The sequence below is a fragment of the Pseudomonas sp. MBLB4123 genome, from assembly GCF_051904775.1.
Lineage (GTDB): Bacteria > Pseudomonadota > Gammaproteobacteria > Pseudomonadales > Pseudomonadaceae > Aquipseudomonas > Aquipseudomonas benzenivorans_B.
Map to the genome: position 1 here is coordinate 55,613 of NZ_CP196711.1, position 55,338 is coordinate 110,950.

General features: G+C 62.9%; 56 protein-coding genes (2 of these 56 only partly in view). 36 read left to right on the forward strand and 20 right to left on the reverse strand.

The genetic code is table 11. From position 1 onward, the window contains the following. On the forward strand, window positions 1-3,596 hold the 3' portion of the coding sequence (purL, locus tag ACSX1C_RS00255) for a phosphoribosylformylglycinamidine synthase (RefSeq protein ID WP_439887728.1). 301 nt of this gene lie to the left of the window's left edge; the window shows 3,596 of its 3,897 coding nt (coding positions 302-3,897); its start codon lies off the left edge, out of view; the stop codon is at window positions 3,594-3,596. A gap of 18 nt (window positions 3,597-3,614) precedes the next feature. Further along, on the forward strand, window positions 3,615-3,884 hold the full coding sequence (locus tag ACSX1C_RS00260) for a CDGSH iron-sulfur domain-containing protein (protein ID WP_439887729.1): 270 nt from the start codon (window positions 3,615-3,617) through the stop codon (window positions 3,882-3,884). 240 nt (window positions 3,885-4,124) lie between these two features. Here the strand turns inward: ACSX1C_RS00260 and ACSX1C_RS00265 are convergent, their stop codons facing one another. Next, entirely contained in the window at window positions 4,125-4,346 is a 222-nt protein-coding gene (locus ACSX1C_RS00265; protein WP_439887730.1) for a hypothetical protein, read from the reverse strand. 371 nt (window positions 4,347-4,717) lie between these two features. Between ACSX1C_RS00265 and ACSX1C_RS00270 the strand changes: the two genes are divergently transcribed. Then, window positions 4,718-5,032: a hypothetical protein gene (locus ACSX1C_RS00270; protein ID WP_439887731.1), complete on the forward strand. Its 315-nt coding sequence runs from the start codon at window positions 4,718-4,720 to the stop codon at window positions 5,030-5,032. Window positions 5,033-5,048: 16 nt separating this feature from the next. Here the strand turns inward: ACSX1C_RS00270 and ACSX1C_RS00275 are convergent, their stop codons facing one another. The 10 genes from ACSX1C_RS00275 to ACSX1C_RS00320 all read right to left on the reverse strand — a co-directional run bounded on the left by ACSX1C_RS00275 (window position 5,049) and on the right by ACSX1C_RS00320 (window position 11,252). After that, window positions 5,049-5,603 (reverse strand): tyrosine-type recombinase/integrase, encoded by a 555-nt coding sequence (locus ACSX1C_RS00275; protein ID WP_439887732.1) that lies wholly within the window; start codon window positions 5,601-5,603, stop codon window positions 5,049-5,051. A gap of 127 nt (window positions 5,604-5,730) precedes the next feature. Then, window positions 5,731-6,033 carry a hypothetical protein gene (locus ACSX1C_RS00280; RefSeq protein WP_439887733.1) on the reverse strand — a complete coding sequence of 101 codons (303 nt, stop codon included), beginning with the start codon at window positions 6,031-6,033 and terminating at the stop codon, window positions 5,731-5,733. 17 nt (window positions 6,034-6,050) lie between these two features. Further along, the gene (locus tag ACSX1C_RS00285; RefSeq protein WP_439887734.1) at window positions 6,051-6,341 is read right to left on the reverse strand and encodes a hypothetical protein; all 291 of its coding nucleotides are present in this window, start codon (window positions 6,339-6,341) and stop codon (window positions 6,051-6,053) included. A 213-nt stretch (window positions 6,342-6,554) separates the two neighbouring features. After that, complete coding sequence (locus ACSX1C_RS00290) at window positions 6,555-7,418, reverse strand: hypothetical protein (protein ID WP_439887735.1); 864 nt, start codon at window positions 7,416-7,418, stop codon at window positions 6,555-6,557. Window positions 7,419-7,684: 266 nt separating this feature from the next. Continuing rightward, on the reverse strand, window positions 7,685-8,611 hold the full coding sequence (locus ACSX1C_RS00295; RefSeq protein WP_439887736.1) for a hypothetical protein: 927 nt from the start codon (window positions 8,609-8,611) through the stop codon (window positions 7,685-7,687). Window positions 8,612-8,672: 61 nt separating this feature from the next. Beyond that, window positions 8,673-8,906, reverse strand: a complete 234-nt coding sequence (locus tag ACSX1C_RS00300) for a hypothetical protein (protein WP_439887737.1) — start codon at window positions 8,904-8,906, stop codon at window positions 8,673-8,675. After that, on the reverse strand, window positions 8,906-9,421 hold the full coding sequence (locus tag ACSX1C_RS00305) for a hypothetical protein (protein ID WP_439887738.1): 516 nt from the start codon (window positions 9,419-9,421) through the stop codon (window positions 8,906-8,908). The genes ACSX1C_RS00300 and ACSX1C_RS00305 overlap by 1 nt, the downstream gene beginning before the upstream one ends. A gap of 215 nt (window positions 9,422-9,636) precedes the next feature. Continuing rightward, a complete protein-coding gene (locus tag ACSX1C_RS00310) occupies window positions 9,637-10,689 on the reverse strand; it encodes a hypothetical protein (protein ID WP_439887739.1) in 1,053 nt (350 codons plus the stop codon). Between the two features lie 187 nt (window positions 10,690-10,876). Next, on the reverse strand, window positions 10,877-11,071 hold the full coding sequence (locus ACSX1C_RS00315) for a hypothetical protein (RefSeq protein WP_439887740.1): 195 nt from the start codon (window positions 11,069-11,071) through the stop codon (window positions 10,877-10,879). 1 nt (window position 11,072) lies between these two features. Next, window positions 11,073-11,252 (reverse strand): hypothetical protein, encoded by a 180-nt coding sequence (locus tag ACSX1C_RS00320; protein ID WP_439887741.1) that lies wholly within the window; start codon window positions 11,250-11,252, stop codon window positions 11,073-11,075. Between the two features lie 863 nt (window positions 11,253-12,115). On the opposite strand from ACSX1C_RS00320, the gene ACSX1C_RS00325 reads away from it, so the two are divergent. Continuing rightward, window positions 12,116-12,430, forward strand: a complete 315-nt coding sequence (locus ACSX1C_RS00325; RefSeq protein ID WP_439887742.1) for a hypothetical protein — start codon at window positions 12,116-12,118, stop codon at window positions 12,428-12,430. 367 nt (window positions 12,431-12,797) lie between these two features. Here ACSX1C_RS00325 and ACSX1C_RS00330 read toward each other — a convergent pair whose 3' ends face one another. Continuing rightward, window positions 12,798-14,324 (reverse strand): tyrosine-type recombinase/integrase, encoded by a 1,527-nt coding sequence (locus ACSX1C_RS00330; protein WP_439887743.1) that lies wholly within the window; start codon window positions 14,322-14,324, stop codon window positions 12,798-12,800. Between the two features lie 112 nt (window positions 14,325-14,436). On the opposite strand from ACSX1C_RS00330, the gene ACSX1C_RS00335 reads away from it, so the two are divergent. After that, window positions 14,437-14,754: an NGG1p interacting factor NIF3 gene (locus ACSX1C_RS00335; RefSeq protein ID WP_439887744.1), complete on the forward strand. Its 318-nt coding sequence runs from the start codon at window positions 14,437-14,439 to the stop codon at window positions 14,752-14,754. 43 nt (window positions 14,755-14,797) lie between these two features. On the opposite strand, the gene ACSX1C_RS00340 is transcribed toward ACSX1C_RS00335, so the two are convergent. Next, entirely contained in the window at window positions 14,798-15,301 is a 504-nt protein-coding gene (locus ACSX1C_RS00340; RefSeq protein WP_439889456.1) for a L,D-transpeptidase family protein, read from the reverse strand. Window positions 15,302-15,318: 17 nt separating this feature from the next. Then, a complete protein-coding gene (locus ACSX1C_RS00345; RefSeq protein WP_439887745.1) occupies window positions 15,319-15,876 on the reverse strand; it encodes an NUDIX hydrolase in 558 nt (185 codons plus the stop codon). 152 nt (window positions 15,877-16,028) lie between these two features. Here ACSX1C_RS00345 and ACSX1C_RS00350 point away from each other — a divergent pair, with 152 nt between their 5' ends. From ACSX1C_RS00350 to ACSX1C_RS00370, 5 genes are read left to right on the forward strand one after another with little or no spacing between them, the layout of a single operon-like run. Beyond that, entirely contained in the window at window positions 16,029-16,631 is a 603-nt protein-coding gene (locus ACSX1C_RS00350; protein WP_369958868.1) for a CoA pyrophosphatase, read from the forward strand. A 22-nt stretch (window positions 16,632-16,653) separates the two neighbouring features. Continuing rightward, the gene (locus tag ACSX1C_RS00355) at window positions 16,654-17,178 is read left to right on the forward strand and encodes a gamma carbonic anhydrase family protein (protein WP_318642985.1); all 525 of its coding nucleotides are present in this window, start codon (window positions 16,654-16,656) and stop codon (window positions 17,176-17,178) included. Continuing rightward, entirely contained in the window at window positions 17,175-17,366 is a 192-nt protein-coding gene (locus tag ACSX1C_RS00360) for a DUF1289 domain-containing protein (protein WP_318642984.1), read from the forward strand. The genes ACSX1C_RS00355 and ACSX1C_RS00360 overlap by 4 nt, the downstream gene beginning before the upstream one ends. A gap of 58 nt (window positions 17,367-17,424) precedes the next feature. Next, window positions 17,425-18,606, forward strand: a complete 1,182-nt coding sequence (gene purT, locus ACSX1C_RS00365) for a formate-dependent phosphoribosylglycinamide formyltransferase (protein WP_439887746.1) — start codon at window positions 17,425-17,427, stop codon at window positions 18,604-18,606. Then, the gene (locus ACSX1C_RS00370; RefSeq protein WP_439887747.1) at window positions 18,603-19,352 is read left to right on the forward strand and encodes an SGNH/GDSL hydrolase family protein; all 750 of its coding nucleotides are present in this window, start codon (window positions 18,603-18,605) and stop codon (window positions 19,350-19,352) included. The genes purT and ACSX1C_RS00370 overlap by 4 nt, the downstream gene beginning before the upstream one ends. Here the strand turns inward: ACSX1C_RS00370 and ACSX1C_RS00375 are convergent. Together ACSX1C_RS00375 and ACSX1C_RS00380 are read right to left on the reverse strand one after the other, a co-directional pair. Next, window positions 19,315-20,601 carry an HlyC/CorC family transporter gene (locus tag ACSX1C_RS00375; protein WP_439887748.1) on the reverse strand — a complete coding sequence of 429 codons (1,287 nt, stop codon included), beginning with the start codon at window positions 20,599-20,601 and terminating at the stop codon, window positions 19,315-19,317. The two genes, ACSX1C_RS00370 and ACSX1C_RS00375, sit on opposite strands and share 38 nt — an antisense overlap. Window positions 20,602-20,611: 10 nt before the next feature. Continuing rightward, on the reverse strand, window positions 20,612-21,412 hold the full coding sequence (locus ACSX1C_RS00380) for a cytochrome C assembly family protein (RefSeq protein WP_439887749.1): 801 nt from the start codon (window positions 21,410-21,412) through the stop codon (window positions 20,612-20,614). A gap of 157 nt (window positions 21,413-21,569) precedes the next feature. Here ACSX1C_RS00380 and ffh point away from each other — a divergent pair, with 157 nt between their 5' ends. From ffh to rplS, 5 genes are all read left to right on the forward strand, one after another. Continuing rightward, the gene (gene ffh, locus ACSX1C_RS00385; protein WP_439887750.1) at window positions 21,570-22,946 is read left to right on the forward strand and encodes a signal recognition particle protein; all 1,377 of its coding nucleotides are present in this window, start codon (window positions 21,570-21,572) and stop codon (window positions 22,944-22,946) included. Window positions 22,947-23,153: 207 nt separating this feature from the next. Next, window positions 23,154-23,405, forward strand: a complete 252-nt coding sequence (gene rpsP / locus ACSX1C_RS00390) for a 30S ribosomal protein S16 (RefSeq protein ID WP_318642978.1) — start codon at window positions 23,154-23,156, stop codon at window positions 23,403-23,405. Window positions 23,406-23,414: 9 nt separating this feature from the next. Then, window positions 23,415-23,951: a ribosome maturation factor RimM gene (rimM, locus tag ACSX1C_RS00395; protein ID WP_439887751.1), complete on the forward strand. Its 537-nt coding sequence runs from the start codon at window positions 23,415-23,417 to the stop codon at window positions 23,949-23,951. A 5-nt stretch (window positions 23,952-23,956) separates the two neighbouring features. Beyond that, entirely contained in the window at window positions 23,957-24,709 is a 753-nt protein-coding gene (trmD, locus tag ACSX1C_RS00400; protein ID WP_439887752.1) for a tRNA (guanosine(37)-N1)-methyltransferase TrmD, read from the forward strand. 39 nt (window positions 24,710-24,748) lie between these two features. After that, window positions 24,749-25,099, forward strand: coding sequence for a 50S ribosomal protein L19 (gene rplS / locus ACSX1C_RS00405; protein ID WP_318642975.1), 351 nt, complete (start codon window positions 24,749-24,751; stop codon window positions 25,097-25,099). Window positions 25,100-25,459: 360 nt separating this feature from the next. Here rplS and ACSX1C_RS00410 read toward each other — a convergent pair whose 3' ends face one another. Continuing rightward, complete coding sequence (locus ACSX1C_RS00410) at window positions 25,460-27,301, reverse strand: cation:proton antiporter (protein ID WP_439887753.1); 1,842 nt, start codon at window positions 27,299-27,301, stop codon at window positions 25,460-25,462. Between the two features lie 88 nt (window positions 27,302-27,389). On the opposite strand from ACSX1C_RS00410, the gene xerD reads away from it, so the two are divergent. The 5 genes from xerD (at window position 27,390) to ACSX1C_RS00435 (ending at window position 32,339) form a co-directional block, all read left to right on the forward strand. Then, window positions 27,390-28,286 carry a site-specific tyrosine recombinase XerD gene (gene xerD / locus ACSX1C_RS00415; protein ID WP_439887754.1) on the forward strand — a complete coding sequence of 299 codons (897 nt, stop codon included), beginning with the start codon at window positions 27,390-27,392 and terminating at the stop codon, window positions 28,284-28,286. Window positions 28,287-28,377: 91 nt separating this feature from the next. Then, window positions 28,378-29,103, forward strand: coding sequence for a DsbC family protein (locus tag ACSX1C_RS00420; protein ID WP_439887755.1), 726 nt, complete (start codon window positions 28,378-28,380; stop codon window positions 29,101-29,103). 111 nt (window positions 29,104-29,214) lie between these two features. After that, on the forward strand, window positions 29,215-30,519 hold the full coding sequence (locus ACSX1C_RS00425) for a homoserine dehydrogenase (protein ID WP_439887756.1): 1,305 nt from the start codon (window positions 29,215-29,217) through the stop codon (window positions 30,517-30,519). A gap of 12 nt (window positions 30,520-30,531) precedes the next feature. Continuing rightward, complete coding sequence (gene thrC / locus ACSX1C_RS00430) at window positions 30,532-31,941, forward strand: threonine synthase (protein WP_439887757.1); 1,410 nt, start codon at window positions 30,532-30,534, stop codon at window positions 31,939-31,941. A gap of 134 nt (window positions 31,942-32,075) precedes the next feature. Next, complete coding sequence (locus ACSX1C_RS00435) at window positions 32,076-32,339, forward strand: hypothetical protein (protein WP_439887758.1); 264 nt, start codon at window positions 32,076-32,078, stop codon at window positions 32,337-32,339. 21 nt (window positions 32,340-32,360) lie between these two features. Here ACSX1C_RS00435 and ACSX1C_RS00440 read toward each other — a convergent pair whose 3' ends face one another. Together ACSX1C_RS00440 and ACSX1C_RS00445 are read right to left on the reverse strand one after the other, a co-directional pair. Further along, the gene (locus tag ACSX1C_RS00440; RefSeq protein WP_439887759.1) at window positions 32,361-32,621 is read right to left on the reverse strand and encodes a hypothetical protein; all 261 of its coding nucleotides are present in this window, start codon (window positions 32,619-32,621) and stop codon (window positions 32,361-32,363) included. Between the two features lie 19 nt (window positions 32,622-32,640). Further along, window positions 32,641-33,837: a CaiB/BaiF CoA transferase family protein gene (locus tag ACSX1C_RS00445; protein ID WP_439887760.1), complete on the reverse strand. Its 1,197-nt coding sequence runs from the start codon at window positions 33,835-33,837 to the stop codon at window positions 32,641-32,643. Window positions 33,838-34,098: 261 nt separating this feature from the next. Between ACSX1C_RS00445 and bacA the strand changes: the two genes are divergently transcribed. The 11 genes from bacA (at window position 34,099) to recJ (ending at window position 49,167) form a co-directional block, all read left to right on the forward strand. After that, window positions 34,099-34,719 (forward strand): biofilm formation regulator BacA, encoded by a 621-nt coding sequence (gene bacA / locus ACSX1C_RS00450; protein ID WP_439887761.1) that lies wholly within the window; start codon window positions 34,099-34,101, stop codon window positions 34,717-34,719. A gap of 12 nt (window positions 34,720-34,731) precedes the next feature. Beyond that, the gene (locus tag ACSX1C_RS00455) at window positions 34,732-35,427 is read left to right on the forward strand and encodes a PspA/IM30 family protein (RefSeq protein WP_439887762.1); all 696 of its coding nucleotides are present in this window, start codon (window positions 34,732-34,734) and stop codon (window positions 35,425-35,427) included. Window positions 35,428-35,482: 55 nt separating this feature from the next. Beyond that, a complete protein-coding gene (locus tag ACSX1C_RS00460; RefSeq protein WP_439887763.1) occupies window positions 35,483-36,121 on the forward strand; it encodes a hypothetical protein in 639 nt (212 codons plus the stop codon). Window positions 36,122-36,158: 37 nt separating this feature from the next. Then, on the forward strand, window positions 36,159-38,222 hold the full coding sequence (locus tag ACSX1C_RS00465) for a hypothetical protein (protein ID WP_439887764.1): 2,064 nt from the start codon (window positions 36,159-36,161) through the stop codon (window positions 38,220-38,222). 77 nt (window positions 38,223-38,299) lie between these two features. Further along, the gene (locus tag ACSX1C_RS00470; protein ID WP_439887765.1) at window positions 38,300-38,539 is read left to right on the forward strand and encodes a hypothetical protein; all 240 of its coding nucleotides are present in this window, start codon (window positions 38,300-38,302) and stop codon (window positions 38,537-38,539) included. Window positions 38,540-38,691: 152 nt separating this feature from the next. Further along, a complete protein-coding gene (locus tag ACSX1C_RS00475; RefSeq protein ID WP_439887766.1) occupies window positions 38,692-43,938 on the forward strand; it encodes a DNA repair ATPase in 5,247 nt (1,748 codons plus the stop codon). Window positions 43,939-43,988: 50 nt separating this feature from the next. Next, window positions 43,989-44,486: a rhomboid family intramembrane serine protease gene (locus ACSX1C_RS00480; protein WP_439889457.1), complete on the forward strand. Its 498-nt coding sequence runs from the start codon at window positions 43,989-43,991 to the stop codon at window positions 44,484-44,486. Then, window positions 44,487-45,179, forward strand: coding sequence for a phospholipase D-like domain-containing protein (locus tag ACSX1C_RS00485; protein WP_439887767.1), 693 nt, complete (start codon window positions 44,487-44,489; stop codon window positions 45,177-45,179). Window positions 45,180-45,285: 106 nt separating this feature from the next. Then, the gene (gene gtfA, locus ACSX1C_RS00490; protein ID WP_439887768.1) at window positions 45,286-46,728 is read left to right on the forward strand and encodes a sucrose phosphorylase; all 1,443 of its coding nucleotides are present in this window, start codon (window positions 45,286-45,288) and stop codon (window positions 46,726-46,728) included. 68 nt (window positions 46,729-46,796) lie between these two features. Then, window positions 46,797-47,336, forward strand: a complete 540-nt coding sequence (locus ACSX1C_RS00495; RefSeq protein ID WP_439887769.1) for a YaeQ family protein — start codon at window positions 46,797-46,799, stop codon at window positions 47,334-47,336. A 121-nt stretch (window positions 47,337-47,457) separates the two neighbouring features. After that, entirely contained in the window at window positions 47,458-49,167 is a 1,710-nt protein-coding gene (recJ, locus tag ACSX1C_RS00500) for a single-stranded-DNA-specific exonuclease RecJ (protein WP_439887770.1), read from the forward strand. Here the strand turns inward: recJ and ACSX1C_RS00505 are convergent, their stop codons facing one another. Then, window positions 49,168-49,845, reverse strand: a complete 678-nt coding sequence (locus tag ACSX1C_RS00505) for a transglutaminase-like cysteine peptidase (protein ID WP_439887771.1) — start codon at window positions 49,843-49,845, stop codon at window positions 49,168-49,170. It abuts the gene before it with no gap. A gap of 307 nt (window positions 49,846-50,152) precedes the next feature. Here ACSX1C_RS00505 and prfB point away from each other — a divergent pair. The 5 genes from prfB to ACSX1C_RS00530 all read left to right on the forward strand — a co-directional run. After that, window positions 50,153-51,248, forward strand: a protein-coding gene (gene prfB / locus ACSX1C_RS00510; RefSeq protein ID WP_439887772.1) for a peptide chain release factor 2 whose coding sequence is annotated in 2 segments (ribosomal slippage) — window positions 50,153-50,224 and window positions 50,226-51,248 — 1,095 coding nt in all. Because the reading frame shifts where the segments join, the coding sequence is not laid out codon by codon here. A 71-nt stretch (window positions 51,249-51,319) separates the two neighbouring features. Continuing rightward, window positions 51,320-52,822, forward strand: a complete 1,503-nt coding sequence (lysS, locus tag ACSX1C_RS00515) for a lysine--tRNA ligase (protein WP_439887773.1) — start codon at window positions 51,320-51,322, stop codon at window positions 52,820-52,822. A 108-nt stretch (window positions 52,823-52,930) separates the two neighbouring features. Then, entirely contained in the window at window positions 52,931-53,644 is a 714-nt protein-coding gene (locus tag ACSX1C_RS00520) for a TetR/AcrR family transcriptional regulator (protein ID WP_439887774.1), read from the forward strand. Between the two features lie 173 nt (window positions 53,645-53,817). Beyond that, the gene (locus ACSX1C_RS00525) at window positions 53,818-54,369 is read left to right on the forward strand and encodes a hypothetical protein (protein ID WP_439887775.1); all 552 of its coding nucleotides are present in this window, start codon (window positions 53,818-53,820) and stop codon (window positions 54,367-54,369) included. 42 nt (window positions 54,370-54,411) lie between these two features. After that, on the forward strand, window positions 54,412-55,338 hold the 5' portion of the coding sequence (locus ACSX1C_RS00530) for a flavohemoglobin expression-modulating QEGLA motif protein (protein ID WP_439887776.1). It continues 369 nt past the right edge of the window; only the first 927 of its 1,296 coding nucleotides appear in the window; the start codon lies at window positions 54,412-54,414; its stop codon lies beyond the right edge, outside the window.

Sequence of the window (55,338 nt, forward strand, 5' to 3'; positions counted from 1 at the left end):
AGATCCAGCGCCTGGAGCGGGGCATCGCCTACTACGTGACCGGCGAGCTGAGCGCCGCCGAGTCCGAGCAGGTCGCCGCCCTGTTGCACGACCGCATGACCCAGCTGGTGCTGGACACCCTGGAAGGCGCCGCGGCGTTGTTCAGCCATGCCGCACCCAAGCCGCTGACCGCGGTGGACGTGCTCGGCGGTGGCCGCGCCGCCCTTGAGCAGGCCAACGTCGAACTGGGCCTGGCCCTGGCCGAGGACGAGATCGACTACCTGGTGCAGAGCTTCCAGGACCTGGGGCGCAACCCCCACGACATCGAGCTGATGATGTTCGCCCAGGCCAACTCCGAGCACTGCCGGCACAAGATCTTCAATGCCAGCTGGGACATCGACGGCCAAGCCCAGGAAAAATCCCTGTTCGGCATGATCAAGAACACCTACCAGATGCACAGCGAAGGGGTGCTGTCGGCCTACAAGGACAACGCCGCGGTCATCGTCGGGCACCAGGCCGGGCGCTTCTTCCCCGACGCCGAGACCCGCCAGTACGGCGCAGTCGAGGAGCCGGTACACATCCTCATGAAGGTGGAGACGCACAACCACCCGACCGCCATCGCGCCCTTCCCGGGGGCCTCCACCGGCTCCGGCGGCGAGATCCGCGACGAGGGCGCCACCGGCCGTGGCGCCAAGCCCAAGGCCGGCCTGACCGGCTTCACCGTGTCCAACCTGCAGATCCCCGGCTTCGAGCAGCCCTGGGAGGTGCCCTACGGCAAGCCCGAGCGCATCGTCACCGCGCTGGACATCATGATCGAGGGCCCGCTCGGCGGCGCCGCGTTCAACAACGAATTCGGCCGCCCGGCGCTGACCGGCTATTTCCGCACCTTCGAACAGGCGATCGCCACGCCGCGCGGCGAAGAGGTACGCGGCTACCACAAGCCGATCATGCTGGCCGGCGGCATGGGCAATATTCGCGGCGAACACGTGCAGAAGGGCGAGATCAGCGTCGGCGCCAAACTGATCGTGCTCGGCGGCCCGGCCATGCTGATCGGCCTGGGCGGCGGCGCCGCCTCGTCGATGGCCACCGGCACCAGCTCGGCCGACCTCGACTTCGCCTCGGTGCAGCGCGAGAACCCGGAGATGGAGCGCCGTTGCCAGGAGGTGATCGACCGCTGCTGGCAGCTCGGCGAGCAGAACCCCATCGCCTTCATCCACGACGTCGGCGCCGGCGGCCTGTCCAACGCCTTCCCCGAGCTGGTCAACGACGGCGGCCGCGGCGGCCGCTTCGAGCTGCGCAACGTGCCCAACGACGAGCCGGGCATGGCGCCGCTGGAAATCTGGTGCAACGAGTCCCAGGAACGCTACGTGCTGGCGGTCGACGCCGCCGACTTCGAGCGCTTCAAGGCCATCTGCGAGCGCGAGCGCTGCCCCTTCGCGGTAGTCGGCGAGGCCACCGAGGAGCCGCACCTGACCGTCGCCGACAGCCATTTCGGCAACCACGCGGTGGACATGCCGCTCAACGTGCTGCTCGGCAAGGCGCCGCGCATGCACCGTTCGGCCGACCGCGAGGCCGAGCTGGGCGACGACTTCGACGCCGGCGGCCTGGACCTCGAGGACGCCGTCAGCCGCGTGCTGCACCACCCGGCGGTGGCCAGCAAGAGCTTCCTGATCACCATCGGCGACCGCACCATCACCGGCCTGGTCGCCCGCGACCAGATGGTCGGGCCCTGGCAGGTGCCGGTGGCCGATTGCGCGGTCACCGCCACCAGCTTCGACGTCTACACCGGCGAAGCCATGGCCATGGGTGAGCGCACCCCGCTGGCCCTGCTCGACGCCCCGGCCTCCGGGCGCATGGCGATCGGCGAGACCCTGACCAACCTGGCGGCCTCGCGCATCGAGAAGATTTCCGACATCAAACTGTCGGCCAACTGGATGGCCGCCGCCGGCCACCCGGGCGAGGACGCCCGCCTGTACGACACGGTCAAGGCCGTCGGCATGGAGCTGTGCCCGGAGCTGGGCATCACCATTCCGGTGGGCAAGGACTCGATGTCGATGAAGACCCGCTGGCAGGACGCGGGCGAGGACAAGAGCGTCACCGCGCCGTTGTCGCTGATCGTCACCGGCTTCGCCCCGGTCGGCGACATTCGTCAGACCCTGACCCCGCAGCTGCGCATGGACAAGGGCGAGACCGACCTGATCCTGATCGACCTGGGCCGCGGGCAGAACCGCATGGGCGCCTCGATCCTCGCCCAGGTGCACGGCCGGATCGGCCGCCAGGCGCCGGACGTCGACGATGCCGAGGACCTCAAGGCCTTCTTCGCGGTGATCCAGGGCTTGAATGCCGACGGCCACCTGCTGGCCTACCACGACCGCTCCGACGGCGGCCTGCTGGTCACTGCCCTGGAGATGGCCTTCGCCGGCCACTGCGGCCTCAACCTGCAGCTCGACGCCCTGGCCGATGGTCGCGAGGAGCTGGCCGCGGTGCTGTTCAACGAGGAGCTGGGCGCGCTGATCCAGGTGCGCCAGGACGCCACGCCGGATGTGCTGGCACAGTTCAGCGCCGCCGGCCTGGGTGACTGCGTGGCGGTGATCGGCCAGCCGGTCAACAACGCCGAGGTGCTCATCGGCTTCGCCGGGCAGACGGTGTTCGCCGGCGAGCGGCGCCTGCTGCAGCGCCAGTGGGCCGAGACCAGCTATCGCATCCAGCGTCTGCGCGACAACGCCCAGTGCGCCGACCAGGAGTTCGACGCCCTGCTCGAAGAGGACAACCCGGGCCTGAGCGTCAAGCTCGGCTACGACGTCAACGAGGACATCGCCGCGCCCTATATCAAGAAGGGCGTGCGGCCGCAGCTCGCCGTGCTGCGCGAGCAGGGGGTCAACGGCCAGGTGGAGATGGCCGCGGCCTTCGATCGCGCCGGCTTCAACGCCATCGACGTGCACATGAGCGATATCCTCGCCGGTCGCGTCGACCTCGAAGCCTTCAAGGGCCTGGTCGCCTGCGGCGGCTTCTCCTATGGCGATGTGCTCGGCGCCGGCGAGGGCTGGGCCAAGTCGATCCTGTTCAACAGCCGCGCCCGCGATGCCTTCCAGGGCTTCTTCGCGCGCAGCGACAGTTTCGCCCTGGGCGTGTGCAACGGCTGTCAGATGCTGTCGAACCTGCACGAGCTGATCCCCGGCAGTGAGTTCTGGCCGCACTTCGTGCGCAACCGCTCCGAGCAGTTCGAGGCGCGTGTGGCCATGGTCCAGGTGCAGGAGTCGGCGTCGATCTTCTTGCGTGGCATGGCCGGTTCGCGCATGCCGATCGCCATCGCCCACGGCGAGGGCCATGCCGAGTTCGAGAGCGAGGAGGCGCTGCTGGAGGCCGACCTGTCCGGCTGCGTGGCCATGCGCTTCGTCGACAGCCACGGCAAGGTCACCGAGACCTACCCGGCCAACCCCAACGGTTCGCCGCGCGGGATCACCGGCCTGACCAGCCGCGACGGTCGGGTGACCATCATGATGCCGCACCCGGAGCGGGTGTTCCGCGCCGTGCAGAACTCCTGGCGCCCGGACGACTGGCAGGAAGATGCCGGCTGGCTGCGCATGTTCCGCAACGCCCGGGTCTGGGTGGACTGAGGCTGAAGGCGCGGACCCATGCCCGGTGAGTCCGCGCCGCTGTTACCCGAGGTGCGCCGGGTCGCGTCCGGCGATACCTTGCTGCTGTGCCGCTGCGGGCGTTCGCCCGCGCTTCCCGACTGTCCCTCCGACTGTGCCGAAGGCTTGCGGCTCGAGCCTCTGCGCGAGCGGCTCCTACTGCTGTGCCGCTGCGGCCTGTCGAGGTGCCTGCCTTATTGCGACGGCAGCCACAGTCCGTCGGCCAGTGGTTGGCACGCACGCTGGCGGCGCTTCTGGCGTGGCGACTAGGCTGAACGTCTGGGCAGGTCGTCAGTCAAAGCATCGAGTTGTGATGCACGCCGTGGATTACGGCTAAGGCAAAGTGCCATCATTCTGCGGTGTCCTGTTCGGCTATTCTCGATTTGCCCCAGTCGCGGAGATCTCGATGTACAAGCTGTGTTTCCATGCATTATTTAAAAAATTCTTATAAATCAATAGCTTGTATAGATTTATCAGTCTGGTTTCTACGCAATATCTCTACGCAATATTTCATGGTTCAAGGATGAATGAGGTGTCCTTGTCGATCTGCTCCCTGTACTCCTCCTGCAAGACAAGCAACTCATTGAGCTTGTACCTATAGTCACCACCAGTGGCATTGGCCGCTAACATCTCTTTGGCTAGTTGCTTCTGACGAGTCGCCCAAAACGGGGGTTCTTTTCCTTCCGCCACTAGTACGTCTATTACCTTCTGTGCCTGATCGACCATCTTCATCAAATTGTCCTGCATTCTGCTGCTCCTTCCTTAGTTGAAACCAAAAGATAGACCATCCTACCCACCGCCCCAATTTTCAGACGTAGCCCTAAACCAGTGGGGGGGCTGTGTGCTGACTGGAAAGTATCTGAGGCTGGTGTCCTGAGAGGCAAGAATCCTTAGCGCGAGGATGGACCAGCTTAACCCACACAATAAATGAGAAAAATTCGCATTTGGATAATATCAAAATATCGTGGGGGTAGTGCGGTGTAGGGGGTAGGACAACAGCCCTTCGCCTGCTTGCGTGGTGGTGAGAGGGTGCTTGTGCTATACGGAGCTTGTAGGAAGGTGGCGCGATGCCACTTTGTAGCCACGCTGACAGGGACGCCCCCATGAACGAAAAGCTATTTATCCTTGAAAGCCAAAAGAAGAAAACCAACCACATCCTGCACCTGATACTCAGCATTATCACAGGTGGTCTATGGCTTGTGATCTGGCTTCTAGTAGGGATTAGCAACAGCAGCCATAACAGCCGGCTACAAGGCGAGATGAACCACATCATGAATTACAAGGCGCAAGGCCTAAGCGATGTGGATACCTACAGGCAGGTTACTGACGACAAGAACAGGGCAGCAGCGAACAGTCGGATGGCCATCTTCGTGATCTGTATTGCGCTGCTAGTTCTTTTTATCGTGGTGAAGAACTAACGCCCTATGGGGGCCATCAGATGACGAAGTGGTCGTATGTGTTGTCAATGTCATGCTGAGTCAGACCGAGATAATGCATGGTGATCGCTGGGCTTGAGTGGTTCAGCACCTTACAGATGACCTCGATGGATACGCCGCTGCTGTGCATCACCCAACCACGGGTTTTGCGCATTGAGTGAGTGCCTAGGGCAATCCCTAGCTCGTCACCCACGGCCTTGAAAGCCTTTGCTACAGCCACGCGGCTAACGGGCTTGCCGCTTGCTCTGTTGGACTCAACCTCAAACAGATAGGTGTGGTGGGGGTGGCTAGCCTTTCGGCGCTGAGCGATGGCCTGAGCCTTCTCATTGAGCTTGATGCTACGAGTCTTGCCCGTCTTACCTTCCTTGATGATGACGCGGCCTGTGCTGGCTTCCTGCATGGTGATGGTCAGGAGGTCAGTGATTCGCAAGGCTACCTGTAGACCAAAATCCCAAATGTCCTGATACAGGGTGTTGCCCTTGGCGTTCAGCTTGAGCTTGTGACCCACCTTGGCCACTTCCTCTTGCGTCCTTACCGCTTCAACCAATTCCATGCTGACCTCCCGTAAACACTGGTGTTTCTAGTTAACAAAATAATCCGATAGGCAGGAGCATACTGGAAAACGGCTGGTAGTCAACAAATACGGGGCCTTTCTAGTTAACAAAATAGCATTGTGTCAATTAGAGCCTCTGGTCTGAGCTGCCATAGGTGGCGACAAACTCATTGAAGCTGTCGAGGGTGTGGACATACCCAAGGGAGCCTGGGGGCTTCATCGCCTCATTCATCCAACCCAGCGAATACCATTTGACTGACTCAGACCACTCATAGAAGGCGCCGGGGTGGCGCGTTGTACTGAACAGGATGGATTGGAAGCCGTTGTGGGTTGTTCGCACGTCCTGGGATAGCGGTTGCCAGTAGGACAGGAAGTCTTGTAGGTCTGTGTGGGGCAGGAGGCGAGCGTGTAGCCAGAAATAGTAGGTCATTGATTCTCTTCTTATTCTTAGGGGTGGATGGTGTTGTTGGTGGTGTTGAGGTTGTTGATGCTTGTGGCAATCCGAGTCTCATAATCCAAGCTGCGTTCAGCCTGAGCCATGCGAGCTTCCAGACGTGTGAGGCGAACGTTTATCTCTTGGATAAATGCTGCATCCTGAATCTCTACCACCACTCGATTACTGACACGCTCTGACAACAGCAGCGGGTCGATGTATGGCTGAGGGGAAGGAGCGTGGATAGTTGTAAACAACAAAGCGGCAATGAGGGCTGTGTTCAAGAATTGAAGCGCTGTGTGCATAATTCTGTTCTCTCTTGTTTTTATTGATCATTTTTGATCAGTGAATGTAATAATATAACTATATATAGTGATAAATACGCTTAACACCACAATATGTTGTGTTAGGTTATATGCGGGTTATAGAGGGCTTAGCAGGATGGGGAGAAGGTTAATCACCAGAATTAACCCCCTCAAGAGTTGTTGCTAATATTTCTCAATAAGAGAATCTATTCCCTATTCCTTCTGACCAAACTGGAGAAGGGCAGCGCCCATAAGATTGCCTGCACTACGATTAAACATCTTGTCGATGTGCGGTTCTAAGTCGCGAGCCAGAGATTCAGCGTCTGTAGCTTGGCTATAAATATTCAGGATCGGCTGCTCTACCTGCACGGTGTTGTTATTCACTGTACTACTGCTGTGCATAAGCGAGCTGATGGCTTTTTCCTTGGCTTGGCTTGCTTGTAGTTCCCACTCTTTCTTAGAGGGCATCATGGGGCTTGGGTTGGCTTGTGAGAAGCCATAGTCCTTTTGTCCAATCCCGAATGCTTGAGCACCTTTGTAGGCCAGATAGAATGAGCCGGTAACAGGGTTCATTTGAGACAGGTAGCCTATAGGGAGCTTCTTAGCTGCGTCTAATGTACTCTGCTTGGCTCCCGCTTCGCCCTTGGCAATACCCCTAATACCCAAGCTGAAGTCTGCGAATGCACCAAGCGATTGCGCAAAGCTCACTGCCATTTTTTCAGCATGTGGGGCTAAATCTTTAGCGAACACACCGATGGCTTTGTTCACACGATAGAATCCGTCCTCTACGCCCTGAATACTGGCCTCATTCATTACGAATGATCGGGTGTTAGCGATGCGGTTTGCTTCTGCTTGAGATGTTTGTGTACTGAGGGCCAATCCCGGCTTAGCAGAGATAGAGGCGAGTTCTAAGGCACGCAACATGACTTCTGATTTTACTTGGCCTTTCTCCATAGCCTTTAGTAGAGCGCCCATAGCCTCGCCACCAGTAGCACCACTCTTGGTACGCTCTGCCCATGCTTTAGCTACGAATGCGGGGAAGGTGGGGGAGGCATCACCAATTTGCAAAATCTTCAATAGTGGTCGTTAATCACTATCCGTTCTCTTATGAACTGCTGCATATCACTATGCAGATGAGACTAAATCTTAACCCTTGATTGGGGTTCTTCTCGTTTCGGATCACTTGACCCTACTTCCTTTCGGAATAGTCGTTACACACGGAGAGAGATAAATTTATATCTGATCCCCCTTGCTCGGTATTTTCTTACAAGTGGTGAGGTTGTAAGAGGTTCACCGAATTAAAGAAGTTTGCACATAATCATTACTGACTACGGGGGCCAATGTTAACCCTTTAACTCTTCTGCTTGTACCTGACCTTTAGCAAAGATTTGAGCCAGGGCGACACTAAGACGTTTTGTGTTCTCACCACTCAAGTGCAGGACTGTGCTGTGTTCACTCATCTGGCTAAACATCTTCTGACTTGTCTTCAAGTCAAAGCCACTGGCCATAGAACCGGCTATGAGCTTGGCGTAAGTCTCTGCATTATCCTTAGCATTTAAACCTAAGCGGTTTGATTCGTCATATAGATAATTGAATGCGTTTTTTCCACGAACTTCATTCTCTTTTTCAGATAGGGTGGGGTCAGCCACTACGTTCTGAATCAAATTTCTTGCCTGTACTGCGTCTTGGTTGCCCGAATAAAGCGCTCTTGTTCCCGCTACCGTAGCAAAGGCAGCACCAGCACCAGCTAATGCAGGACCACCTAACAACATTGAGCCTGCACTAAGGCCAGCCATTGCACCAGAGCCTAAAGGGCTGTGTGCATTCTTAGCGTAGGGAGTGGAAGTCATATAACGATGAGCAGCAGAAGGCTTACCTGCGTCATATACGCCGAAACCCCCACTGTTACCTGTGAAGGTTTTTGTGTAGACGCGGGCTTGGTTAGCTGCGCGTTGTACAGAAGTTTGCATCTGGCGATTTAGCTTACCCTGATCAATCTCAAAATTGTTGACCTGTAAGCGTAGAAGACGGCTTGTTCTATTAAGGCTGGTTTGAGCGGCTTTCTGTAAGGCCAGCTCATCGAATTGGAACTTCTTAAACTTTAAGAGGGGCATATTCTTTTCATTGAAAGAAAGCGACATGCTCTTCTTGAATTGTTGGGCTTGCTTGGCAATCTTGGCTTCCATCTGCTTAAGGTGTTTATCTACCCTCTTCATTGATGGTAGGTCTACCTTAAAGCCTATACTCGTATAATAGCTGGCAATCTGCATATTGTTCTTCTCTTATGTTGTTAGCTTAGATAGCAGCCCCACGAGGGGGCTGTATGTGTTATTACTTGTTGGGCTTGAAGCCACGAGAAGAAGAACTATCCGACTTAAATAGGATGCCTTCACTTTCTTCTTTCTCTTGAAGAGCGAGAGCGTCCTTGATTCCTTCTACATACAGAAGAAGGTCATCAAGCTCTTTCTTCTTTTTGGCTTGTTCCTCTTCCCACTTCTCGGGATTGTATTTCTTGAGGATTAGATCACTTACTGCTTTTTTGGATTTCTGAATATCGTATTGCATTAGTTTTGCTCCTTGATTAGTGCGTTGTAATATTCTTGTGCCTCGGCTTCTGCTTTGGCTTTCATCTTGGCTAGGCGTTCTTGCTCTTTCCGCTCTTCTTTAGCAATCTCAGCGTTTAGGAGTTGTTCTGCTAACAGGGCTTTCATCGCTTCGTTATGTTCTTCAATCTCTTTTCTATAGGCTTCCTCTGCTTCCTGATAAAGGACTTCAAGGTCAGCCTCGATCTCGTGTTGAGGCTTGTAGATTCGGATGGCGAAATACCCAATACCCGATTGCATTGGCTCCTGTTTGAATCTGGTCTGCCCTTGCAGAGCCTTTTCGATTGCGAAGTCAACAAGGTCTTCGTTGCTGGTGAAGCTGTGCAGCTCAGTTGCAGGGTAAACAAAGTTACCGGGGCTGTACTGATATGATTGATAGTAGCCAGACATATAACGGTCTTTAACGACTTCTTTACGTTGGGCTAGTTCTTCTTGATTGAAAATCATGGGTGATTTGACATGCTTTACTTCTTTCATTTTGTATTTCCTCTATTGGTTTAGTTTGGACGATAGTTGTCCGTTGATTACACTCTTGCGAGTGAATTAGTTTAAATGGTTGTTGTTTGGGTGGTTCTGTCAGAGATATTGCAAGGTGCTATCTGCTGTATCCTTAGTGAGACTAAGGCTGTAGAGGAGATTGAGGGGTTAAAGAGATGGAAATGTGTAAGTACTAACCCCTCTACATACTTTCTTTAAAACGGGCATTCACCCGTTTTAAAGAAAACAGGGCGAAGCGAGGAGTGGTCACAAACGTAGCCATCGACTTCCCACGGCAGCGGTGAGTCATCCAATACCAGCGGGGGCTGATAGACAGGCTTAGGACGGACTGGGGGCATCCCATACTGAGCTACCTTCCATTCCTCAACCCTGTGCTCAGGCGTCCATCCAGCTTCTACCAAGCCAGGGAGAGTGAAGCACTGTGCGTAAGGTTTGCCGTTGAACGTAAGGTCTGGCTTCTCCTTGTGGAGCATCTTGCAGAGCTGTTGACCGAACCAGTATTGAAGGCTTGGTGCTGCCCATTCGTTTTCCTGACAATCGTTAGACTCGATTTGTAGACGTTCTTTTGTATCGAAAAATACGTCCTCAGCACTCTGTAAATACTCAGCATAAGCTTCAAAAGATGCGTCAATCTTTACGCCATAAGACTTAAAGCGTTTTGCCTCTTCCATCATAAGCGGAAAGTAGCGAGTGTGACTTCTGTTGAAGGAGGATAGTGATAGCTCACGCTCTGCGACACTTAGTTCTAACTGTTCGACTGGCATATGTTGCAGAGAACGGCGTAGCTTGTCCTCATACTGCTTGCGAGCTTCTTTAGTCTTAAACTCTTGCTCTTGCAGGGAGTGGCGAACCAGCTTATTTACAAGGCGCTCTTTATATGAAAGTTTTGGGGCGTGTTCAGTTAGGTAATCTTTTAAAGTTTGTCCTAAGAATTTTTCAATCTTGTCGTACACTTTGGCTGCAGGGGTATCATTATCTACAGCCCACTCAGATTTTAGTTCAAGCCGAGAGATAAACTTACCGCCACCTGAGTACCTTGTTCCGCGAGCACGGTTGTATTGCTTCTCTGTAATCACAAGGTTGTGAGGGTGAAGTAGACCAAGCAATCCTTTGGAGTTTACAGGGCAGATGTGTGACAGCTCATAAAACTTATTTAGCTCTCCATCCACGGATACACCGTTAGAGATAAAGCATTCTGTCCTAAGTCGGTCTAACTCATAGAGCGTGTCGGCGGTGTGATTGCTCAATACTTGAATGGTGCCAGCTCTCCGAACCTCTCTTACCAAGTACAGTCCAAAACCAGTGCGACGGAGGCGGGAGACTCTACGTGCTACCTTCCTAACTGTAGCTTTTCGCTGCCTCTGATTTTGATTTTCTCGTTTACAGCCTGGATTACAGAACTTTTGGTCTTTACGGCTGGGGGCATATTTTTCTTTACAGTGGTGGCAGGTTCTCTTTCGCAGCATTAATATCTACCTCTTTAATCGGGTTTTTGTGATTGTTTTCAAACAGGGCTTGATGCAGGTTGCCGATGATGACGTTTAGCGAATGATTGGTGTTTGTGAACTTATAGTGCTCCATAATTCGCAAGAGCTTTTCACTGCTGGCATCGTTTAGCTTAATTCGCATTTTAATTTCCCTCTTTTTCGTTAAGAAGCTTTCGCAACTCCTGATGAACGAAGTGGTCAGCGAGTATCGCAGCGATGGTTTTATTCCAGCTCTTCCCAGTCTCTGCCATCTGTTGTCTGATCTTTTCGGCTGTTGCCACCGACAAGACTATTCGACAGCGTTCTGTGTTGTGTTCATTCATTGTGACTTCTCCTTGTTATGTTCATGGATGATGGTATTCAGTAACTCACTTATCGATTGACCGGACTTCAGTGCTTGTCGTTGTAAGAAAAATAGATTCTCAAGATTAATGAGAAGTGTGCAGCGTTTATACTCAACACTTCCGATGTAAAGTGTATCTCTCATTATATAACTCCTGATTTATGGCAATAGGGGGGCGCTACATGCTGGTGCTGTATTGGGCTCTATAAGGGGGGTTTAAAGCGTTTTAATGCATACCCTGTGGGGTAGCATAGGGTGATGGTAGATCGTTTGATTTAGGGGTGTTTTTCGTAGGGAAAAGCGGGTTTTTATTTGATCTATTGCAGGGGCGTGTCAGTTGTTGCTGGCTTCAGCTTCGATCAACAGTTGTTCGATTTGATCAGAGAGTGTAAATAGCTGCTCTTCTGTATTGAGCCTATATAGCAGCTCTTCAAATGTTAGGTTTAAAGCTGTGCGGGCACGGAATAGCCGAACTCTTAGTGTTGAGGGGGCTGGTGTGTTAGTGCGTGGTCTGGGCATCTGGTAATTCCTCATTTTGATGTATTGGATGTTTGGGGTTTGGGTGCCGACCTTCGGCAAGCTCAGATTGAATAAATTTAAAGCCTGCTGCTGGTCCTTGTCCTGGTAGTGCTTTTTGTCTCCAGCGATGGTAGGCCACATGACACCGGGAGGAATCGAGCTTTCTGTTTTGGTACGTTGTGGACATTGGCTGACCGCACCACATACACGGTTTAATAATTACGGGCATAGAAATACTTCCTTCTGATTAAGGGCTATGTGTAAGAAATTCAAAATTTGGGATAAAGAAACCCCGAACACACGCCACACGAGGAGGGAGATGGGATGTGTTCAGGGAAGAAAGCGAAGGCTTTACTTTTTAAGTTAACTCAAGCTCTGGAACAAGAAGAGGGAAGACCAGAGTGTGAGTTAACGGCTACCGTGATCGAGCAAGAAGAAGAGGAATCGAACACGGTAACAAGAGGGGAGGTGTTGGTTACAGTTGCAAGAAGAGTGAGACTACAGCCAACTAAAGAGGAAAAATTTATTCTCTCCCTGCACACATTATTATACAATGTTATTCTTGTTTTGTATATACTTTTGGGGGTTTATATTGAAACAATTCAGAGTCTAACAGTAACTAAAAAAGTGGACCCCTGATATTTAAAGGCTTGCAGACGTATTTAATAAATTTCGAGATTGGAACAATCCGACGAACGGTAGTGCTACCTTAATCTAACAGTCAGTGAAATCTGTTTTTTTTTCTTTTGATCTTTATTTCTTATATTCGATTGCGGTGTGTCAGACAGATTGCGGTGTCACAAACACCGCTATTGCGATCTGTGAGCTTTTCAAAAGCGGCAGAGCATCATATAGAAATCCAATTTCTTGTCAATCAACTTTACATTTCTGCGGGTAAATAATTTACTCCTTGTGTTTTAAGGCGTTTAAAGAGGGGTAGGGGCTTACCCCTAGGGGTAGGTATAGGGTAGATGCTGAAAACGCTTAATAGGGGTCTAAAACCATGCTAGAAGTGGCATTTGAAGCTGAACTCAAGCAGGGCTATGCCCTCCTGCTTCTGTTCAAAGCTGGCCCCGGCTGAATAAGTGTCGAACGAGATGTGTCCGACCTCGTGGCCCAAAATTGCGACAATCACCAGCGGGCTGGCGCCTGCTTGCTGTAACTGAGTAGCTGTGGTCTTTCTGAGGCTGTGGAAAACATGGTGCTCTGTGAAATTCAGACGCTTTTTCAACTTGGTGAATCGCTGGCTGGGTCCGTTGAGTCTGATACCTGACTTGGCCTTACCTCCAGCAAACAGATAACCGTCCGTACTGTGCTCTAAACGATGCCTATAGATGGGCAGTAGGGCGGGGTGAATCGGTATCTCTCTAACCCCTGCTTTAGTCTTGGCGTCGTCAACACGAAAGCCTATGGGCTGACCCTCGGAAAATATCGTCGTAGCGGCGCTAATGCGACCTAGCTCCTCAATGCGGCAGCCTGTATAGCAGGCGAACATGATCAGGTCGGCTAGGTCGGTGTCGCTATTCGTAAGGGCTGCATTGTGTAGATGCTCAGCTTCTTGGCGGGTGAACGGAATCCATCCTGCTCCGGCGTCCTTCCCCACTCTGGCGTGCTCGTGTCCGTCAAACGGATTGGCTAGACCTGAGAATTGCTCCCGAAAGGCTGGTTCGTATTTCACAGCCCACTTCCACAGCTTGCGTAGTGCCCATAGATGACCTTGGCGGGTCTGGCGCTTGGCACTGATCGTGTCTAGGTACTGAGCCACGGTGTCGAAGGAGAGGGGGAGTCCTTCTGCTGTCAGATGGGCAGAGAACGCTTCTATCTTGCTGACGCAAACGGAATGGGTCCGTTGGTTGTCGTTCTGCGTGCTGAGGTATTCAGAGAAGCGCGTGATCATGCCTTTTGAAATTGGCGATTTCGGTTTGTAGGTGAGGGGGTCTACAGCTATCGAAAGGGCTTCCTCTGCCTCAGTGGGTGACAGGTTGTACTGTCTAGAGATGATCTGAGCTTGGGCGGTGGGAAGGGTGCTAAGTGCTGAGCTAAGAAAGCCAATGCTGTCCCCTTTTTTGGCTGCTTCCAGGCTGGGCATCAAGTCAGAGGGGAGGCTAGTTGCCCCGTCGTTAAAGAGGAGCCCTATTGCTTTAGCAAGCTCAGCGGTTACCTCGGATAGCTTTTGATTCTGTTCTGTCTCGGACAGTGCAAAGAATGGGTCGCTAGGGTTCGGCTTGCGCTTGATGGCTGATAGCAGGCTGTTGTCTGTGCTTGTGGCTAGCGCTTTAGAGTGCTCGGCTAAGTCTTCTCGCCACTTCTCGGCCTGTGTGAGCTTCTGCTCCCGGATGGCTCGGAACTGAGCTTTCCATAGTCCGACCTGTCTTGCGCCAAGCTCCTTGGCAAGCTGCTTGTCTCCGGTCTTCAGGCTCTTGGATAGGATGCGACGATTCCCGAAGGCCTGGCGAACGTCCGCCGGAATATCTAGTCGAACATGCCAAGTGGTTCCGCGTTGCTGGAGGTGGTCTTTGATCTTTGCTGGCATAATGAGATCACTTTGCGGGCGGATTCTACGCAGAGTTTCTACGCAATATTTCTACGCAAAGCAAGCGCGAAAGGCCTGGAGTGCCCGTATTTGCTGGGCTTGAGGGTTGTTTATGTACAAGCTGTGTTTCTATGTCCCGGAAAGCCATCTGCACGAGGTGAAGCAGGCGGTGTTCGCCGCAGACGCCGGACGCATCGGTCAATATGACAGCTGCTGCTGGCAGGTGCTCGGCCAGGGCCAGTTCCGCCCGCTACAGGGCAGTCGGCCTTACCTCGGTCAGGTCGGCGAAGTGGAGCAGGTGGCGGAATGGAAGGTCGAGTTGGTGGTCGCCGACGAGTCGATCCACCAGGCGGTCAAGGCCCTGAAACAGGCTCACCCCTACGAGACCCCGGCGTTCGAGGTGTGGCGCCTGTCCGATCTGCAGTTCTAGGGGATATAAAACGAGAAAGGCGCCGGTAGGCGCCAGTCGCCGTTCAGGGGCGAATCTCGATCAGCGTGCCGTCCTTGACCAGCTCCCACACTTCGCGCATGTCGCTGTTCTTCATGGCGATGCAGCCCTCGGTCCAGTCCAGGGTGTGGAAGAACCATTCCGGGTATTCCTCGTCCAGCGGCGTGCCGTGGATCATGATCATGCCGCCGGCCGGTACGCCCTGGTCGCGGGCCTTGGCCAGGTCGCGGGCGTTGGGGTAGGAGATGTGCAGGGACAGCTGGTACTTCTCGCTGGTCTTGCGCCAGTCGATCCAGTAGAGCCCCTCCGGGGTGCGCAGGTCGCCCTCGCGCTGCTTGGCGCCGCTGGGCTGCTTGCCGAGGGAGATGCGGTAGGACTTGAGCGGCTGGCCGCGACTGAGCAGCTGCAGCTGGCGCTCGGACTTGAGCACCAGCACCTTGTCCACGCCGGGGCCGGTCAGAGTGGTCGTGGTGCTGGCCTGGGCGGTCAGGTTCAGGGACAGGCAGAGCAGGGCGAGCAGCCAGCGCATGGGGGTGATATCCGCGGTCAAAGGGGTTTCCTGAAATGCGCGCGCAAGGCCTCCAGAGGCTCGTTGCGAACCGGGTAGACATGCTCCCGGCGGTCGGCGAAGAAACATTCTAGGGTACGGGCCACGGTCGGGAAAGCCAGCTCTGACCAAGGGATCTCGTTCTCATCGAACAGCTGTACTTCCAGGCTCTCCTCGCCCACGGCGAAGTCCAGGTCCACCAGTTCGGCGCGAAAGAACAGGTACACCTGATTGATGTGCGGCAGGTCGAACAGGGTGTAGAGATTCAGGTCGCGGACCCGGGCGCAGGCCTCTTCCTCGGTTTCCCGCGCTGCGGCCTGTTCCAGGGTCTCGCCGTTCTCCATGAAGCCGGCGGGCAGGGTCCAGTAGCCGCGGCGCGGTTCGATGGCGCGGCGGCACAGCAGCACCTGTTCGCCCCACACCGGCAGGCAGCCGGCGACGATGCGCGGGTTCTGGTAGTGAATGGTGTGACAGTGACCGCAGACATAACGCGGGCGGTTGTCGCCGGCGGGGACGCGCTGGGTGACCGGGCTGCCGCACTGGCTGCAGAACTTCATGCCGAATCCTCCGGGCTCATGGTCTATCTTGGCGCGCGTCGGGGGCTGGCGGCAAGCGGGCCGGGTATCCGGGGCGGCCGGAGTCGGTGGGCTTGGGTGACGCGCGGCTTTCATGCGATTATCCGGGGCGGAAAACAAGCCCGAGAGTGCCCATGCTGGATGAGCTACTCCACCGCGTGCGCGGTCACAGTCCGCGCCATCTGGAGACCGACCGCCGCTTCCCCGAGGCGGCGGTGCTGGTGCCTATCACCCGTAGCGACGAGCCGGAGGTGGTGCTGACCCTGCGCGCCAGCGGCCTGTCCACCCACGGTGGCGAGGTGGCCTTCCCCGGCGGGCGGCGCGATCCGGAGGATGTGGACCTGATCCGCACCGCGTTGCGCGAGGCGGAGGAGGAGATCGGCCTGCCGCCGGGACTGGTGGAGGTGATCGGGCCGCTCAGCTCGGTGGTGTCGCGCCATGGCATCCAGGTCACGCCCTATGTCGGGTTGGTGCCGGACTACGTGGAGTACCGGGCGAACGACGGCGAGATCGCCTCGGTGTTCTCGGTGCCGCTGGCGTTCTTCCGCGACGATCCGCGGGAGGTGACCCATCGCATCGATTACCTCGGCCAGAGCTGGTACGTGCCGAGCTACCGCTACGGCGAGTACAAGATCTGGGGGCTGACGGCGATCATGCTGGTGGAGCTGGTCAACCTGCTGTACGACGCCGGAATCGCCCTGCACCAGCCGCCCGCGCACTACATCGCGCTCAATTGAATCGCAAGCAGAGGAACCGTCCATGAAATACCGCCTGGGACCCGTGCGGGTCGAGGCTCACCCGGACAGCTGGGTGGCGCCCAATGCCACGCTGATCGGCAAGGTCAAGCTGGAGGCCGGTGCCAGCGTCTGGTTCAACGCGGTATTGCGCGGCGACAACGAGCCGATCCATATCGGCGAGCAGAGCAACGTCCAGGACGGCACGGTGATGCACACCGACATGGGCTTTCCGCTGTCCATCGGCAAGGGCGTGACCATCGGCCACAAGGCCATGCTGCATGGCTGCTCGGTGGGCGATTACAGCCTGATCGGCATCAACGCCGTGGTGCTCAACGGCGCCAGGATCGGCAAGTACTGCATCATCGGCGCCAACACCCTGATCGGCGAGGGCAAGGAGATCCCCGACGGCTCCCTGGTGGTCGGCTCCCCGGGCAAGGTGATTCGCAGCCTGAGCGAGGAGCAGAAGAAGATGCTCGAGGCCAGCGCCGCCCACTATGTGCACAACGCCCAGCGCTATGCCCGCGAGCTGGCCGAGCAGGAATCATGAGGCCCGTAGAGCGTCCGGTCGCTTCGCCCTGTGTGAGCATCTGCGCGCTGGACGACGAGGATATCTGCATCGGCTGCCAGCGTAACGTCGCCGAGATCACTCGCTGGAGCCGGATGGATGACGGCGAGCGGCGCCAGGTTCTGGCGCGCTGCCATGCGCGCGCCGAGGCCAAGGGCGTGCTGCTCTAGGCGCCTTCCGTTCATCGCAGCAGCCCCTTTCTTATTCGTACTATCCCGAGGAAGTCTTATGTCCCGTATCGGAACCCCGCTGTCGCCGAGCGCGACCCGTGTGCTGCTGTGCGGCGCTGGCGAGCTGGGCAAGGAAGTGGTGATCGAGTTGCAGCGCTTCGGTGTCGAGGTGATCGCCGTGGATCGTTACGCCAACGCCCCGGCCATGCAGGTGGCGCACCGCAGCCATGTCCTGGACATGCTCGACGGCGCGGCGCTGCGGGCGGTGATCGAGCTGGAGCGTCCGCACTACATAGTCCCGGAGATCGAGGCCATCGCCACGGCCACCCTGGTGGAGCTGGAGGCCGAAGGCTACTGCGTGATCCCCAGCGCCCGCGCCGCCCAGCTGACCATGAACCGCGAGGGCATCCGTCGCCTGGCGGCCGAGGAGCTGGGGCTGCCGACCTCGCCCTACCGCTTCGCCGATTCCTTCGAGCAGTGCCGTGCCGCGGTGCAGGCCCTGGGCTTCCCCTGCCTGATCAAGCCGATCATGAGCTCCTCGGGCAAGGGCCAGTCGCTGCTCAAGTCCATCGATGACCTGCAATCGGCCTGGGACTATGCCCAGGCCGGCGGTCGTGCCGGCAAGGGGCGGGTGATAGTCGAGGGCTTCGTCGACTTCGACTACGAGATCGCCCTGCTCACCGTGCGCCACGCCGGCGGTACCACCTTCTGTGCGCCGGTCGGGCATCGTCAGGTCCGGGGCGACTATCAGGAGTCCTGGCAGCCTCAGCCGATGAGTCCCGGCGCTCAGGCCGAAGCCGAGCGCATCGCCCTGGCGGTGACCGGGGCCCTGGGCGGGCGTGGGCTGTTCGGCGTCGAGCTGTTCGTCAAGGGCGATCGGGTGTGGTTCTGCGAGATATCCCCGCGCCCCCACGACACCGGCCTGGTCACCCTGATTTCCCAGGACCTGTCCGAGTTCGCCCTGCATGCGCGGGCCATCCTCGGCCTGCCGATTCCGACGATCCGCCAGTTGGGCCCCTCGGCTTCGGCGGTGGTGCTGGCCGAGGGCGAGTCGCAGCAGGTGGCATTCGCCCGTCTCGACGCGGCCTTGGCCGAGCCGGATAGCGCCTTGCGCCTGTTCGGCAAGCCGCAGGTTAGCGGTCAGCGGCGCATGGGGGTGGCCCTGGCCCGCGCCGAATCGCTGCAGGCGGCGCGCGACAAGGCCGCGCGCACGGCTCGGGCGGTCAGCGTCGAGTTGTGAGTCGCTGGCGCGGGTTGCGCTGGTGGCTGCTGCTGATGCCGGCGCTGCCGTTGCTTCTGCCGCTGGCGTTGCATACCCGTCGTCGGGCGCTGAGGTTGGCGCCGGCGGCCGGACCGCTGCAGGGGGTGGCCGGTGGGCAGTTGCCGGGCAAGCCCTTGCGCCTGCTGGTGCTCGGCGAGTCGACCGTGGTCGGGGTCGGTGTCAGCTGTCTGCAGCAGGCCCTGGTCGGTTGCCTGGCCCGGGCCCTGTGCGAGCGCCAGGGGCGGCCGGTGGTCTGGCGGGCCTGTGGCGAGAACGGCATCACCGTCGCCGAGGCCCGGCAGCGCCTGCTGCCGCAGGTGCTGGACGATTCGCCGGAGCTGGTGCTGCTGGTCTTCGGGGTCAACGACAGCACGGCCTTGACCTCGCTGCGTCGCTGGCAGCGGGCCCTCGGCGACATGGCGGAGACCCTGGGCGCGGGCGGTGCGCGAGTGGTCTTCACTGGCGTACCGCCCTTGCAGCACTTTCGCGCCTTGCCCTGGCTGCTGCGGACGTTGCTCGGCGTGCGGGCCGCGCTGCTGGATGCGGGCCTGCGCGAGGTGGCGTACCAGGCGGGGGCCGTCTACTGTCCCCTGGCGCTGCCCTTTGCCGCCGAGTACCTGGCGCTGGACGGCTATCACCCGTCCGCCCTGGGCTATCGCCTGTGGGCCGAAGGGGTGGCCGGGGTCCTTACTCCTGCGCCGGCTCCGGCTGGGTCTGCTGGCTGACCTGCCAGACCCGCACGCTCTTCACCCGGTTCTCCGAGGATTGCAGGATCTCCAGGCGATAGGGGCCGATCTTCAGGCACACGGCGCTGTCGGGAATGCTTTCCAGGGCCTCGGTGATCAGGCCGTTGAGGGTCTTGGGGCCGTCGCAGGGCAGGTGCCAGTCGAGGGCCTTGTTCACCTCGCGGATATAGGCGGCGCCGTCGATCACCTGGGTGCCGTCTTCCTGGGGATGGATGTCCGGGCTGCGCAGGCTGTCCTGGTTGTTGAAGTCGCCGACTATCTCTTCGAGGATGTCCTCCAGGGTGACGATGCCGATCACATCGCCGTATTCGTCGACCACTATGCCGATGCGCCGCTTGTGCTTCTGGAAGTTGAACAGCTGGGTCGACAGCGGCGTGCTTTCCGGGACGAAGTAGGGCTCGTTGCAGGCGCCGAGCAGGGCCTCCTTGTCCAGCTGGTCGTGGCTCAGCAGGCGGGCGATCTGGCGCATGTGCACCACGCCCTCGATCTGGTTGATGTCCTCGCGGAACACCGGCAGGCGGGTGTGCGGGGTGGTGCGCAGCTGGGCGATGATGGTCTCGATGTCGTCTTCCAGGTCGATGCCGACCACCTCGTGGCGCGGGATCATGATGTCGTTCACCGTGACCTTCTCCAGGTCGAGGATGCCCAGCAGCATGCTCTGGCGGTTCTTCGGCAGCTCGTGGCCGGACTCGCGCACCACGCTGCGCAGCTCCTCGGTGGTCAGGCTGTCGCTGCTCTTGCTGGCCGGGTCGACGCCGAGCAATCGCAGCAGGCCGTTGCTGATCCAGCTGAGCAGCACCACCAGGGGGTAGAACAGCTTGAGCAGCAGCAGCAGCGGCAGGCTGAAGGGGTAGGCGACCCGTTCCGGGTGCAGCGCGGCCAGGGTCTTGGGGGTGATCTCGCCGAAGATCAGCAGGGCCACGGTCAGGCCGATGGTGGCGATGGCGATGCCGGCCTCGCCCCACAGCTGGATGGCCAGTACGGTGGCGATGGCCGAGGCGAGGATGTTGACGAAGTTGTTGCCGATCAGAATGGTGCCGAGCAGGCGGTCCGGGCGGCTGAGCAGGTCGCTGACCCGCTTGGCGCCGCGATGCCCCTCCTTGGCCAGGTGGCGCAGGCGATAGCGGTTGAGGCTGAGCAGGCCGGTCTCCGAGCTGGAGAAGAAGGCCGAGCAGGCCAGCAGGAAGACCAGCAGGCCGATCAGGAAGCCGGGGTGTAGGTTGTCCACGGGGCAGGGCCTAGATATGCAGGATGAATTCGCGGACCAGCTTGCTGCCGAAATACGCCAGCATCAGCAGGCAGAAGCCCGCCAGGGTCCAGCGGATGGCCTTGTGGCCGCGCCAGCCGAGCTGATGGCGGCCCCACAGCAGCACGGCGAACACCACCCAGGCGAAGCTGGAGAGGATGGTCTTGTGCGCCAGGTGCTGGGCGAACAGGTCGTCGAGAAACAGCGCGCCGGACAGCAGCGACAGCGAGAGCAGTATCCAGCCGGCCCAGAGGAAGCCGAACAGCAGGCTTTCCATGGTCTGCAGCGGCGGGAAGCTCTTGATCAGGCCGGACGGGTGCTTGTGCTTGAGCTGGTAGTCCTGCAGCAACAGCAGCAGGGACTGAAACACGGCGATGGTCAGGATGCCGTAGGCGATGATCGACAGCAGGATGTGGGCGAGGATGCCCGGTTCCTCGTTGATCGGTCGCAGGGTACCGTTGGGCATCAGCTGCGCCAGCAATACCGTCAGGCATCCCAGGGGAAAGAGCAGCAGCAGCAGATTTTCCACCGGCATGCGCAGGCAGGCCAGCAGGCTCAGCAGGATCACCGCGAAGGCGATCAGGCTGGCGGCATTGAAGAAGTCCAGGGCCAGGCCGGCGCTGTGGCTCATCTGCGCGAACAGGCTGGCGCCGTGAAAGAGCAGGGCGAGCGCGCCGAGCAGGGCCAGCAGGCGTTTGTCCGGCGCGACGCGCCGCGTGAGTCGAAGGCTCTGGTAGGCAGTGGCGCCGGCGTACAGGCAGGCGGCTGCGAGGCTGGGCAGCAGAGGGTGCATAAGTCCTTGTTGGGCAGGCCCGAAAGGCGCTGAGTGTGGCATACAACCGGCGGCCCACGAAAGACCGCTGGCGGTGTCGGCGCCCCGGACTCTTCGCTATAATCCGCCGCCTGCCGCAAGCTCAGCCTCGGTTCAGAAGAACCCGAAAGGAACGCGCATGTTCGAAAATCTTACCGACCGCCTCTCGCAGACCCTGCGAAACGTCACTGGCAAAGCCAAGCTGACCGAGGACAACATCAAAGACACCCTGCGCGAAGTGCGCATGGCCCTGCTCGAAGCCGACGTCGCGCTGCCGGTGGTCAAGGACTTCGTGGGCAAGGTCAAGGAACGGGCGGTCGGCACCGAGGTGTCGAAGAGCCTGACGCCGGGCCAGGCCTTCGTGAAGATCGTCCGCGCCGAGCTGGAAGAGCTGATGGGCGCGGCCAACGAGGACCTCGCCCTGAGTGTCGCGCCGCCGGCGGTGGTGCTGATGGCGGGCCTGCAGGGCGCCGGTAAGACCACCACGGTCGGCAAGCTGGCGCGCTTCCTCAAGGAACGCAAGAAGAAGAGCGTGCTGGTGGTCTCCGCGGACGTCTATCGCCCGGCGGCGATCAAGCAGCTGGAGACCCTGGCCGCCCATATCGGCGTGACCTTCTTCCCCTCGGACATCAGCCAGAAGCCGGTGGCGATCGCCGAGGCGGCGATCCGCGAGGCCAAGCTCAAGTTCATCGACGTGGTGATAGTCGATACCGCCGGTCGTCTGGCCATCGACGCCGAGATGATGGCCGAGATCCAGGTCCTGCACGGCGCGATCAAGCCTGCCGAAACGCTGTTCGTGGTCGACGCCATGACCGGTCAGGACGCCGCCAATACCGCCAAGGCCTTCGCCGATGCGCTGCCGCTGACCGGCGTGGTGCTGACCAAGGTCGATGGCGATGCCCGCGGCGGTGCGGCCCTGTCGGTGCGCCACGTCACCGGCAAGCCGATCAAGTTCATCGGCATGGGCGAGAAGAGCGAGGCCCTCGAGCCCTTCCACCCCGAGCGGATCGCCTCGCGCATCCTCGGCATGGGCGACGTGCTCAGCCTGATCGAGCAGGCCGAGCAGACCCTCGACCGCGAGAAGGCCGAGAAACTCACCAAGAAGCTGAAGAAGGGCAAGGGTTTCGACCTGGAAGACTTCCGCGACCAGTTGCAGCAGATGAAGAACATGGGCGGTCTCGGCGGCCTGATGGACAAGCTGCCGCAGATGGGGGGCGTCAACCTGGCGCAGATGGGCAATGCCCAGGGCGCAGCGGAAAAGCAGTTCAAGCAGATGGAGGCGATCATCAACTCCATGACCCCTGCCGAGCGTCGCGACCCCGAGATCATCAGCGGGTCGCGCAAGCGCCGCATCGCCCTGGGTTCCGGTACCCAGGTGCAGGACATCGGCCGGCTGATCAAGCAGCACAAGCAGATGCAGAAGATGATGAAGAAGTTCACCGCCAAGGGCGGCATGGCCAAGATGATGCGGGGGATGGGCGGCATGTTCCCCGGCGGCGGTCTGCCGAAGATTTGACCCAGGCCCGCCTCCGCGAAGCGTGGCGTAGAGGGCGCGGTGCGCGTCTCGCGCCCCGTGGCTGGGGTCTTGCTCGTGGCCGCGACCGGCGGACCCAAAAAGAGATTTGCAAAAAGCCGGATAATCCTTAGAATATGCGGCCTTTCGGGCCTAGTGCCCTATGCGTGCATTTCAGTTTTGCAGCACCGACTACAGGAACGAAGTTCAATGGTAACCATCCGTCTTGCTCGTGGCGGCTCCAAAAAGCGCCCCTTCTACCACCTGACCGTGACCAACAGCCGCAATGCGCGCGATGGTCGCTTCGTTGAGCGCATCGGCTTCTTCAACCCGATTGCCTCGGGTGCCGAAGTGAAGCTGTCCGTGAATCAAGAGCGTGCCAACTACTGGCTGAGCCAGGGCGCGCAGCCGTCTGAGCGTGTTGCTCAGCTGCTGAAGGAAGCTGCTAAGGCCGCAGCCTAAGCACTCCCTATGAGCACGACGCCGGCACCTGCCGAGGATCTGGTTGTACTCGGCAAGATCGTTTCGGTGCATGGCGTGCGAGGGGAGGTGAAGGTGTACTCCTTTACCGATCCCGTGGATAACGTGCTCGACTACCGTCGTTGGACGCTCAGGCGCGATAACGAGGTAAAGCGGGTCGAATTGGCCAGTGGCCGCCTGCAGGGCAAGGTCCTGGTAGCGAAGCTCAAGGGGCTCGACGATCGCGAAGTGGCGCGTAGCTACGCCGGTTTCGAGATTTGCGTGGCCCGTAGCGAGTTGCCGGAACTGAGCGAAGGCGAGTTCTACTGGTATCAGTTGGAAGGTCTCAGCGTCATCGATCAGGCGGGGCAGTTGCTCGGCAAGATCGACCACCTGTTCGAGACCGGTGCCAACGATGTGATGGTGGTCAAGCCCAGCCCGGGCAGTCTGGATGATCGCGAACGCCTGCTGCCCTATACCGGGCAATGTGTGCTGTCGATCGACCTGGCTGCCGGCGAGATGCGGGTGGACTGGGATGCGGACTTCTGAACGCCATGCCGAGCTTGCGCGTCGAAGTCATTACGTTGTTCCCGGAGATGTTTGCCGCCATCGGCGAATACGGCATCACTAGCCGTGCGGTGAAGCAGGGGCTGTTGCAGCTGACCTGTTGGAATCCGCGGAGCTACACCACAGACCGTCACCACACGGTGGATGATCGGCCTTTCGGTGGCGGTCCGGGTATGGTGATGAAGATCAAGCCGCTCGAGGATGCTTTGCAGGGTGCGAAGCAGGCCGCGGGGGGCGAGGCGAAGGTGATTTACCTCTCGCCGCAAGGTCGTCAGCTGACCCAGTCAGCGGTACGCGAGCTGGCGAAGGAGGAGGCACTGATCCTCATCGCCGGACGCTACGAAGGCATCGACGAGCGCTTTATCGAGGCGCATGTCGATGAAGAATGGTCGATCGGCGATTACGTCCTGTCCGGCGGTGAGCTTCCGGCCATGGTGCTGATCGATGCGGTAACGCGCCTCTTGCCTGGTGCACTAGGTCATGCGGACTCGGCCGAGGAGGACTCCTTTACGGATGGCCTGCTCGACTGCCCGCACTACACCCGCCCGGAGGTGTATGCGGATAAACGTGTTCCCGAGGTGTTGCTTAGTGGCAACCATGAACACATCCGGCGCTGGCGTTTGCAGCAGTCCCTTGGACGGACCTGGGAGCGCCGTGTCGATCTTCTGGATAGCCGCTCGCTTTCTGGAGAAGAGAAGAAGCTGCTGGAGGAATACATCCGCCAGCGGGACGATAGTTAAGGTATCGATGGCAGACGAGGTCTGTCTTAGGAGCGCAGCATGACTAACAAGATTATCCAGCAGCTCGAAGCCGAGCAGATGAACAAAGAGATCCCGGCCTTCGCCCCAGGCGACACCGTGGTCGTTCAGGTCAAGGTGAAGGAAGGCGACCGTCAGCGTCTGCAGGCCTTCGAAGGCGTCGTCATCGCCAAGCGCAACCGTGGCCTGAACAGCGCCTTCACCGTGCGCAAGATCTCCAGCGGTGTCGGTGTCGAGCGTACTTTCCAGACCTACAGCCCGCTGGTCGACAGCCTGGCTGTCAAGCGTCGCGGTGACGTGCGCAAGGCCAAGCTGTACTACCTGCGCGACCTGTCCGGCAAGGCCGCGCGCATCAAGGAAAAGCTCGCCTAAGGCGCGCTTCCCTGCAGAAAAAAGCAGCCCTCGGGCTGCTTTTTTCGTTTCCGGGGTGAGCAAGTGGTGGTGCGGTGCATTGTTTTCCCGTTTTCCCGTTTTCCCGTTTTCCCGTTTTCCCGTTTTCCCGTTTTCCCGTTTTCCCGTTTTCCCGTTTTCCCGTTTTCCCGTTCTCCCGGCGTCGCTGCGTCGGGAGCGGCGAGCGTCTTGGCGGTGGTGTGGTGGCGTTCTGATTGGCCGGCTCATGCCGGTGCGGCGGGTGGTCTGAGGACGTGAGGATGCAAGGGGCTTCGCCTGGGCTTGCGCGCCGCGGCGCGGGATAGGTCCCTGGTCGGCGCCGGCGACCAGGGACTTTGGCGTTTATGAGGTCTGCAGGCTTTCCAGTTCGGCGCTCTCGCTGCCCACCGGCTGGGGCTCGATCAGGGCCACCAGGGTCCAGCCACTCTGCGGTTGCAGGTTGCTCTGTGGCGTGACTACGTGCACCCAGCCTTCGCGGTCGCGGACGAACAGCAGCGTGGCGCGTGAGCCGTGCAGGGCCTGGTATTCGCTCCAGGTGAAGCTGTCGGTCAGGGTTGTGCTGTACAGCTCGGCGCCCTGGGCCAGGCGACTGGCTGCATGGGGATAGGTCAGTGCCTGGTTGCCCAGGGGGCGGCCGCGGTGTTCGTCGCTGGCGCGGTGTTTGTCGCTGCGCCGGCTTTCCTGGCCGCTGGCCAGGCTGAACAGGCGGGAGTGACCGAATTCGTGGCGGAAGCGCATGCTCGCCAGGGTGTTCAGCTCGCCGGCCGGCGACAGCGCCAGCAGGTGACCGATGCCGACCAGGTCGAGGTGCGCCTCGGCATGCTGGGAGGCGGGGTTGCCGAAGTAGGTCGGTAGGTTGTCCATGCGCGCGGCGCGAATGTTCTCCCAGCTCGAATCGGTCAGCAGTACGCGGCAGCCCAGTTGTTGCAGGGCCTTGCCGATGGTCCGCGCCACCGGGTTGGCGCCGACGATGAGAAAACCGCTGGGGGCCGGTTCGGCGACCTTGAGCAGGCTGGCCAGGGGGCGGGCGGTGGCGCTCTGCAGCACCACGGTGCCGATGATCACGGCGAAGGTCAGCGGTACCAGCAGTTCGGCGCCGGCGTGGCCGGTTTCGCTCAGGCGGATGGCGAAGATCGCCGAGACCGCCGCGGCGACGATGCCGCGCGGGGAGATCCAGGCGAGCAGGGCGCGTTCGCGCCAGTTCAGGTTGGAGCCGTAGGTGGACAGGGCCACGTTCAGCGGGCGGGCGACGAACTGAATCACCGCCAGCAGAACCAGCACCGCCGGCCCCAGGGCCAGCAGGGCGCCGAGGTCGAGACGCGCGGCGAGCAGGATGAACAGGCCGGAGATCAGTAGCACGCTGAGGTTCTCCTTGAAGTGCAGGATGTGGCGCACGTCCACGCCCTTCATGTTGGCCAGCCACATGCCCATCAGGGTCACCGCGAGCAGGCCGGACTCGTGCATCGCCACGTTGGAGGCGATGAACACGCCGAGCACTGTGGCCAGCACGGCGAGGTTGTGCAGGTAATCCGGCAGCCACTGGCGCCGTAGCACCTGGCCCAGGGTCCAGCCGCCGGCGACGCCGAACAGGCTGCCGCAGAGGATCACGCCGGCGAAGGTGGTCAGGCTTTGACTCCAGCCTTCGCCTTCGCCGCTGGCGATGATGAAGCTGAACACCACCACGGCCAGCAGTGCGCCGATCGGGTCGATGACGATGCCTTCCCAGCGCAGGATATTGGCCACCGAAGCCTTGGGCCGCACCACGCGCAGCATGGGCACTATCACCGTGGGGCCGGTGACCAGGGTCAGGGTGCCGAACAGCAGGGCCATCTCCCAGGTGAAGCCGAGCAGGTAGTGGGTGGCGGCGGCGATCACCGCCCAGGTGGCCAGGGCGCCCACCGTGACCATGCGCCGGACCACGGTGCCGATCTCGCGCCACTCGGACAGGTGCAGGGTCAGGCTGCCCTCGAACAGGATCAGCGCCACCGCCATCGATACCATGGGGAACAGCAGGGAGCCGAACAGCGCCTGGGGATCGAGCCAGCCCAGTACCGGTCCGGCGAGGATGCCGCAGATCAGCAGGAACAGGATGGCCGGCAGGCGCAGGCGCCAGGCCAGCCACTGGCAGGCGAGGGCGGAGGCGCCAATGGTGGCGAAGGCGAAGAGAATTTGCTGTTCGTTCATCGAGGGTCCTTGAGTGCGAGGCGCTGGTCGTACTTGCCCAGGCTGTGAAAGACTAGCGTGCTTTCAGGCACTGCCATAGCTCTCTTCCATGCCCGCCATAGACCACCCGCTGATCGACCGCTTCCTCGAGGCCCTCTGGTTGGAAAAAGGCTTGTCCGAGCACACCCGGGCGGCCTACCGCAGCGACCTGGCGCACTTCAATGGCTGGCTGGAGGCGCGAGGACTGTTGCTGGAACGGGTTGGGCGCGAAGCCGTGCTCGATCACTTGGCCTGGCGTCTGAACGAGGGTTACAAGGCGCGTTCCACCGCGCGCTTCCTCTCCGCCGCGCGCGGCCTCTATCGCTTCCTCTTGCGCGAGGGGGTGGTCGCCATCGATCCGACCCTGCAGGTGGACCTGCCCCAGCTAGGCCGACCCCTGCCCAAGTCCCTCTCCGAGGCCGACGTCGAGGCGCTGCTGGCGGCCCCCGAACTGGACGACCCGCTCGGCCTGCGCGACCGTGCGATGCTCGAGGTGCTCTATGCCTGCGGCCTGCGGGTCAGCGAACTGGTCGGCCTGACCCTGGAGCAGGTCAACCTGCGCCAGGGGGTGCTGCGGGTCTTCGGCAAGGGCAGCAAGGAGCGCCTGGTGCCCCTGGGGGAGGAGGCGATCGCCTGGATCGAGCGCTACGGCAAGGAGGCGCGGCCGCTGCTGCTCGGCGGCAAGCCGAGCGATGTGCTGTTCCCCAGCCTGCGCGGCGAGCAGATGACCCGGCAGACCTTCTGGCACCGCATCAAGCTCCAGGCCCGGGTCGCCGGTATCGCGGCGGCGCTGTCGCCGCACACCCTGCGCCACGCCTTCGCCACCCATCTGCTCAACCACGGCGCCGACCTGCGCGTGGTGCAGATGCTGCTGGGGCACAGCGACCTGTCGACCACGCAGATCTATACCCATATCGCCCAGGCGCGCTTGCAGGCGCTGCACGCCACGCACCACCCGCGCGGCTGAGATGGCCGTCGGGCTGTCGCCGTCTGCCTTTCGGGGCTTCTATGGTAGGCTGTGCCGACCTTCGTTTGATCGTCGCTTGACAGGAGTTTCCATGCGTCTGACCCGCATCACTGCGGCTGTGGCCCTTGCCCTGGCCAGCACCCTTAGCCTGGCCGCGGAGCCCGACCAGGCGATCCGTCAGAATCTGCTGTCGATCCAGCCCGAAATGCCGATCGAGGCCATCGCCGAGAGCCCGATGCCGGGGCTGTATCAGGTCCAGCTCAAGGGCGGTCGTCAGCTCTATGCCAGCGCCGACGGCCAGTTTGTCCTGCAGGGCTACCTCTATCAGTTCAAGGACGGTCAGGTGACCAACCTGACCGAAGAGCAGGAAAGTCGCGCCATCGCCCAGCAGATCAATGGCATACCATCCAAGGAGATGGTGGTGTTCGCACCCGAGGCGCCCAAGTCTCATATCACCGTGTTCACCGACACCGACTGCGGCTACTGCCAGAAGCTGCACAGCGAGGTGCCGGAGCTCAACCGCCTCGGCGTCGAGGTGCGCTATCTCGCCTTCCCGCGCCAGGGTCTGCAGGGCGCGGCGTACAAGGAGCTGGTCAGCGTCTGGTGCGCCAAGGACCGCAAGGCGGCGATGGACCTGGCCAAGGCGCGCCAGGATGTGCCCGAGGCCCAGTGCGACAACCCGGTGGCTCAGCAGTACGCCCTGGGGCAGATGATCGGCGTCAACGGCACGCCGGCCATCGTCCTGGCCAACGGCAAGCTGATCCCGGGCTACCAGCCGGCGCCGCAGCTGGCCCAGCAGGCGCTGGAGGCCAAGTAGTTCCGGGCCTGTGGCCGATTGACTAATAAACGGCCGCTTCGTAAGGTGCGGCTCTTTCGACGGCCGGGGCTCGCCCCGGCCGTTTTATGCAGTGCAGATGGGGAGTTCAGTGTGAAACCGGTCAAAGTAGGCATCTGTGGGTTGGGCACCGTCGGCGGCGGCACCTTGAATGTTCTCAAGCGCAACGCCGAGGAAATCGCGCGTCGCGCCGGTCGCGGTATTGAAATTGCCCAGATCGCCATTCGCTCGCCCAAGCCTCAGTACGACACGACCGGCATCAGCATGACCCAGGATGTTTTCGAACTGGTCGACAACCCCGAGATCGAGGTCGTCATCGAGCTGATCGGCGGCTATACCCTGGCCCGTGAGCTGGTGCTCAAGGCCATCGACAACGGCAAGCACGTGGTCACCGCGAACAAGGCGCTGATCGCCGTGCATGGCAACGAGATCTTCGCCAAGGCCCGCGAGAAGGGCGTGATCGTCGCCTTCGAGGCGGCCGTGGCCGGCGGCATCCCGGTGATCAAGGCGATCCGCGAGGGCCTGGCCGGCAACCGCATCAACTGGCTGGCCGGCATCATCAACGGCACCGGCAACTTCATCCTCAGCGAGATGCGCGAGAAGGGCCGGGCCTTCGAGGACGTGCTCAAGGAGGCTCAGGCCCTGGGCTACGCCGAGGCCGACCCGACCTTCGACGTCGAAGGCATCGATGCCGCGCACAAACTGACCATCCTCGCCTCCATCGCCTTCGGCATCCCGCTGCAGTTCGACAAGGCCTACACCGAGGGCATCACCCGGCTGACCACCGCCGACGTGGGCTACGCCGAGGCCCTGGGCTACCGCATCAAGCACCTGGGCGTGGCGCGCAGCACCGCGGCCGGCATCGAGCTGCGCGTGCATCCGACCCTGATCCCGGCCGATCGCCTGATCGCCAACGTCAACGGCGTGATGAACGCGGTCATGGTCAACGGCGATGCGGCAGGCTCGACCCTGTTCTACGGCGCCGGCGCCGGCATGGAACCGACCGCCTCCTCGGTGGTGGCCGACCTGGTCGACGTGGTCCGCGCCCTGACCACCGACCCGACCAACCGCGTGCCGCACTTGGCGTTCCAGCCGGATTCGCTGTCCGATCATCCGATCCTGGCGATCGATGCCTGCGAGAGCGCCTACTACCTGCGCATTCAGGCCAAGGACCATCCGGGCGTGCTGGCCCAGGTGGCGAGCATCCTCTCGGCGCGCGGCATCAACATCGAGTCGATCATGCAGAAGGAAGTCGAGGAGCACGACGGCCTGGTGCCGATGATCCTGGTCACCCATCGGGTGGTCGAGGCGCGCATCGACGAGGCGATCGCCGCCCTGGAGGCGCTGGACGACGTGGTCGGCAGCGTCGTGCGCATCCGTGTCGAGCAACTGGTCTGAGGTAAGAAAGTCATGCGTTATATCAGTACCCGCGGCCAGGCCCCGGCCCTCAACTTCGAAGACGTCCTGCTGGCCGGCCTGGCCAGCGACGGCGGCCTCTACGTGCCGGAGAACCTGCCGCGCTTCACCCAGGAGGAGATCGCCTCCTGGGCCGGCCTGCCCTACCACGAGCTGGCCTTCCGGGTGATGCGCCCGTTCGTCGCCGGCAGCATCGGCGATGCCGATTTCAAGAGGATTCTCGAGGAAACCTACGGCGTGTTCGCCCACAACGCCGTGGCGCCGCTGCGCCAGCTCAACGGCAACGAGTGGGTGTTGGAGCTGTTCCACGGCCCGACCCTGGCGTTCAAGGACTTCGCCCTGCAGCTGCTCGGCCGCTTGCTCGACCACGTGCTCTCCAAGCGCGGCGAGCGCGTGGTGATCATGGGTGCGACCTCGGGGGATACCGGCTCGGCCGCCATCGAGGGCTGCAAGGCCTGCGAGCACGTCGACATCTTCATCATGCACCCGCATAACCGGGTGTCCGAGGTGCAGCGCCGGCAGATGACCACCATCCTCGGCGAGAACATCCACAACATCGCCGTGGAAGGCAACTTCGACGACTGCCAGGAGATGGTCAAGGCCAGCTTCGCCGACCAGGGCTTTCTCAAGGGCACCCGCCTGGTGGCGGTCAACTCGATCAACTGGGCGCGGATCATGGCCCAGATCGTCTACTACTTCCATGCCGCCCTGCAGCTCGGCGGGCCGGCCCGCTCGGTGGCCTTCTCGGTGCCGACCGGCAACTTCGGGGACATCTTCGCCGGCTACCTGGCGCGCAACATGGGCCTGCCGATCAGTCAGCTGGTCGTGGCGACCAACCGCAACGACATCCTGCACCGCTTCATGAGCGGCAACCAGTATGTGAAGGACACCCTGCACCCGACCCTGTCGCCGTCCATGGACATCATGGTCTCCTCGAACTTCGAGCGCCTGCTGTTCGACCTGCACGGCCGCAACGGCGCCGCCATCGCCGGCCTGATGGACACCTTCAGGCAGGGCGGCGGTTTCAGCGTCGAGGAAGACCGCTGGACCGAGGCGCGCAAGCTGTTCGACTCCCTGGCGGTGGACGATGCGCAGACCTGCCAGACCATCGCCGAGGTGTACGCCGAGTGCGGCGAGCTGCTCGACCCGCACACCGCGATCGGCGTGCGCGCGGCGCGCGAGTGCCGGCGCAGCCTGGCGGTGCCGATGGTCACCCTGGGCACCGCGCATCCGGTCAAGTTCCCCGAGGCGGTGGAGAAGGCCGGCATCGACGCGGTTCCGGCCCTGCCACCGCACCTGGCCGACCTGTTCCAGCGCGAGGAGCGCTGCACCGTGCTGGCCAACGACCTGAAGACCATTCAGGGCTTCGTCGCCCAGCACGGCAATCGCGGCAAGCCGCTCTAGGCCCGGGCCTGGCTCGACGCAGCCCGGTGTCGCCTCTGGCGGCGCCGGGCTGTTGCGTTTCTGCCCCCGCGAGCGGCAGAGGCCGGCATGGCCGGCTAGGCTCAGGATGTAGCCACGAGGGTGCGAGGCGGGCCATGAATCGACGACGCGATGAGCTGCCGCCCGAGGTGCTGGAGGCATTGCGGCGGGGGCGCAAGATCGAGGCGATCAAGCGCTTGCGAGAGGCGCGCGGGCTCGATCTGCGCGAAGCGAAACAGGAGGTGGAGGCCTTTCTGCAGGTGCATCCCGAGCTGTTCGTGACGAGTCATTCGCCCCGTCACCGCCACGGCCTGGTGTTCTGGCTGTTGCTGAGTCTGCTGCTGGGGGTAGTCCTGCTGCTGTTCAGTCGCCGGCTCTAGCTGTGGGGGGGGGGCTTCGCGTCAGTCGACCAGCAGCAGGTAGGCCAGGCCCATCAGCAGGATCAGGATCAGCCAGATCAGGGCGTTCAGCTTGCTGGAGGCCACCACGCCGGGCCCGCGCAGGGGAATCGGCGGGTTGTCTTCCAGGTAGCGGTCGATCTGGGCTTCGGCCTCCTCGGCGCCGATGGTCCGGTGCGCGCGCAGCAGGGCGATGGCCCTCGCCCGCTGGCCGGCGCGCAGTGCCCGGCGCACGTCTTCCGGCAGCGGCTGTTCGGCCTGCATGACGCCCTCCCGGTCGCCCTCAGACGGCGCCGTTGCGGCGCAACTCGGCGACCTGCTCTTGGTCATAGCCTAGCTCGGCGAGCAGGGTGTCGGTGTGTTCGCCGAGCTGCGGTCCGATCCACTCCGCCGATCCGGGCGTCTCCGACAGCTTGGGCACGATGCCCGGCATCTTGAACGGCTTGCCGTCCGGCAGCTTGGCGCTGAGGAACATCTCCCGGGCGAGGAATTGCGGGTCGCCGAGCATGTCCTCGGCCGAGTAGATGCGGCTGGCCGGCACCTCGGCGCGGTTCAGGGTCGCCAGCACCTGCTCCAGCGGCAGCGTGCCGACCCAGCGGTCGATCACTCCGTACAGCTCGTCGCGGCGCGCGTCGCGGCCGTCGTTGCCGGCTAGCTGCGGATCGTCTGCCAGGTCGTCGCGGCCGATGGCGCGCATAAAGCGCTGGAAGATGGCGTCGCCGTTGGCGCCGATCTGCACATGCTTGCCGTCGGCGCTGGTGTGGATGGAGGAGGGGGTGATGCCCGGCATGATGTTGCCGCTGCGCTCGCGGATGAAGCCGAACACGTCGAACTCCGGCACCATGGACTCCATCATGGCGAACACCGCCTCGTACAGCGCCACGTCCACCACCTGGCCCTGGCCGCCGTTCACCTCGCGATGGCGCAGGGCCATGAGCGCGCCGATCACCCCCCACAGCGCGGCGATGGAGTCGCCGATGCTGATGCCGGTGCGCACCGGCGGACGATCCTCGAAGCCGGTGATGTAACGCAGCCCGCCCATCGACTCGCCCACCGCGCCGAAGCCCGGCTGGTCCTTCAGCGGGCCGCTCTGGCCGAAGCCGGACAGGCGCACCATCACCAGCCTGGGGTTGAGTGCGTGCAGCACCTCCCAGCCCAGACCGAGCTTCTCCAGTACGCCGGGGCGGAAGTTTTCGATCAGGATGTCCGCCTCCGCCAGCAGCTTCTTCAGTACCTCGCGGCCGGCCTCGTGCTTGAGGTTGAGGGTGATCGACTGCTTGTTGCGCGCCTGCACGAACCACCACAGCGAGGTGCCCTCGTACAGCTTGCGCCACTTGCGCAGCGGGTCGCCGCCGTCGGGCGACTCGACCTTGATCACCTCGGCGCCGAACTCGGCGCAGATGCGCGCGGCGAAGGGGCCGGCGATCAGGCTGCCGAGTTCGATCACTTTCAGGCCGGCGAGGGGTTTGCTGGTGGGCATGGAGGCTCCTTTGCGACGAGGTTGGCGCTTTTGCGCCTTGGGTTGCCAGAGTATCTGCGGTTAAATCCTCGGACGAAAGGATGCGCGTGCTTCGCTCTCGGACCAGGATGGCTCCCTCTCTTTGTCGTTCGCCTTGTTTCCCGCTCTTCGGCAATGCCGGCTGGGCGGCGAGATCCGCTCGTGCATCCCCTCGTGATGCGTCTGAAAAATTTCACATGTGATGAGTTGATGTATTACATGTGATGATCTAGTCTCGCTCCCATGGAAAGCAAATCCTCAGCCCACTACCAGCGCCTCTTTCGTCAGCGCCTGCGCGAGCAGGGATTGGTGAAGAAGGAGGTTTGGATACTGCCCGAGCATGCGCCGCTCCTCGCGGCGTTCGAGCGCAAACTACGTCAGCCTCGCCCGAGGCTGGATGCAATGGAGAAGGAGGGAGCTATGAGCATGCCCCAGGTGTGGAACGCGCAGGCGCTATACGACGCGCTGGCCGCGACGGAACTGTTCAAGGAAGGGCGGGCGGCCATCGAGCTGATCCAGGGCGCCGACCCCAGCCTGCATATCACCATGCGCGAGTACGGCGACCTGCCGCTGTTTGTGGCGGTGGTCGGCGAGCAGATTGTGGTCGAGGCGCTGCTCTGGTCGGTCGACGAGGTGCGTGACGTGGCCGCCTTCAACGAGGAGGTGCTGCGCAGCCACAAGCTGTTCCCGCTGTCGTGCATCGGCCTGGAGACCCTGCCGGACGGCCAGGAGTGTTACACCATGTTCGGCGCGCTGAGTGCCACCTCGATCCTCACCAACGTAGTGCTGGAGATCGAGCTGCTGGCGGACAACGTGATCAAGGCCACCGAAGCCTATGAGGGCTTCCTCAAGGTCGCCGCCTAAGGAGGGTTTGTCATGAACGTATGGAGCAAGCTGCTCACCGCCCTGCGCGGCGGTGCCAACGAGATGGGCGAGGCCGTGGTCGACAGCCAGGCGCTGCGCATTCTCGACCAGGAAATCCGCGACGCCGATCTGGAGTTGCGCAAGTCCAAGGAGGCCCTGGCCGAGATCATGGCCAAGCAGAAGCTGGCCGCCGAGCGGGCCGAGAAAGGCACGACCAAAGTCGCCGAGTACGAGCAGTACGCACTCAAGGCCCTGGACAGCGGCAACGAGGTCCTGGCCCGCGAGGTGGCGGCGAAGATCGCCAACCTGGAGGCCGAGTTGGCCGGCGAGCGCGAGCAGGCCGCGGCCTATGCCGCCAGCGTGGCCCAGCTGCGCCAGGCGGTGAGCCAGGCCGAGGCCAATATCAAGCGCCTCAAGCAGCAGGTGGACACGGTCAAGGCCACCGAGAGTGTGCAGAAGGCGCAGATGGCCGTGGCCCAGCGCTACGGCGGCTCCCAGGCCAAGCTGCATACCGCGGTGGAGTCGCTGGAGCGGATCAAGCGGCAGCAGGCCGAGCGTGCGGCGAAGATGGAAGCCGCCGCCGAGTTGGCCGAAGAGGTTTCCGGCGAGGACTCCCTGGAGGCCAAGCTGCGTGCCGCCGGCATCAAGGCCGACGACGCCAGTGCCGACAGCGTGCTGGCACGCCTTAAGGGTAAAGCCAAGGCCTGAGCGTTACGGGAGGAGCCTGCGGGCTCCACCCCCTCGATTCAGGGATAGGGACACCATGGAAAACTTCCTGCTCGCCTCTTTTGCCTTCCCCACCGTCATCTTCAGCTTCCTGCTGTGCGTGGCGGTCCTGTACTGGTGCGTCGCCGCACTGGGCATCCTCGAGGTCGATTTGCTCGATATCGAGGCCGACTCCACCCTGGACTCGGTGCAGCCGGAGGGATTGGCCGGCCTGTTGCTCAGGCTGGGCCTGAACGGTGTGCCGGTGACCCTGGTGCTGACCCTGCTGTTCTTCTTCGCCTGGATGGCCAGCTACTTCGTCGAGTTGCTGCTGCTGCGCCATCTGCCGCTGGGCGTCCTGCGCTATCCGCTGGGATTGCTCATGGCGTTCGCCGCGCTGGTGGTCGCGGTTCCGGTCAGCGCGGCGCTGTGCCGGCCACTGCGCCCGCTGTTTCGCAAGCTCGAGGCCACCAGCAGCAAGTCGGTGCTGGGGCAGACCGCAGTGGTGCGCAGCGGCCGGGTCACCCCCAGCCAGGGCGAGGCGCTGCTGGAGGATGGTGGCGCGGGGCTGATCCTGCGCGTGCGCGCCGAGGAGGCGCGTGGTTTCAAACGTGGCGACCGTGTCGTGTTGCTGGAGTACCTGGAAGGCGAGCACGCCTACCGGGTCATTACCGAGGACGAGTTCAAGGGCCTCTGAGCCCGGCTCAACCCAGAATCAAAGGAGATTGATCGCAATGAGCCTCGAGCTACTGATGCCCTTCCTGACCGGTGTGGGTCTGTTCTTTCTGCTGATATTCGGCTTCTTCGTGCTGTTCAAGGCCTTCTATATCAAGGTCCCCCAGGGCACGGCGCTGATCGTCAACGACATGTCCTCGACACCCAAGGTGCATTTCACCGGGGCCCTGGTGTACCCGGTGATCTACCTCAAGGAGTTCATGCGCATCTCGCTGATCACCCTGGAGGTGGATCGTCGCGCCAAGGACGGCCTGATCTGCAAGGACAACATGCGCGCCGACATCACCGTCGCCTTCTACCTGCGGGTCAACGAGACCCAGGAGGACGTGCTCAAGGTGGCCAAGGCCATCGGCGTGGACCGCGCCTCCGACCGCGCGGCGGTCGACGAGCTGTTCAACGCCAAGTTTTCCGAGGCACTGAAGACCGTCGGCAAGCAGTTCGACTTCGTCCAGCTGTTCGAGAACCGCCAGGAGTTCCGCGACCGCATCGTCGAGGTGATCGGCAACGACCTCAACGGCTACGTGCTGGAAGACGTCGCCATCGACTACCTGGAGCAGACCGCGAAGAACTCCCTGGACCCGAGCAACATCCTCGACGCCGAGGGCATTCGCAAGATCACCCAGCTGACCGCCGCGCAGAACGTCATCACCAACGAGTTGGAGCGCAACGAAGAGCTGGCGATCAAGAAGAAGAACGTCGAGACCCGCGAGGCCACCCTGGCCCTGGAGCGCCAGCAGGCCGATGCCGAGGCGCGGCAGAAGCGCGAGATCGAGACCATCCGCGCCCGCGAGGAAGCCGAGACCATCAAGGTCAAGGAAGAGGAGCGCCTCAAGGCCGAGCAGGCGCGCATCCAGTCGCAGCAGGAAATCGACGTGCGCGCCGAGAACCATCAGCGCGAAGTGGAGGTGGCCCAGCAGAATCGCCAGCGTGCGGTGGTCATCGAGGTGGAGAAGGTCACCCGGGCCAAGGACCTGGAGGTGGTCGCCCGCGAGCGCGAGGTGGAGCTGCAGCGCATCGAGGCCGAGAAGGCCCTGGAAGAGCAGCGCAAGAACATCGCCAACGTGATCCGCGAGCGCGTCGCCGTGGAGAAGACCGTGGCCCAGGAAGAAGAGCGCATCAAGGAAGTCCGCGAGGTCTCCGAGGCCGAGCGCGCCAAGCAGGTCATCGTCCTGCAGGCGCAGGCCGAGGCGGAGCAGGAGCTGGTGCGCCAGGTCAAGCAGGCCGAGGCCGACGAGACCCGTTCCAAGCATAAGGCGGTGGAAATCAACACCCTGGCCCAGGCCGAGCTGGAAGCCGCGGCCAAGCAGGCCGAGGCCAAGAAGCGCATGGCCGAGGGTATCGAGGCCGAGCGCGCGGCGCCGGGCCTGGCCGACGCCCGGGTGCTGGAAGTCACTGCCGCGGCCAAGGAGAAGGACGGCCTGGCCGCCGCTCGCGTCAAGGCCGAGCAGCTGATCGCCGAGGCCAAGGGCGAGCAGGAGAAAGGTCTGGCCGAGGCCCGCGTGCTGGAAGCCCAGGCCGCCGCCAAGGAGAAGGACGGCCTGGCCGAAGCCAAGGTACTGGAAGAGAAACTGGGCGCCCAGGCACGCGGCGAGCAGCAGCTCGGCACTGCCAAGGCCCAGGCGACCAAGGACCAGGGCAGCGCCGAGGCGGACATCCTGCTGCAGCGCCTGAATGCCGAGGCCGAAGGTCTGGGCAAGAAGTTCGGTGCCCTCGACGCCTTGAGCGACAGCGCTCGCCAGCACGAGGAGTTCCGCATGCAGTTGGAGAAGAGCTTCGAGGAGGCCATGGCCGCCATCGCCGCCAACAAGGACATCGCCAAGGACCAGGCCGAGGTGCTCGCCACCGCTCTGGGCAAGGCGAAGATCGAGATCGTCGGCGGCGAGGGCGACTTCTTCAACTCCTTCGCCAAGTCGCTGTCGGTGGGCAAGGCCATCGAGGGCGTGGTCGGCAAGAGCCCGGTGGTACAGGACGTGCTGGCCCGCCTGCTCAACGGCAAGTCGCCAGCCACTTCGGCCGTTGCCGAGCGCAAGCTCGACGGCGAGGCGCCGGCCGCCGGGGCCTGATTTACCTGTACTACGCAGCGGACGTGCTGTCCGCTGCGCCATCTCTCAATGCAACGCTAAGTAGACAGGGAATGCTTATGTCCGAATCAAGAGATTATCTGGAGATGTCCTTCCGTTCGATCCAGTGCTTCGCCAACGATGGCCGCCTGGATGTGCAGGAGTTGGGCTCGCTGCTGGACATCGCCGAGCGCGATGGCGTGATCGACGACAACGAGATTCGGGTGCTGAAGAAGATCATTGCCCACATCAAGCCGGAAGAAATCGATCAGCCCATGCAGGACAAGATCGCTCAGGTCATGCAGAAAATCGGCGCCTGAATGACGCCCAGGCGGCCTTGCGCCGCATGAGCCGTCGGATTTGCTCGTCGACGGCTTGCGGAGCTCGCCCGAGCTCCTGATCCACTCGCTAGTTCAGTCACGCTCGGTTGGGCGCCATCGCCTGCACCCAGGGCAGATCCAGGAAGGTCACGATGTCGGACGCACAAACACAGGACGTATTGGACCAGGCCGTCGCCCAGGGCGGCGCCTACGAGGTGCTGCACAAGCGCCTGCACGAGCAGGGCCAGCGCCTGCGGCAGACCGCCGAGAGCCTCAACCAGCAGCGCCTGACCGAGTTCGGCAGCAGCCAGATGGAGGTGGTCGGGCGGGTGCGCATCCGCACCGAGAACAACTGCATCGCCCGCGACATCGTGCAGGTCGGCGACTGCCTGCTGTTCGGCTACAACGTGTTCCTCGGCCTGAAGAAGGAGACCCGCGTCGAGGACGTGTTCTCCCTCTATCGCCTCATCGAGCAGGACGAGGGCTACGAGGCCGAGCCGGTGGCGCTGGAGGGCAGCTTCCTGGCCCAGGCCAGTTTCGTCGCCGACTTCAACGAGCTGTACAGCTACTACAAGAACACCCGCCTGCTGCAGCTGGTGGTGCGCGACGGCAAGCTGCTGGCCAGCTTCCAGATCGGCGAGCGCATCAGCGACATCCGCGTGTTCCGCTGGTCGGTGTCGGTCGACGGCAAGGACGTGCGCTATATCGACAACCGCGGCGAGCGCGACATCGCCCTGCCGGCGCCCTTCGACTTCGAGTGGACCAAGGCCACCCGCGAGATGGTGGTCGAAGGCCGCCACCCGCACCTGAATATCCTCGACACCCTGTTCGTCGAGACCATCGGCGGCGACCTGACCATCAAGGTCGAGAACAACACCGAGACCGGTCTGGGCATCTACCGCGAGGAAGTGCTGGACAAGACCCAGTCCCTCGACGATGGCCAGATCGAGTTCGCCCGGGTCGGCAGCCTGCTGCTGCTGAAGATCCTGCCGTACCGCGAGGAGCAGTGGCGCTACCTGGTGTACAACGGCCTCACCGCCAAGGTTGAGCGCATCGACGCCATCGGCCTGGCCTGCGTGCAGCTGCCGGAAGACCACGGCATCATCTTCCCCGGCGGCTACTACCTGCAGAGCGGCGAACAGAAGACCTTCGAGCAGTCCATGGACGGCATGCGCTTCAAGCGCGCCGTGCGCTCGCCCAACGGCGAGGACGTGCAGTACATCTTCTACCACCCGGAGCAGGGCCGTTCGGTGCTGCTCACCTACAACCTGATCAACCGCCAGCTGCAGAACCCGATCTTCGGCCACGGCTATGCGCGCCTGGAGGACGGGCGCACGGTGATCTTCGCCGCCGAAGGCGAGGAGCCGACCCGCATCCACCCGATGCAGATCTGGCAGACGCCGTTCTGCAGCGAGGAGTTCGCCGCCCGCCAGCCGCCGCGCTCAGGCTTCCTCGGCAAGATCGGCAACGCCGAGCTGGTGCGTGGCGTGTCCGACCTCTACGACCTGTGCCGCGAGATCGACACGCCGCAAGTGTCGGTGCAGCGCTACGGCCTGTTGTGCCAGAACACCCGGCGCCTGTTCGATGCCTACCACTGGCTGGGCAGCGAGCAGCTGGCCGGCCTCGCTCCATTGCTGCGCGAGATCGCCGCCACCGCCGAGCTGGTGCTGGACGAATACGAGAAGGTCGAGAGCATCCGCAAGCAGTCGGCGCAGGCCATGAGCGATGCCGAGAGCCGCCACAAGGCGCTGCTCGACGCCCTGCTGCCGGACAGCTGGGACCAGGTGCAGAGCTTCGTCGACGGCCTCAACGGCATCACCGCCCAGCGCGGCCTGCTGCTGACCATCCGCGAGTACCGCTACATCGACATCGCCCGCCTGGATGCCATGGAGGCCGAGCTGCTGGCCGCCCAGGAGCGCACCGCCGCGGCTACTGCCAGCTTCCTCGCCAGCGAGGCGGCGTTGCAGCCCTTTGTCAGCCGCCTACAGGCGCTCGACGAGCAGGCGCAGAAGGCCGAGAGCGTGGCCCAGCTGAGCGAACCGCTGGGCGAGCTGCAGACCATGGCCGCCGACCTGGACATGCTGTCCAGCCTGATGGCCTCGCTGAAGATCGACGACGCCACCCAGCGCACGCGCATCGTCGAGTCGATTTCCGAGATTTACGCCCGCCTCAACCAGGCCAGGGCGCGCGCCGAGCAACGGCGCAAGGGCCTGGGCTCGGCCGAGACCGTGGCGCAGTTCGGCGCCCAGTTCAAACTGTTCAGCCAGGGCATCACCAACGCCCTCGGCCAGGCCCAGGACCCGGAGCGCTGCGACGAGCAGCTGGCGCGCCTGCTGGTGCAGCTGGAGGAACTGGAGAGCCAGTTCGGTGACCAGGAGCAGTTCCTCGGCGACATCCTGGCCAAGCGCGAGGAGCTGCTGGAAACCTTCGAGGCGCACAAGCAGGCGCTGCTCGACGAGCGCCAGCGCAAGGCGCAGAGCGTGCTGGACGCGGCCAAGCGCATTCTCGACAGCCTCGGCCGGCGCACCGCCAAGTTCACCCAGGCCGAGGAGCTGAATGCCTTCTTCGCCGCCGACCCGCTGATTCTCAAGCTGCGCGAGATGACCGAGCGTTTGCGCGAGCTGAAGGACAGCGTCAAGGCCGACGACATCGAGGCGCGCCTCAAGGGCGCGCGCGACCAGGCGGTGCGCGCCCTGCGCGACAAGAGCGAGCTGTTCGAGGAGGGCGGCAACGTCATCAAGCTCGGCCCGCGCCATCGCTTCAGCGTCAACACTCAGGAGCTGGACCTGACCCTGCTGCCGCGCGGCGAGCAGCTGTACCTGCACCTGACCGGTACCGATTTTCTCGAACCCCTGGCCAATGCCGAGCTGGAGGCGCTGAGGCCGTTCTGGCAGGTGGCGCTGGAGTCCGAATCCGAGCAGCTGTACCGCGCCGAATACCTGGCCGGCGAAGTGCTGGCCGCCGCCGATGGCGGGCGCGAGGGGCTGAGCATCGAGCGCCTCAAGCCGTTGCTGGCGCAGCCGGACGAGCTGGCCAGGCTGATCCGCGATTTCGCCGCGCCGCGTTACAAGGAAGGCTACGAGAAGGGCATCCACGATCACGATGCCGCGGCGATCCTGGCGGCCCTGTTGCCGTTACGCGACAGCGCCGGGCTGCTGCGCTATGGCGCCGAGGCGCGGGCACTGGCCTGTCTGTTCTGGGACCTGCAACGCGAGAGCGAAAGTGCCGCGCAGTGGCCGCAGCGGGCACGTACCAGCCGGCATATCCAGCAGCTGTTCGGCCAGGACAGCGGGCTGCGTCAGCTGCAGGGCGAGGTAGCCATGGCGCTGCAGGCCTTCCTCGCCGAGCAGCCGCTGGGCCTGAGCGAGGCGGTGACCGGCGAGGCGGCCGAGTACCTGGTGCAGGAACTCTCCGCCGAGCGCATCGAGTTCGTTTTCAGCAAATACGCCAAACAGTTGCTGGAAGGCCTCAAGCTGCGCCTGCAGGGCGCACGCATGTGGGACGACTACCAGCAGGCCCTGGCCAAGCTCGACGGCCGCCCGGCCGCGCAGTGGGCACTGGCGGGCAACTGGCTGCAGGGGCTCTGCGCCCAGGACGAATTTGCCGCGCTGCACGGCTACGTGGCCGAGGCCACGGCCCTGGCGCTGCTGGACGCCGGCTTCCCCGGCCGCGCCAGCGAGGTGGACCTGCGCTTCACCGTCACAGGCTTGATGGGCGAGCACGCGCGCATCCGCGAGCACCAGCTGGTGCTCGCGGTGGACGATTTCTTCGCCCGCCTGCGCAAGCATCGCGAGCAGTTCCTGCCGGGGCTGCAGCGCTACCAGGCGCTGCGTCAGGAGGTGATCAACCGCGAGCGCGAGGCGCTGCGCCTGGCCGAGTTCAAGCCCAAGCCGCTGAGCTCCTTCGTGCGCAACAAGCTGATCAACGACGTGTATCTCGGCGTGATCGGCGACAACCTGGCCAAGCAGATGGGCACCGCCGGGCAGAACAAGCGTACCGACCTGATGGGCCTGCTGATGCTCATCTCGCCGCCCGGCTACGGCAAGACCACGCTGATGGAGTACGTGGCGCACCGCCTGGGCCTGATCTTCATGAAGATCAACGGCCCGGCCCTCGGTCACGAGGTGCGCTCCATCGACCCGGCCCAGGCGCCGGACGCCACCTCGCGCCAGGAGCTGGAGAAGCTCAACCTGGCGCTGGAGATGGGCAACAACGTGATGCTCTATGTCGACGACATCCAGCACACCCACCCGGAGTTCCTGCAGAAATTTATCTCGCTGTGCGATGGCACCCGGCGCATCGAGGGCGTGTGGAAGGGCAAGACCAAGACCTACGACATGCGCGGCAAGAAGTTCTGCGTGGTGATGGCGGGCAACCCCTACACCGAGTCCGGCGAGGTCTTCAAGATTCCGGACATGCTGGCCAACCGCGCCGATATCTATAACCTCGGCGACACCCTCGGCGGCATGCAGGAGGCCTTCGCCCTGTCCTACATCGAGAACGGCCTGACCTCCAATCCGGTGCTGGCGCCGCTGGCCACCCGCGACATGGCCGACGTCTACCGCTTCGTCGCCAAGGCCGAGGGCAAGCCGTTCTCCGCCAACGAGCTGAGCCACGGCTACAGCGGCGCCGAGGTCAACGAGATCGTCGGCACCCTGCAGCGCCTGATGCAGGTGCGCGACGTGGTGCTCAGGGTCAACCAGCAGTACATCGCCAGCGCCGCCCAGGCCGACCACTACCGCAGCGAGCCGCCGTTCAAGCTGCAGGGCAGCTACCGCAACATGAACAAGATGGCGGAGAAGATCAGCTCGGTGATGAACGACGCCGAGCTGCTGCAGCTGATCGCCGACCACTACCAGGGCGAGTCGCAACTGCTCACCACCGGCGCCGAGGAGAACCTGCTCAAGCTGGCCGAGCTGCGCGGCAACATGACCGCGGAGCAGGGCGAGCGCTGGGCGCAGATCAAGCGCGACTTCCTGCGCAATAAGGCCATGGGCGGCAGCGACAGCGATGTCGGTGCCCGCGTGGTGGCCCAGCTCAACGACTTGGTCGAAGGCATCCGCGCCCTCGGCGGCAATCTGCAGCGCGAACCGCAGGCCGCACCGCAGGTGCCCTGGGAAGAGCTGCTGGCCGGTCTGGACAAGCTCGGCCAGCTGCGCCCGCAGGTCGAGGTGGCCGTGCAGGCGCCGCCGCAGCCGGGTGTGCAGCTGCTGCTGGAGCGCCTGGCCGAGACCCTGCAGCACAGCTTCCTGCCGCTGATGAACGCCATGGACAAGAAGATCGAGATCGATCTGCGCACCCATAACCGCATGGGCGATATGGCCCAGAGATTACGAGAGTTGGGCCAGTTCCTCGGCGCGCCGCAGGCGCCGCTTGAGCCGGGGTCGGACCGGGCGTGACGGCTTGGCTGGCGCCACGCCTGCAGCTGCTGCTGGGCATCGCAGGCCTGATGCTGGCGCTGCAGGTAGCCAACAGCCTGAGCGGCAATGCCCTAAGCGCCTGGGGCGTGCTGCCCCGGCAGGTGGCCAGCCTGCCCGGCATCCTCTTCGCCCCCTGGCTGCACGCCGGCTGGTGGCATCTGCTCGGCAACCTGTCCGGCCTGCTGCTGCTGGCCTGGCTGGCCATGCTCGATTCGCCCCGGCGCTTCATCGCCGCCAGCCTCTTCATCATCCTCGGCAGCGGCCTGCTGGTCTGGCTGCTGGCCAGGCCTGGCGTGCACCTGGGAGCCAGCGGCTGGCTGTTCGGTCTGTGGGGGCTGCTGCTCGCGCGTGCCTGGTTCGAGCGCAGCTTGGCCAGCCTGCTGATCGCCGCTCTGGTCTTGCTCTACTACGGCGGGTGGTGGTGGGGCCTGCTGCCGCAGCGCGGCGTGTCCTTCGAGTACCATCTGGCCGGCGCCTTCTGCGGCGTGCTCTATGCCGCGCTGTTTCATACCCGAGGGAGAAGTTGAATGGATTTCACTGCACTCGACCGCCGGTTGCGCGACAGCCTGGCCGACTTGAGGCTGAGCAACGAGGAACGCGACGAGCTTCGCCAGCTCGGCAGCGACCTGGGCCCGGACCAGGTGCGCTACCTGCGCAACCGCGCCTTCGCCCTGGTGCGTGAGCTGGTGCTCGACCCGGCCAACGCCCAGGCGGCGCTCAAATGGCTGGAGCAGGTGGTCAAGACTCTCGACGTCGTCAGCGCACCGCCGCGACCGACGGTCGCCAGTGCCCACTTCAGCCCCGGCGAGGAGTGCCTGCGCAAGATCCGTGAGCTGTGCCGCCAAGCCAGGCGTTCGGTGGATATCTGCGTCTACACCATTTCCGATGACCGCCTCAGCGAGGAGATCGTCGCCTGCCACCGCCGCGGGGTGACGGTGCGGGTGATCACCGACAACGAGAAGCAGCACGACGAAGGCAGCGACATCGCCTACCTGCGCGCCCAGGGCGTGCCGCTGCGTATCGATGCCGGGCCCTATCACATGCATCACAAGTTCGCCCTGTTCGACGGCCAGTGGTTGCTCAACGGCAGCTTCAATTGGACCCGCAGCGCCAGCACCAGCAATGCCGAGAACCTGCTGGTGATCGGCCATCCGCACCTGCTGTCGGCCTACGCCCGCCAGTTCGACGAACTATGGGCGCGCTACGCCAACAACGGCTGAACCTTCGTCGCGGATCGGGGCTTCGAGCCGCTGCCGGCTTGACGTCTGGGCTCAGCCTGCTTTAACGGACGATAGGGTTTTTCGGCCGGCAGGGGGAGGCGGACGCATGACGTTGCGCAATGCGGTGCAGTTGATCACCTATCCGGATCGTTTCGGCGGCAACCTGGCGGGCCTCTACCAGCTGCTCGACCAGCATCTGGCCGACGCGCTCGGCGGTGTGCACATCCTGCCGCTGTATCCGTCCAACGCCGACGGCGGCTTCTCGCCGCTGACCCACACGGAGGTCGACCCGCGCTACGGCGACTGGGCGGATGTGGAGCGCATCTCGGCGCGCTTCGACCTGTGCGTCGACCTGATCATCAGCCATATAGCCGACGAGTCGCCGCAGTTTCTCGATTTCCTCGCCAATGGCCAGGCCTCGGCCCATGCCGAGCTGTTTGTGCAGGTCGACAAGCTCGGCGAGATCGGCCTGGAAGACCTGGCGAAGATCCATATCCGCAAGGAGAAGGAGCCGTTTCGCCGGGTGCAGTTGGGCGATGGTTCGCAGTGCCGGGTCTGGTGCACCTTCACCGAGCGGCAGATCGACCTGAACTACGAGTCGCCGCAGACCTACCGGCTGATGGAGCAGTACATGGCCTTTCTCGCCGCGCGCGGGGTCAAGCTGCTGCGGCTGGATGCCTTCGGCTACACCACCAAGCGCATCGGCAGCAGCTGCTTTCTGGTCGAGCCGGACGTCTACCGCATCCTCGACTGGTTCCGCGAAACCGGGGCCAAGTACGGCGCCGAGATGCTGCCCGAGGTACACGACCACATCAGCTACCAGTACGCCATCTCGCGGCGCAACATGCGCCCCTATGCCTTCGCCCTGCCGCCGCTGGTGCTGCATGCCTTCCTCGCCGGCAACAGCCGTTACCTCAAGCAGTGGCTGCGCATGTGTCCGCGCAACCAGGTCACGGTGCTCGATACCCACGACGGCATCTGCATCCCCGATGTCGAAGGCGTGCTGCCCGAGGCGGAGATCCGCTACCTGGTGGACGAGGTCTCGACCCGCAGCGCCGACCCGATCATGCGCCGCTCGGCGGTCAACGTGCACAGCGTGGGGGCCATCTACCAGCTGACCTGCACCTTCTACGAGGCGCTGATGCGCAACGACGAGGCCTATATCGCCGCGCGGGCCATTCAGTTCTTCACCCCGGGCATTCCCCAAGTCTATTACGTCGGCCTGCTGGCCGGCTGCAACGACTTCGAGCTGGCCGAACGCAGCGGCGAGGCGCGGGACGTCAACCGCCACCACTACAGCCAGGATGAGGCTCAAGCGGCCCTGCGGCAGCCGGTGGTGCAGCGCCTGCTGGCGCTGATGCGCCTGCGCAACCGGCACCCGGCCTTCGCCGGCCGCTTCGAGCTGATCCAGTCCAGCGACAGCAGCCTGGCCATGGCCTGGCGCCACGGCGAGCATTACTGCCGGCTGCAGGTGGAGCTGAGCACCAGCCAGGCGATCATCCACTACCTGGACCCGATCGACGGCCGCGAGTGGCAACTGCGTTGTTGAGCGCCGGCCCGGCGGCCGGCGTTTCGGGTTAGACTTGCGGCCTTTTCGCCCAGCCAAGAAGCCCGCCCATGGCCCTGCCGTCCACCACCTACAAGATCGACCTGAACCTCACCGACATCGACCGCAGCGTCTACGAGAGCCTGCGTTTCACCGTTGCCCGCCATCCCTCGGAGACCGAGGAGCGCCTGGCCGCGCGGCTGATCGCCTACGCCCTGTTCTATCACGAGCAGCTGGCCTTCGGCCGTGGCCTGTCGGATGTCGACGAGCCGGCGTTGTGGGAGAAGAGCCTGGACGACCGCGTGCTGCACTGGATCGAGGTCGGCCAGCCGGACAGCGAGCGCATCACCTGGTGCTCGCGGCGCACCGAGAGGTTCAGTCTGGTGGCCTACGGCAACCTGCGGGTGTGGCAGGCCAAGGAGCTCGACCCGGTGCGCAGCCTGAAGAACATCAATGTGGTGGCCCTGGGCCAGGAAGCCCTGGCCAGCCTGGCCCAGGACATGCCGCGGGCGCTGAGCTGGAGCGTGATGATCAGCGACGGCGAGCTGTTCGTCACCGACGAGCGCGGCCAGCACGAGCTGCCCATCGAGTGGCTGGCCGGCGAAAGATAAAGGCCTCGATCTGTCGGAAGGGTCGAGCCGGCGATACCCGTCGGGTTGCAAATATTGATCGCTGCGCTCAACCCATCCTGCGACCGCTGTACACCAATTAAGAAGATCCCCTGGACTATTGATGCGTATCGAGCCCCGCCCGCTGCCCGAAACCCTGCCCGACCTGGGCAACCTGCCGCCGCTGTTGACCCGTCTCTATGCCGCCCGCGGCGTGCAGTCGGCGGCCGAACTGGACAAGGGGCTGGCGCGCCTGCTGCCATACTCGCAGCTCAAGGGTATCGACGCTGCCGTCGAGCTCCTGGTCGAGGCCCTGGAGCAGGGGCAGCGCCTGCTGATAGTCGGCGATTTCGATGCCGATGGCGCCACCGCCAGCTCGGTCGGGGTGCTCGGCCTGCGCCTGCTCGGCGCCGCCCAGGTCGATTACCTGGTGCCCAATCGCTTCGAGTACGGCTATGGGCTGACCCCGGAAATCGTCGCGGTGGCCCTGGAACGCCGGCCGCAGCTGCTGATCACGGTGGACAACGGCATCTCCAGCGTCGAGGGGGTGGCCGCGGCCAAGGCCGCCGGGCTCAAGGTGCTGGTCACCGACCACCATTTGCCGGGCCCCGAGTTGCCGGCGGCCGATGCCATCGTCAACCCCAACCAGCCGGGTTGCACCTTCCCGAGCAAGGCCATGGCCGGGGTCGGGGTGATGTTCTATGTGTTGCTGGCGCTGCGCGCGCGTCTGCGCGAGTCGGGCTGGTTCGCCACGCGCGCCGAACCCAATCTGGCCGAGCTGCTCGACCTGGTGGCCCTGGGCAGCGTCGCCGACGTGGTGCCGCTGGATGCCAACAACCGCATCCTGGTGCATCAGGGCCTGGCGCGCATCCGCGCCGGCCGCGCCCGTCCGGGGCTCAAGGCGATTCTCGAGGTGGCCGGGCGTGACCCAGGGCGCATCAGCTCCACCGACCTGGGCTTCATCCTCGGCCCGCGCCTGAACGCCGCCGGGCGCCTGGACGACATGAGCCTGGGCATCGAGTGCCTGCTGTGCGAGGACGAGGCCCTGGCCCGCGACATGGCGGTGCAGCTCGACCAGCTCAACCAGGACCGCAAGGCCATCGAGCAGGGCATGCAGCGCGAGGCCCTGGCCCAGCTCAAGGACTTGCCGGTCGAGAGCCTGCCGTTCGGCCTGTGCCTGTTCGAGCCGGACTGGCACCAGGGGGTGATCGGCATCCTCGCCTCGCGCCTGAAGGAGCGCTACCACCGCCCGGCCATCGCCTTCGCCGATGCCGGCGAGGGTGTGCTCAAGGGCTCGGCGCGCTCGGTGCCGGGCCTGCATATCCGCGATGCGCTGGACGCCGTGGCGGCTCGCCACCCTGGCCTGATCAGCAAGTTCGGCGGCCATGCCATGGCCGCCGGCCTGTCCCTGCCGCAGGAGCACTTCGGCGCCTTCGCCGCGGCCTTCGACGCCGAGGTGCGGCGCCAGCTCTGCGAGGACGATCTGACCGGGCGCCTGCTGTCCGACGGCACTCTGTCGGTGGAGGAGTTCCATCTGCCCCTGGCCAAGGAGCTGCGCCACGCCGGGCCCTGGGGCCAGCATTTTCCCGAGCCGCTGTTCCACGGGGTGTTCCAGATCGTCCAGCAGCGCGTGGTGGGCGACAAGCACCTGAAGCTGGTGCTCAAGACCGAATGCGGCGGCCAGACCCTGGACGCCATCGCCTTCAACGTCGACCGTGAACTCTGGCCCAACCCGACGGTGCGCTGGGTCGAGTTGGCCTACAAGCTGGACGTCAACGAGTACCGCGGCCAGGAAAGCGTGCAGCTGCTGGTGGCGCACCTGGCGCCGCGCTGATCAGCCCCGGTCGTCCAGCCGGCGCGCCTGCTCGGCCAGGGTGCGCGCGCTGACATCGCTCCAGCGCGAGAGCAGTTGCGGCGACTGCGCGGACTTCTGTTGCGGCGACTTGGCCAGGAATATGCCGTGGTTGTTGAAGGCATACACCGGCAGCAGATCCTTGCGCTCGGCGGCCGGCCTGATGTCGCGCTCGAGGTTGTCGAGGATCAGCGGCTGGGCGGTCGGGGTCGGGTAGTAGGCCAGCACCATGTGCGCCTGGTTGCGGCGCAGGGCCTTGACGAAGGTCAGGCGCAGCTTCTCGCTGGGCACGCCCATCTCCACCAGGGTGAAGTACTTGCCGATGGCGAAGTCTTCGCAGTCGCCGCGTCCCCGTGTCAGGGTCTGCAGCGGCGTCGCCCAGTACTCGTCCATGCCCCATATGTCGCGGTCGTCGCCGAACGCTACGGCATTGTTGATGAAGTCGTTGACCACCTTGAGCTTGTCGCCCTCGTCCGCATCGCGGCCCTGGGCGATCAGGTTATGCCAGCTGGTCAGGCGGGCCTCGCCGATGGCCGAGTCGAGGGCGAATGGCGGCTCGGCGCGGCCGGGGCCGGCAGCGACACACAGCAATGTCGCCAGCAGGATGCGCAGGCAGCGGGATGCAGGGGCGTGGGGCTTGGGCGGCCGGTTTTGTGTCATGGTCGGGACTACTGCTGGGCTGTCGCTGATCCATAGCTTGCAACCGGGTTTCTCTTCTGGTGCGCCATGTTGCTGGCGTCAATTAGTGATCGGTTACCGCGTAATGCTAGCCAATATCGACGCATGCGCCGCGTTGAATCCGACGAGCTGTCTTCCGAGTCGGCCCCGAGAGCCGGCGCACTGGGACTGCAGGCGCGAATTCCAGGCCATCGGGCGATGGCCGGGTGACGCGGCGGGCTGCCGGCTCCGCGCGTCTGGGGTATACTCGCCGGCTTTTCGAAAGTTTGCCCAGCGAGTGCCGCCAGCCATGGAAATCAACCCGATCCTCAACAGCATCAAGGACCTGTCCGAGCGCACCCAGACCATTCGGGGGTATCTTTGACTACGATCACAAAGCTGATCGTCTGGTCGAAGTAAACCGCGAGCTGGAAGACGCCAGCGTCTGGAACAAGCCCGAGTACGCCCAGAGCCTGGGCCGTGAGCGCGCCATGCTGGCGCAGATCGTCGAGACCATCGACGACCTCACCGGTAGCCTGAGCGATTCCCGCGACCTGCTGGAAATGGCCGCCGAAGAGAACGACGAAGGCGCGGTGAACGACATCGTCGCCGAAGTCGAGCGCCTGCGCGAAATCCTCGAGAAGCTGGAATTCCGCCGCATGTTCGGCGGCGAGATGGACCCCAACAACGCCTACCTGGACATCCAGGCCGGTTCCGGCGGCACCGAGGCCCAGGACTGGGCCAACATCCTGCTGCGCATGTACCTGCGCTGGGCCGACAAGCGCGGCTTCGACGCCACCATCATCGAGCTGTCCGAGGGCGAAGTCGCCGGCATCAAGGGCGCCACCGTGCACATCAAGGGCGAGTACGCCTTCGGCTGGTTGCGCACCGAGATCGGCGTGCACCGCCTGGTGCGCAAGAGCCCGTTCGACTCCGGTGCCCGTCGCCACACCTCGTTCTCGGCGGTGTTCGTCTCGCCGGAGATCGACGACAAGGTCGAGATCGAGATCAACCCGGCCGACCTGCGCATCGACACCTACCGCAGCTCCGGCGCCGGCGGTCAGCACGTCAACACCACCGACTCGGCGGTGCGCATCACCCACGTGCCGACCAACACCGTGGTGGCGTGCCAGAACGAGCGCTCCCAGCACGCCAACAAGGACACCGCGATGAAGATGCTGCGGGCCAAGTTGTACGAGATGGAAATGCAGAGACGCAACGCCGCCTCGCAGGCACTGGAAGACAGCAAGTCGGATATCGGCTGGGGTCACCAGATCCGCTCCTACGTGCTCGACGACTCGCGGATCAAGGATCTGCGCACCGGCGTCGAGCGCAGCGACTGCCAGAAGGTCCTCGATGGCGACCTCGATCAATACCTCGAAGCCAGCCTGAAACAGGGCCTGTGATCCGCACCTGCAGGGGCCACGCGCCCCTGCCCGTAACCCATTTGATTTAGACGCCAGGCAGATAGACGACCATGAGCGACCAGACACTCGACCAACACGAACTGCAGCAGGAAGAAAACAAGCTGATTGCCCAGCGCAAGGAAAAGCTCGCCGCCCTGCGCGAGCAGGGCAACGCCTTCCCCAACGATTTCCGCCGCACCTGCTACTGCGCGGACCTGCAGAAACAGTATGTCGATGCCTCCAAGGAGGCCTTGGCCGAGGCCGCGATTCCGGTCAAGGTCGCCGGGCGCATCATGCTCAACCGCGGCGCCTTCATGGTGATCCAGGACATGAGCGGGCGCATCCAGGTCTACGTCAACCGCAAGACCCTGCCGGCCGAGACCCTGGAAGCCGTCAAGCACTGGGACCTGGGCGACATCATCGCCGCCGAGGGCACCCTGGCCCGTTCCGGCAAGGGCGACCTGTACGTGGAGATGACCGACGTGCGCCTGCTGACCAAGTCGCTGCGTCCGCTGCCGGACAAGTTCCACGGCCTGACCGACACCGAGCAGCGCTATCGCCAGCGCTACGTCGACCTGATGGTCAACGAGGAGGTGCGCCACAGCTTCCGCGTGCGCTCCCAGGTGATCGCCCATATCCGCAACTTCCTCATGCAGCGCGACTTCCTCGAAGTGGAGACGCCGATGCTGCAGAGCATCCCCGGCGGCGCCGCGGCCAAGCCGTTCGAGACCCACCACAATGCCCTGGACATGCAGATGTTCCTGCGCATCGCCCCCGAGTTGTACCTCAAGCGTCTGGTGGTCGGCGGTTTCGAGAAGGTCTTCGAGATCAACCGCAACTTCCGCAACGAGGGCGTGTCGACCCGGCACAACCCCGAGTTCACCATGCTCGAGTTCTACCAGGCCTATGCCGACTACGAAGACAACATGGACCTGACCGAGGAGCTGTTCCGCGAGTTGGCCCAGCTGGTCCTGGGCAGCACCGACGTGCCCTACCAGGGCAAGGTGTTCCACTTCGGCGAGCCCTTCGCCCGCCTGTCGGTGTTCGAGTCCATCCTCAAGTTCAACCCCGAGATCTCGGCCTCCGACCTGCGCGACATCGACAAGGCCCGCGCCATCGCCAAGGCCGCCGGCGCCAAGGTGCTCGGCTTCGAGGGCCTGGGCAAGCTGCAGGTGATGATTTTCGAGGAGCTGGTCGAGCACAAGCTGGAGCAGCCGACCTTCATCACCCAGTACCCCTTCGAGGTCTCGCCTCTGGCCCGGCGTAACGACCAGGACCCGAGCGTCACCGACCGCTTCGAGCTGTTTATCGGCGGCCGCGAGATCGCCAACGCCTATTCCGAGCTGAACGACGCCGAGGACCAGGCCGAGCGCTTCATGGCCCAGGTGGCGGACAAGGACGCCGGCGACGACGAGGCCATGCACTACGACGCCGACTTCGTCCGCGCCCTGGAGTACGGCATGCCGCCGACCGCCGGCGAGGGCATCGGCATCGACCGCCTGGTGATGCTGCTCACCGATGCGCCGTCGATCCGCGACGTGATCCTCTTCCCGCACATGCGCCCGCAGGCCTGACGGCTGAAAAAAGCCGCCTTCGGGCGGCTTTTTTGTGGCCAGATGCCGGCCGGCAGGCTCTAAGCTAAATCTGTAGTTCGTGCGATCGTGCCAGAGGACAGCCCAGCCGTGACTCCCAGCCCTGCTCAAGAAAACGCCGCCCAGGTGGCCAACGCCGTTGCCGAGAGTGTCCAGTACCAGGGGCGCAAGGCCAGCCGGCAAGGCAGCGAACAGCGTCGCCAGGCGATCCTCGATGCGGCCATGCGCATCATCGTGCGCGAGGGGGTACGGGCCGTGCGCCACCGCGCGGTGGCGGCGGAGGCAGCCGTGCCGCTGTCGGCCACCACCTATTACTTCAAAGACATCAACGACCTGATCACCGACACCTTCGCCCAGTTCGTCGAGCGCAGCGCCGCCTATATGGCGAAATTCTGGAACAGCACCGAAGGCGTACTGCAGGAGCTGGTCGGCCATCTGGATGGCACGCCCGAGGCTCGCCGCCTCCTGGCCGACGAGATCGCCCGCCTGGCCGTGGAGTATGTGCGCTACCAGCTGGTCAATCGTCGCGACCACCTGCTCGCCGAGCAGGCGTTCCACCAGGAGGCCCTGCTCAATCCGCGCCTGCACGAGCTGGTGCGCGCCCACGGGCAGATCCTCTCCCAGGGCGTCATCCGTTTCTTCCAGGTGCTCGGCTCGCGCCAGCCGGAACAGGATGCCCAGCTGTTGACCGCGATCATCCGGCGCATGGAATACCAGGGACTGCTCGACGGCGTCGAGCATCTGGACAATCAGGGCATGCTGGCCATTCTTAAACGCTATATGCATCTGGTATTGGGGCTCTGAACCCTGTCGCCTATCCGGGGCGAGCGTTGGGCGAGAGGCTGTGTTATACGCTTAAGTTATATATGGGGGGCTTGGGCCTCGCACCGAACCCCGCCCCGGCGGGGTTTGTCTTACATGGCAGAGCCGCCTGTGTCCGGCTGACGCAGTGCCGAGCGTTTTACAAGGAGAGCGTAATGAAAGCCTGGCGTACGCTGATCGCTTTGTCCTTTCTGCTACTGAGTGGCTGCCTGGTCACCTTCAGGGAGCCGATCCCGGCCAATGAGGCGGCGCCCATCCCGTTGCTCGGCGAGTGGTCGCGCACCAACGATTGGGGCGAGCAACTGTTCCTGCGTGTCAGCCGCGCCGGCTCCAACCTGTACAAGGCCGAGACCTATGTCGGCGACCCCAGTAATCTCGACAGCCTCAAGGAGTACGGCTTCACCGTGGCCCACCACGGCCGCCGTTGGTACCTGTCGGTCGGTCTGCCGAAACGCATGGGGGCGAACTTCGCCATCGCCGGCTTCGAGTTGACCACCGGCAACGAACTGGTGCTCTACAGTCTGGATGTCGATCGCATCCTCCAGGAGATGGAACAGGGCGTGCTGGAGGGCGAGGCCGTGGAGACGCCCCAGGGCGAGGGCGTCCTGGTCACCAGCCCGCTGGATAAGGTGTTCGCCTACCTCGACGACCCGGCCAATTCGGATGTGTTCGTCGAGGTCGCGCGCTACCAGCGCACCGGTCAGTAATTCGCACCGCTCCCTGTGGGCGGGCGTGGCAACGAGGAATCGATGAACAGTCTCAACGAACTGGACGACTACCAGCTGACGGTGCGGGCCTTGTCCGACCGCATCGTCGAAGCGCAGACGCCGATCCGTGTACTGGATGCGGTGAAGTGGGACGACAACGTCCGCAGCGACTTTCTCAAACACAAGGGCAAGAAGCTGCCGGCGGTCGACCGCGACTATTACGCCGGTCGCCCGTTGGCCTTCGATACCGCGGCGAAGAAGCTGGAGTTCCAGAACATCGAGCGCGACATCACCCGTCAGCTCGGCCAGTTCAACCCGGTCGGCCAGATCATGCGGCGCATGTGCCGCGAGTACCGCATGGTCATTCGCATGCTCGAGGCGCGCGGCACCGAGGACTTCGGGCTGATCTCCCAGGACCTCTACGGCGCGGCGTCCGACGCCTTCCATGCCGGCGATCCGACCCTGTCCGACCTGGGGCTGATGTTCTCCGACTACCTGAACAACATCGACCGGCGCGGCGACCTCGAGGACGAGCCGAAGAACCTCAGCGCCAAGCAGGCCGTCGACCTGCTGCAGCATCGCCTGAACAAGGTGTTCGGCGAGGCGGAGGAGACCATCCGGGTGTTCGAGTCCGACGGCATCCTCGCCGACGCGGCGGCCGGCGCCGACTACATCAAGATCCGCGCCGACGCGGTGTTCAACGAGCGCGACGTCAAGGCCCTGGAGGTGCACGAGGGCCTGGTGCACGTGGCGACCACCCTCAACGGGCAGAACCAGCCGATCTGTACCTTCCTGGCCAAGGGGCCGCCCTCGTCCACCGTGACCCAGGAGGGCCTGGCGATCCTCATGGAGGTGATCGCCTTCGCCTCCTACCCCACGCGCCTGCGCAAGCTGACCAATCGCACCCGCGCCATCCACATGGCCGAGGAGGGCGCCGACTTCCTGCAGGTGTGTGGTTTCTACCGTGAG

Bases quoted from the DNA above. Each gene is read 5' to 3' on its own strand.
- ACSX1C_RS00275 (WP_439887732.1), bottom strand. From the start codon at position 5,603: ATGGAATTGGTTGAAGCGGTAAGGACGCAAGAGGAAGTGGCCAAGGTG.
- ACSX1C_RS00470 (WP_439887765.1), top strand. From the start codon at position 38,300: ATGTCCGAATCAAGAGATTATCTGGAGATGTCCTTCCGTTCGATCCAG.
- purT (WP_439887746.1), top strand. From the start codon at position 17,425: ATGTCCCGTATCGGAACCCCGCTGTCGCCGAGCGCGACCCGTGTGCTG.
- ACSX1C_RS00505 (WP_439887771.1), bottom strand. From the start codon at position 49,845: ATGACACAAAACCGGCCGCCCAAGCCCCACGCCCCTGCATCCCGCTGC.
- ACSX1C_RS00340 (WP_439889456.1), bottom strand. From the start codon at position 15,301: ATGCGCTGGCTGCTCGCCCTGCTCTGCCTGTCCCTGAACCTGACCGCC.
- ACSX1C_RS00260 (WP_439887729.1), top strand. From the start codon at position 3,615: ATGCCCGGTGAGTCCGCGCCGCTGTTACCCGAGGTGCGCCGGGTCGCG.
- ACSX1C_RS00300 (WP_439887737.1), bottom strand. From the start codon at position 8,906: ATGCAATACGATATTCAGAAATCCAAAAAAGCAGTAAGTGATCTAATC.
- ACSX1C_RS00455 (WP_439887762.1), top strand. From the start codon at position 34,732: ATGAACGTATGGAGCAAGCTGCTCACCGCCCTGCGCGGCGGTGCCAAC.
- ACSX1C_RS00355 (WP_318642985.1), top strand. From the start codon at position 16,654: ATGAAATACCGCCTGGGACCCGTGCGGGTCGAGGCTCACCCGGACAGC.
- rpsP (WP_318642978.1), top strand. From the start codon at position 23,154: ATGGTAACCATCCGTCTTGCTCGTGGCGGCTCCAAAAAGCGCCCCTTC.
- ACSX1C_RS00270 (WP_439887731.1), top strand. From the start codon at position 4,718: ATGAACGAAAAGCTATTTATCCTTGAAAGCCAAAAGAAGAAAACCAAC.
- ACSX1C_RS00350 (WP_369958868.1), top strand. From the start codon at position 16,029: ATGCTGGATGAGCTACTCCACCGCGTGCGCGGTCACAGTCCGCGCCAT.
- ACSX1C_RS00475 (WP_439887766.1), top strand. From the start codon at position 38,692: ATGTCGGACGCACAAACACAGGACGTATTGGACCAGGCCGTCGCCCAG.
- ACSX1C_RS00345 (WP_439887745.1), bottom strand. From the start codon at position 15,876: ATGAAGTTCTGCAGCCAGTGCGGCAGCCCGGTCACCCAGCGCGTCCCC.
- ACSX1C_RS00305 (WP_439887738.1), bottom strand. From the start codon at position 9,421: ATGAAAGAAGTAAAGCATGTCAAATCACCCATGATTTTCAATCAAGAA.
- ACSX1C_RS00380 (WP_439887749.1), bottom strand. From the start codon at position 21,412: ATGCACCCTCTGCTGCCCAGCCTCGCAGCCGCCTGCCTGTACGCCGGC.
- ACSX1C_RS00320 (WP_439887741.1), bottom strand. From the start codon at position 11,252: ATGAATGAACACAACACAGAACGCTGTCGAATAGTCTTGTCGGTGGCA.
- ACSX1C_RS00495 (WP_439887769.1), top strand. From the start codon at position 46,797: ATGGCCCTGCCGTCCACCACCTACAAGATCGACCTGAACCTCACCGAC.
- ACSX1C_RS00360 (WP_318642984.1), top strand. From the start codon at position 17,175: ATGAGGCCCGTAGAGCGTCCGGTCGCTTCGCCCTGTGTGAGCATCTGC.
- lysS (WP_439887773.1), top strand. From the start codon at position 51,320: ATGAGCGACCAGACACTCGACCAACACGAACTGCAGCAGGAAGAAAAC.
- rimM (WP_439887751.1), top strand. From the start codon at position 23,415: ATGAGCACGACGCCGGCACCTGCCGAGGATCTGGTTGTACTCGGCAAG.
- ACSX1C_RS00285 (WP_439887734.1), bottom strand. From the start codon at position 6,341: ATGCACACAGCGCTTCAATTCTTGAACACAGCCCTCATTGCCGCTTTG.
- ffh (WP_439887750.1), top strand. From the start codon at position 21,570: ATGTTCGAAAATCTTACCGACCGCCTCTCGCAGACCCTGCGAAACGTC.
- ACSX1C_RS00480 (WP_439889457.1), top strand. From the start codon at position 43,989: ATGCTGGCGCTGCAGGTAGCCAACAGCCTGAGCGGCAATGCCCTAAGC.
- ACSX1C_RS00295 (WP_439887736.1), bottom strand. From the start codon at position 8,611: ATGCAGATTGCCAGCTATTATACGAGTATAGGCTTTAAGGTAGACCTA.
- ACSX1C_RS00330 (WP_439887743.1), bottom strand. From the start codon at position 14,324: ATGCCAGCAAAGATCAAAGACCACCTCCAGCAACGCGGAACCACTTGG.
- ACSX1C_RS00420 (WP_439887755.1), top strand. From the start codon at position 28,378: ATGCGTCTGACCCGCATCACTGCGGCTGTGGCCCTTGCCCTGGCCAGC.
- ACSX1C_RS00465 (WP_439887764.1), top strand. From the start codon at position 36,159: ATGAGCCTCGAGCTACTGATGCCCTTCCTGACCGGTGTGGGTCTGTTC.
- trmD (WP_439887752.1), top strand. From the start codon at position 23,957: ATGCCGAGCTTGCGCGTCGAAGTCATTACGTTGTTCCCGGAGATGTTT.
- rplS (WP_318642975.1), top strand. From the start codon at position 24,749: ATGACTAACAAGATTATCCAGCAGCTCGAAGCCGAGCAGATGAACAAA.
- ACSX1C_RS00435 (WP_439887758.1), top strand. From the start codon at position 32,076: ATGAATCGACGACGCGATGAGCTGCCGCCCGAGGTGCTGGAGGCATTG.
- ACSX1C_RS00410 (WP_439887753.1), bottom strand. From the start codon at position 27,301: ATGAACGAACAGCAAATTCTCTTCGCCTTCGCCACCATTGGCGCCTCC.
- ACSX1C_RS00445 (WP_439887760.1), bottom strand. From the start codon at position 33,837: ATGCCCACCAGCAAACCCCTCGCCGGCCTGAAAGTGATCGAACTCGGC.
- thrC (WP_439887757.1), top strand. From the start codon at position 30,532: ATGCGTTATATCAGTACCCGCGGCCAGGCCCCGGCCCTCAACTTCGAA.
- ACSX1C_RS00335 (WP_439887744.1), top strand. From the start codon at position 14,437: ATGTACAAGCTGTGTTTCTATGTCCCGGAAAGCCATCTGCACGAGGTG.
- ACSX1C_RS00460 (WP_439887763.1), top strand. From the start codon at position 35,483: ATGGAAAACTTCCTGCTCGCCTCTTTTGCCTTCCCCACCGTCATCTTC.
- recJ (WP_439887770.1), top strand. From the start codon at position 47,458: ATGCGTATCGAGCCCCGCCCGCTGCCCGAAACCCTGCCCGACCTGGGC.
- ACSX1C_RS00525 (WP_439887775.1), top strand. From the start codon at position 53,818: ATGAAAGCCTGGCGTACGCTGATCGCTTTGTCCTTTCTGCTACTGAGT.
- ACSX1C_RS00485 (WP_439887767.1), top strand. From the start codon at position 44,487: ATGGATTTCACTGCACTCGACCGCCGGTTGCGCGACAGCCTGGCCGAC.
- bacA (WP_439887761.1), top strand. From the start codon at position 34,099: ATGGAAAGCAAATCCTCAGCCCACTACCAGCGCCTCTTTCGTCAGCGC.
- ACSX1C_RS00325 (WP_439887742.1), top strand. From the start codon at position 12,116: ATGTGTTCAGGGAAGAAAGCGAAGGCTTTACTTTTTAAGTTAACTCAA.
- ACSX1C_RS00315 (WP_439887740.1), bottom strand. From the start codon at position 11,071: ATGCGAATTAAGCTAAACGATGCCAGCAGTGAAAAGCTCTTGCGAATT.
- ACSX1C_RS00280 (WP_439887733.1), bottom strand. From the start codon at position 6,033: ATGACCTACTATTTCTGGCTACACGCTCGCCTCCTGCCCCACACAGAC.
- gtfA (WP_439887768.1), top strand. From the start codon at position 45,286: ATGACGTTGCGCAATGCGGTGCAGTTGATCACCTATCCGGATCGTTTC.
- xerD (WP_439887754.1), top strand. From the start codon at position 27,390: ATGCCCGCCATAGACCACCCGCTGATCGACCGCTTCCTCGAGGCCCTC.
- ACSX1C_RS00265 (WP_439887730.1), bottom strand. From the start codon at position 4,346: ATGAAGATGGTCGATCAGGCACAGAAGGTAATAGACGTACTAGTGGCG.
- ACSX1C_RS00440 (WP_439887759.1), bottom strand. From the start codon at position 32,621: ATGCAGGCCGAACAGCCGCTGCCGGAAGACGTGCGCCGGGCACTGCGC.